The following is a 57671-nucleotide window of genomic DNA, read 5'->3' as shown; positions in this document are numbered from 1 at the left end:
TTGTGCCACCGGCATCGGTGAACGTACAGAGAGGTAGTAATCTGCTCCTTCGCGCAGTCGGGGGTCATGCAGGCGAGCCTGCCAGAAGTGCAGCCGGGGATCGTATTCAAGCTCAACGGACACCACCCTGGACGGCAGGCTGGCCTCAAGCAGGTCCCCTAACAATTCAAACAACGGCGGAAAAACGGCATTCAGTCGATCATGTTGATAAGCAGGGATCGCGCTGGCCTGGTGCTCCAGAGAGAATGTCAGCAGGCTGCCTGCCAGCCGGGCAAGCTCAGGATACAAACGCTCAGGCGGGCTTTGCAGGCTACGCTCGAACTGCCCCAGCACCGGCTCCGCGCTGTTCAGGGCGTTAAGCAGCCAGAAAAGCGAGACGTCAGCCACCGCAAAATCGGCCATCCGCTCATTGCTTTCACGGCGCATGGCCATCAGGCGGGCCAGCCTGGCGCGCAGCTGCGTCATCAGCTGTTCTAACTGGGTGACCAGCCAACGGCTGCTCTGTACCGCCAGCAGCGGAGGAAGATAAGTTTCGTCCACACGCCAGGTGCCCTGAGAGTCCCGCTGCAAGCGTGCGATCGGGCAGGTCAAATAGTCACTGTTGTCCTGCCCGACAAAACGTAGCGTTAATTCCGGCTGCATCACCGCAATCTGGCGAGTGTCTTCCCCGAAGATATTGCGGACATCCCGCCAGCGCTGGCGAAAGCGCACCGGCCGCTCGGCCACTTCATCAGGCTTCAGGCAGTTGCCGCCGTTGGCCCGCAGCAGTGGGAGCGCCAGAACCACCACCGCGTCCTGAGACACGTCCTCAAGCGAAATCGCCGGAGGCAGCGCGTCGGCGTTATCCGTATCAATCAGCGTCCCGTCCTGGAAACGGATATGCAGATGGCGGGCCTGTAGCCGGCCTAGCCTCAGCAAATCAGGTTCGAAAGCGGCGCTAATCATTCCCCACGGATGGGACAGGCCCAACTGGGCAATACATTCAGCGGACCAGGCCGCATAGGCGACCTGTTGCTGGAAGTGCTGGGGAGAGACCATCTGGCCCCTACCCCATAACGGTTGTTCCGTTTTCATCGGCTTCCTGCCTTACGTTACGCTTTCGCCTTCGGCATCTGGGAAACCAGAGACAGATTGACGTCCATTCCTTCCACCTGGAAGTGCGGCACGGCGTACAGCTTGACGCGGAAGAAGCCCGGATTGTCTTCGATATCTTCTACCGTCACTTTGGCATCGCGCAGCGGATGTGAAGCCTGCAGTTCGTCGCCCGGGTCGGTCATTTCGGTGACCAGGCTGCGAACCCAGGTGTTCAGCTCCAGCTCAAGCAGACGGCGATCTTTGGTGGTGCCGATGTTTTCACGCTGGATAAGCTTCAGGTAATGCGCAATGCGGGACAACAGGAAGATGTACGGCAGGCGGGCGTTGATCCGGCTGTTCGCCGTCGCATCGGCGGTATCGTAAAGCGCCGGTTTCTGCGTGGAGTTTGCGGAGAAGAAGCACGCGTAATCGCGGTTTTTGTAGTAGGAAAGCGGAATAAAGCCCAGGTTGGCAAATTCGAATTCACGCGTTTCCGGGATCATTACCTCGGACGGGATTTTCACTTGGTTGCCGGTGCCAAGATCGTACAGGTGAATCGGCAGGTCCTGAACCGCACCGCCCGCCTGCGGGCCACGGATTTGCACACACCAGCCGTTGTTAATAAAGCTGCGCACCATGTTGGAGGCAAAGGCAAACGACGCGTTATTCCACAGGTATTTATCGTGATCCGGGCCCTTCACTTCTTCAACGTAGTTGAAACTGCGTACCGGCACCGTGTCCGGCCCATAAGGTAAACGCCCCAGCACGCGCGGCATCACCAACCCGATGTAGCGTGAATCATCGGTATCACGGAAGGATTTCCACTTGATGTACTCGGCGCGATCGAAATAGTTGCCAATGTCTTTGATGGCGGCCACCTCTTCCATCGAGTCTTTCAGGAAGAATTTGGGGCCAGCAGAGCCAATAAACGGCATATGCGCCGCCGCAGAAACTTTCGAGATATTGCGCAGCAGGGCGACGTCCTGGGCGGAGGCGTCGAACTCATAAGCGGAAATCAGCGCACCAATCGGTTCTCCGCCAGGCGTGTCGTACTCTGCCACATACGTCTGCAGGTACAGTCCGCTCTGAATGATTTCAGGCGCATCTTCAAAGTCCTGACGCAGATCCTCTTTGGACAGGTCCAGAAGTTCAATTTTAACGTTCTGACGGAAGTCGGTTTTATCCACCAGCGATTTCAGACCGCGCCACAAAGACTCAACCGTCTGGAATTCTTCGTGATGCATCACGGCGTCCAACTGGCGGCTGATCTGATAATCCAGGTCGGCGATGTGGTGGTCAATCAGCGTTTTATCGAGCTTCTCAACTTTTGAACCTGCTTTGCTCAGGCATTCCAGAAAGACCTGCATTCCGGCGGTCAGTCGTTCATCAGCGGTGGCATCTGACATCGCCTGACTGTCCTGCCAGATATCCAGCGCGCTTAATTCTGAAACCGGGCTGAGATTAATTTTTTCAAACAGAGAAGCATAAACACTCTCTGCCCCCTGGCGTTCAAGGACGATACTCTCACTACCGGCGGTATTTTCATTTTTTACAGACATCAGCATTCCTCAATTAATCCATTAAATATCGTGACGACTTATGCCTGTTTTGGCGCAAGGGCAGACAGTTCCGAGCGAAGTTCGGCGCTCAGCGCCGGATTAATTAGAATTTTTTCCAGCTCTTTCCGGAAAGACTGATTATCAAGAAGGTTAGCTTTAAGATCGCGAAGCAAATTACGCATCGCCAGCATGGCTTTCAATTGAGGTATTTGGCGTGCGACCTCCTCAGGCGTGAAGTCTTTCATGTCGCGGAATACAAGGCTGATATTCTCCTCGCTACCGTCGGCGACCAGCGTATTCACTACGGTAAGATTAACTTTTGGGGAATATTCAGAAAGAACACTGTTAAAATTATTTTTATTAACGTCTGTTTTTACTCGTTCAGATAAAAGCGCAGTTTCGGCTCCGTGGCTGAAATCACCAGCAACCAAGAGCTTTAACGGCAACTCTGTTTTTTTCTGCGCTCCACCCGTGTGTAAATCCAGTTTTAAATTGATACGTGCTTTGGGCACCTCGCCCTGGAAGCTGTCAGCCATCTTCTCGTCCCTCTGTTATCGCTGCATGGTATTTTTGGCGCTACATTACACCGCGCAAAATAATAGAACAATGCACAAAGTTAGATCAATTTTTTATGAAAATTAAAAACACAAAAATATTTATAGGAATTTTCTATAAGAAAGCGACAGGGGAAAAGAATAATCTCACCAGGAGGGTAAAATAACTTAGATTTTGGGGAAATAACGAAATTAAAAACTGCCTGCGATGGTAAATATCAATATGCATCTAAAAAAGACAAAGATAATTGATCTACATCAAGGCAAAAACACAACCAGATGAAAGTTTTAATAAAATAGAAAACCTTAAGATGATAAATAAGTCTTAATTCAATCCATCACATTCATCTGCATTATCAGAAAGAACAAAACAAAAGCAGAGCTAACGCATAGTGAAATAATACCGCACTGATATTATCACTTAATAAAACACCGACATACTGGACTAACCCGGCACATAAAACGCCCAAATTTAGACCAAAACAACAATCAATAAAATGAAGACGAGTCAGACATTGCTTACAATACGGGCAGTGTAGGGGCGTACACTGCCGTTTTTTTAACGATGAATGTTCTTGATATCTACCGGTTGACCAAAAAGGAACCCCTGAATCTCGGTGCATCCTTCTTCTTCGAGGATACGCAATTGCTCATTTGTCTCAACACCTTCGGCGATAAGCGGCGTATTGATGGAGTTGCCGAGAGAAATGATCGCCCTAACGAACGAGCGGGCCTGAAAGTTGCTTTCAACGTTAGTCAGGAAGCTGCGATCCAGCTTGATGACGTCAAAATGGAATTCCCGCAGCGTGCTCAAAGAAGAATACCCGGTACCAAAGTCATCCAGCGCAATGCTGATCCCCATTTTTTGGAACTGGTGCAAAATGTTAAACGTCAGCTTTTTATTGATGATAAAGGCGGTTTCCGTCACCTCAAATTCGAGCAGCGTTATCGGCCACGCGGTACGCATTAAAATGTCACGGACATTGTCAATAAAGCTGAGATTGCGCAGCTGTACCGGAGAAATGTTGATCGAAATCTTTTTGTCCAGCTTATTGGCAAGCGACTCTTTGCAGACCGTTTCAATCACCCAATAGCCCAGCGGAACAATAGCCCCACTTTCCTCGGCAATAGGGATAAATTCATCAGGCGGTATAAGCCCTTGCTCCGGATGATTCCAGCGGAGCAGCGCTTCATAGCCGGTAATCGCCTTGTCTTTCAGCGAGCGTTTTTCCTGATAATGAATGAAGAACTGCCCTTCTTTGATACCACGGCGAATATCCGCGGCCATCAGGTTCCGCAGGCGCGTTTTTTCGTCCATGTCTTTTTCGTACCAGCAGATCTTGTTATCCAGATTGGCTTTGGCACGGTACATCGCCAAATCTGAATTGCTGATAAGCGTATTGATATCCGTGGCATCATCCGGGTAAACCGCCACGCCGATACTGGCGCTAACGGTAATTTCGCTGTGGGCAAAAATCTGTTTGCCTACAAAACAGCTATGCAAACGCTCGGTGAAATTACGCAGTTCGTCATCGTGGTTATAGGGTTTTGCCGCAACAAACTCATCGCCGCCAAAGCGGGCCACAATCTCATCTTTTTCCATCGCTTTAAGCACCGAGGACGAAACCCGCTGCAGAAGCTGATCGCCAACCAGATGCCCTTCTGTATCGTTGATCTCTTTAAATTTATCGAGGTCAACCGTGCAAATAGCAATGTGGTTATAGTCAGACTCGGTGAAAAGTTTCTCCACGAAACTGAAGAATTCGACACGGTTAGGAAGCCCGGTCAGCGCATCGTAGCGGGCAAGCCATGAGATTTTGTCAATGACGACCTTCTGCTCGCTGATATCGCGGGTAATTTTGGCAAACCCCAGCAGCGTCTGGTGCTCATCATAGATGGCATCAATCACCACATGCGCCCAAAAACGGCTGCCGTCTTTTCGGTATCGCCACCCTTCGCCTTCAAACTTCCCGTGTTTTAGCGCGATATTCAGATTACGCTCGGGCAGCCCATTTTTTTGCTCTGCTTCGCTGTAGAAAACGCCAAAGGACTGCCCCACAATTTCCTCACGCAGATATCCCTTCGCTCGCAGCGCCCCCTCGTTCCAGGTGGCTACGGTGCCATCAATGTTCAGCATGTAGATCGCGTAGTCTTTCACGCTCTCCACAAAGTGCCGATAGGCGATATCAGTTAAGCTTTCAGTACGCATCTTGCCCTTGGGATAATTGTGGTTTTTCATGAATAAAAAGAGTAATTTATCGTATTATCGGCGGCGTAGCCATGAAGCTTTAAGCTCGGTATCGCCAGCACCAGATCATTTTTCCCGCTTTACCCGCTGCAGGTAGCTTTCCAGCTGCTGGGTGACTTCCAGACTGAGGGCGTATTGGTCGTCCCCTACATGATAAACATAGTTGCTTAGTCGCCGGAGATCCCGGTATATCGTCCGCTCGCTTACGCCAAACTTACTGGCCAGTTGATGACGGGACACGCGCTCGCAGCTCAGCATTTCACAAAAAATACCGGCAATTCTGTTGGCAAGCAGCGTGCTTTTTTCGGGGGGGGTCATGAGTGTGTCTCCTGCAAGTAGGTGTCAGGAATGTTAGCGCGAACAAATGACAGGTCGTGTCAGCCGTTGACAGAATATATCGCATGTCCGCAGGGTAATTATTACGCAACATTATGACAAGGCTAGATTTTTTTGATAAAAAATTAACGCCACTGGAGATCGGACAACATATAGACGGCTTTGCAGGGTATAATCGCGCCTCACAACAAGCTGGCAGACTATGACCGTGAGTAAACATCGGGTAACAAGACCAGATGAAATTGAGATGAAACAACGAGCCTGGCACCAGGCCCGCCGGGCCATCCTGAGCGGCAGACCCGATGTCGCGCCGCTGACGCCCCCATCGACGCTGTATGAAGAGCTGGCCATCGGCTACCACATCCGCCAGCTTACGCGGCTAGAAAAATGGTTTACCGACCGCGGGCTCCCCCTCCCTGAGTAAATACCGCATTGCGCAACGGGGTAACACCATTAATCCCTCGTCGCACTGGTGTGCGAGGCGGCGCGCAAGATCGGGCGTTAATTCAGCTTCATCGATAATGTCAAAACCGTGACGCCTGTACCAGGGGCCATTCCAGCTCACGTTCCTGTAGGTTGTCAGCGTAATTTGGCTTACGCCAATGGCCTGCCCCATGCGTATTACCTCGGCCAGCAGCGTAGCCCCCACGCCCCGACGCTGAAAATCCGGGTGGGTAGATATCTCAGCCAGATAAATCGCATCCTCGTGCCGCTCGCAATAGCAAAACCCCTGGATCCTGCCATCGCTCCCTGTCACCTTCCAGGCGAGTTTATTTTCGATGGCTGCGGCATGAGTCTGCTTGTCCGTCACCCCTGCGGTGGCCAGAAAAGCAAGTTCGGGCACCGCAAGAAAACGGCGTGCAGCAGCTGCCTCAACGTGCTGCAGTTCTTCGATATCCCTTAGGTTACTGACAGTTAGCATTATTATCCCTTTCATCTATTGGCATTAATGCCACGCAGTTTAACAGCCTGTCTGCGTCAATCCTGGCCGTTTCGTTGACGGCCGATTGACGTTAGCGCTTCCACAAATGTTAATCAGGAGTAAACTAAAGGTAAGCAACTCATCTGTGTTATTGCGCAATCAACCATAACAAGTGACACCTGCCATATGAAATTCAAATCGGCGATTAAGCCTTACCAGGCCGCAGCGGGCGGCTGGGGTTCTCTCGAAGCGACAACCCGCTTCGTCATCGACAGCAAACATGCCCTGAAAAACCTGCGTAATCTGATGCGCATGAACAAAGCCAAAGGCTTTGATTGCCCCGGCTGTGCCTGGGGAGACGATAACAAAAGTACCTTCAGCTTCTGTGAAAATGGCGCCAAGGCCGTCACCTGGGAAGCGACCCGGCGCTTTATTGACAGCGACTTTTTTGCCCTGCACAGCGTCAGCAAACTCTACCAGCAAAGCGACTACTTCCTCGAATATCAGGGTCGCCTGACCGAGCCGCTTAGCTATAACACACAAACCGATCGCTACGAACCCATCAGTTGGGCCAACGCCCTAAGCCTGATAGCGCAACATATCCAGGCGATGGATAATCCCGACCAGATTGAGCTTTACACGTCCGGTCGCGCCAGCAATGAAGCTTCTTATCTTTATCAGCTTTTTGGCCGCATGCTGGGCACCAATAATTTCCCGGATTGCTCCAACATGTGCCACGAAGCCAGCGGCAGCGGGCTGAAGCGCAGCATCGGCGTCGGAAAAGGCACCATTCGGCTGGATGATTTCGACAAAGCCGACGCCATTTTTGTGTTTGGCCAGAATCCCGGCACCAACCACCCCCGAATGCTCCACAGCCTGCGCCATGCGGCAGAAAACGGGGCACAAATAGTCACCTTCAATACGCTGCGTGAGCGTGGCCTGGAACGCTTTGCCGATCCACAAAAACCGCTGGAAGTGATCACCCCGCTGGCGGGCACCATCAGCACTAATTATTACCAACCGAATCTGGGCGGCGACATGGCCGCGGTTCGCGGTATGGCAAAAGCGCTGCTGGAAACCCATCGCCGCCTGATGACTGAAGGTGAAGACGGCGTGTTTGATCTGGCGTTTATCGACGCTCATACCCACGGCGCTGAAGCCTGGTTCACCGCCATTGATGAAACCAGTTGGGAGAAAATCACCCAGCAGTCCGGCCTGAGCGAACTGCAGCTCCGCGACGCCGCCGCAATCTGGCAGCATTCAAAGCGGGTAATTTTTACCTGGGCGATGGGCATCACTCAGCATAAACACTCGCTGAACACCGTGCGTGAAATTGTCAACCTGCAGCTGCTTGGTGGCCATCTTGGGCGCCCGGGGGCGGGACTTTGTCCGGTTCGCGGCCACAGCAACGTGCAGGGCAACCGTACGATGGGGATTGATGAAAAGCCGCCAGCAAGCCTGCTCGACAATCTGGCCAAACACTTTGATTTTGAGCCTCCGCGCGAGAACGGCCACAATACCGTTGAGGCCCTGGCCGCCATGCTGCGCGACGAAATTAAAGTGCTGATTGCGCTGGGCGGAAACCTCGCTGCTGCGGCACCAGACAGCCCACGTACGGAAGAAGCAATCAGCCGCTGTGGCCTGACAGTATTCATCAGCACCAAGCTGAACCGCAGCCACCTCGTGCCGGGCAAAGCCTCGCTGATCCTGCCGACGCTGGGCCGTACAGAAGAGGACATGCAGGTTACCGGACGTCAATTTGTCACCGTCGAAGACTCCTTCAGCATGGTTCACGCCTCCGAAGGCATCGGCAAGCCGATTGCGGATACGCAACGTTCTGAAACCGCGATTGTTGCCGGCATAGCGGATGCGGTTCTGGGCAGAAGCAAACTGGACTGGCTGGCGCTGGCTGACGACTACAATCTGATTCGCGATCATATCGCCGCCACCCTGCCCGGCTTTAAAGATTTCAACCTGCGCTGCGAAGAGCCGGGGGGCTTCTACCTGGGGAATGCGGCAGCCGAACTGCGGTTTAATACTCCGAGCGGTAAAGCTGAGTTCAGCGATGCCCCCCTGCCGGATTCGCTATGGCAAGGTGTGGAAGCCCCGTTCACGCTGCAAACGCTGCGTTCACACGATCAGTACAACACCACGATTTATGGCCTGGACGATCGCTATCGCGGCGTGTACGGCCAGCGCGAAGTCCTCTTCATTCATCCTGATGATATGGGCGAACTCGGCCTGAACGACGGCGATAAGGTCGATATTGAAACCATCTGGCATGACGGCATCACCCGTAAAGTCAGTGGTTTTAAGCTGGTGGCCTATGACATCCCGCGCGGCAACCTCGCGGCCTATTACCCGGAGACCAACCCTCTGGTGCCCCTTAGCAGCGTTGGGGACGACACGGGCACGCCGACGTCAAAATCCGTGCCGGTGAAAATCTCCCGCAGCGAAGCGGAGAATACGCGCCGTATTGCCTGAGCAGGAATAGCATTCCCTCTACCGCAGGGCGAGAGGGAAAACGTTACCTCTAAACATGGAGTAAGCAATGCAGAAAAAATGGTCCGATGTTGATGAGTACCTCGTTCATTCCCTGATCCCTTCCGATACCGTTTTCCAACAAATCCTCGACAATAATCATGCCGCCGGGCTACCCGCCCACGATGTAGCCCCTAACCAGGGGAAATTTCTTCAGCTGCTGGTAGAAATAACCGGCGCGCGCAAAATCCTCGAGATTGGTACGCTGGGGGCGTACAGCTCCGTCTGGATGGCGCGAGCCCTACCCGCCGGCGGCAAGCTAGTTACGCTTGAAGCCGACCCTCGTCACGCCGAAGTTGCGCAAAAGAATATTAAGCTCGCAGGGTTGGAAAAAACTATTGAATTGCATATCGGCCCCGCGGCAGAAACGCTGGCCGTTTTAAGTCACGACGCGCCGTTCGATTTGATTTTTATCGATGCCGATAAGCCTAATAACCCGGTTTATCTGGAATGGGCATTGGAATATTCACGCCCAGGCACGTTAATTATCGGGGACAACGTGGTGCGTGACGGTGAGGTTGCCAACCCCGACAGCGACGACGATCGCGTGCAGGGCGTGAGAACCTTTATCGAATTGATGGGAAACAACCCAAACCTTTCTGTCACCGCCCTACAAACGGTCGGCAGTAAAGGCTGGGATGGTTTTACGCTGGCAAGAGTGAAATAAAGCCACCCCCTTTTCCACTGGAAAGGGGGTGGTATCAGAGTGCTACCTGTTCCATCGCCTGCAAAATACGCTTATCGGAAATCGGGTACGGGGTTCCCAACTGCTGAGCAAAATAGCTGACGCGCAGCTCTTCTATCATCCAGCGGATCTCCTGCACCTCTTCGTTTTCGCGACTGGCCGGCGGCAGCTTGTTCAACCACTGCTGCCATGCCTGCTGCACGCTTTCCACTTTCAGCATTTGTGCACGGTCGCGGTGCGGATCGATAGCCATTTTTTCCAGCCGTTTCTCGATAGCCTGTAGGTAACGCAGCGTGTCGCTGAGGCGCTTATAGCCGTTGCCGGTGACAAAACCTCGGTAAACCAGGCCGTTCATCTGCGCCTTAACATCCGACAGGCCAAGCGCCATGGACATGTCCACGCGTCCTTTCAGCCGTTTGTTGATGTTAAACACCGCCGTGAGGATCTGCTCGACCTGTTTGGCAATCTCAACCACCGTGTCGTTTAGTTCTGCACGTACTTTTTCATGCAGCACGGCAAATCCTTCTTCGCTCCAGACCGGCCCGCCGTTTTGCGCAATCAGCTTATCAATACCGCAGGAAATGCAGTCGTCGATCAGCTCCAGCACCTTGCCATACGGGTTAAAGTAGAGTCCCAGCTTGGCTTTGTTCGGCAGTTTTTCGTGCAGGTATTTCACCGGCGACGGGATGTTCAGCAATAGCAGACGGCGCAGCCCGCGCCACATCGCCTGCTGCTGCTCAAGCGGGTTATCAAAGAGCTTAATCGCCACGCTCTCTTTTTCATCCACCAGCGCCGGGAAAGCCTTCATCCGGTAATTGCCGCGTTTCTGCTCATAGCTTTCCGGCAGCGAACCAAAACTCCAGATGTGCAGCCCGCTCTGCTCGATGCCGTCATCCGCCACGGCGGAAAGCGTCTGCTGCACTTTATCCTTCAGCCCGCCTTTTAGCTCACTGAGGTCTTTACCCTCTTTCAGCTTCTTGTTGTGCTCGTCCACCACGCGGAAGGTCATTTTCAGGTGATCGGGCACCTGATCCCAGTGCCAGTCTTCCCGGTCAATGCTGATACCCGCCATGCGGCGGAATTCACGCTCCAGGCTATCCAGCAGCGGCAGTTCCAGAGGCGTGGCCCGGCCTAAAAACGCTTCCGCATAGTTAGGGGCTGGTACAAAGTTGCGGCGCACCGGCTTCGGCAGAGATTTGATCAGGGCGATAATCAGTTCACGCCGCACGCCGGGAATTTGCCACTCAAAACCAGACTCTTCAACCTGGTTCAGCAGCGGCAGCGGGATGTGCACCGTTACGCCGTCGGCGTCCGCGCCAGGCTCAAACTGATAGGTCAGCCGCAGTTTGAGGTTGCCCTGGTGCCAGAAGTTCGGGTAGTCCAGCTTGCTGACCTGCTCCGCGCCTTCCCTGATCAGCATATTTTTTTCAAAATTCAGCAGATCCGGCGTTTCGCGGCTGGTCTTTTTCCACCAGTTGTCGAAGTGACGCGCGGAAATCACATCATGGGCAATGCGCTGGTCATAAAACTCAAACAGCGTTTCGTCATCCACCAGGATGTCGCGGCGGCGGGACTTATGCTCCAGATCTTCTATTTCTGCCCGCAGCTTGAGGTTGTCGCGGAAGAACGCGTGGCGGGTTTGCCAGTCGCCCTCGACCAGCGCATGACGAATAAACAGCTCGCGGCACAGCGCCGGATCGATATCGCTGTAATTCACTTTACGCGCCGCCACAATCGGCAGGCCATAAAGGGTCACTTTTTCCTGCGCCATTACCGCGCCCTGGGCTTTCTCCCAGTGCGGTTCGCTGTACGAACGCTTAATCAGGTGCTGCGCCAGCGGCTCAATCCACTCCGGGTCGATCCGGGCAGCAATGCGGCCCCACAGGCGGCTGGTCTCCACCAGCTCGGCCACCATCGTCCACTTCGGCGGCTTTTTAAATAAGCCGGAGCCTGGGAAGATGGAGAAACGAGCGTTCCGCGCCCCGGTGTACTCCTGCTTTTCCGTGTCCTTTTGCCCGATGTGGGACAGTAGCCCGGTCAGCAGCGCCGAATGCACCGAGCGGAAGTCACCCGGTTCGCTGTTCACCGGCAGGCCAAGCTCTTTCACCACCTGGCGCAGCTGGGTGTAAATATCCTGCCATTCGCGCACTCGCAGGTAGTTGAGGAAGTCCAGCTTGCACTGGCGGCGGAACTGATTCGAAGAGAGCGCCTTTTGCTGCTCGCCGAGGTAGTTCCACAGGTTCACGTAGGCCAGGAAGTCCGACTCTTTATCGTGGAATCGGCGATGCTTCTCGTCCGACGCCTGCTGCTTGTCCATCGGGCGCTCACGCGGATCCTGAATCGACAGCGCAGAAGTAATGATCATCACCTCACGCACGCAGCCAAATTTCTGTGCTTCCAGCACCATTTTGGCGAGGCGCGGATCGACAGGCAGTTGTGAAAGCTGGCGACCAGATGGCGTCAGTTTATAAACGCTATGATCTTCGTCGCTGGTAATGGCGCCCAACTCTTCCAGAAGGCGGACACCGTCCTGGATGTTGCGTTTATCCGGCGCCTCAACGAACGGAAACGCCTGAATATCCCCCAACCCTAGCGCCGTCATTTGCAAAATGACCGACGCCAGGTTGGTGCGCAGAATTTCCGGGTCGGTAAATTCCGGGCGAGAGAGGAAATCATCTTCGGAATAAAGACGGATACAGATCCCTTCCGACACGCGGCCGCAGCGGCCTTTACGCTGGTTGGCAGAAGCCTGAGAAACCGGCTCAATCGGCAGGCGCTGGACTTTTGTCCGGTAGCTATAGCGACTGATGCGCGCCGTGCCGGGGTCGATAACGTACTTAATGCCCGGCACGGTCAGCGAGGTTTCCGCCACGTTGGTCGCCAGCACAATACGCCGCCCGACGTGGGCCTGGAAAACGCGGTTCTGCTCGCTGTTCGACAGGCGAGCATAGAGCGGCAGAATTTCCGTATGCGGCAGGTTGAGCTTAGTTAGCGCATCAGCGGTGTCGCGAATTTCACGCTCGCCGCTCATGAAGATCAGGATATCGCCCGCGCTTTCATGACCAAGCTCGTCAACGGCATCGAAAATCGCCTGCAGCTGATCGCGGTCGGTATCATCGTTGTCTTCCACCATCGGGCGGTAGCGCACTTCCACCGGATAAGTACGGCCAGAAACTTCGATAATCGGCGCGTTGTTAAAGTGGCGCGAGAAGCGCTCCGGGTCGATGGTCGCTGAGGTAATAATGATTTTAAGATCGGGCCGTTTCGGCAGCAGTTCGCGCAGATAGCCCAGCAGGAAATCGATATTCAGGCTACGTTCGTGGGCTTCATCGATGATGATGGTGTCGTACTGCATCAGCAGCCTGTCCTGCTGAATTTCCGCCAGCAGGATCCCGTCCGTCATCAGCTTAACCATCGTGTTGTCGCCGACGTGGTCGGAGAAACGTACCTTATAGCCTACGCAGCCGCCGGGTTCGGTTTGCAGCTCTTCCGCAATACGGTTAGCCACGGTACGTGCCGCCAGACGGCGAGGTTGAGTGTGTCCAATCAACCCTTTAACACCGCGCCCCAGCTCCATACAAATTTTTGGCAGCTGGGTGGTTTTACCTGAGCCGGTTTCACCTGCCACGATCACCACCTGGTGGTCGCGCACGGCGTTCAGAATGTCCTGTTTTTTCTGGCTAACGGGCAGGTTTTCAGGATAGGTAATCGCCGGACGCGCGGCCTCACGCAGCAGCACTTTACCTGCCGCGGCGTCTATTTCTGCGGCCAGCGTGTCGAATAAGGCCTGCTGAGAGTCAGCGTTTTTAATTTTCTTCGCACCGTGAAGACGGCGAGAAAAGCGTTGTCTGTCGCGAAGCATCAGCCCGTCAAGACGGGCAAACAAAGAGGACAGCGAGGGTTTTGTCATTTCCATTTTATCTATCGTTATTTCGCTACCGGGCACAACCGGATAAGTCACGGCGTTGATTTCAGCTATTTTACCACACCCCGGTTTTTAGCGCCTTGTTCAATAAATTCGAATATAGGGTTCGATATATTGCGCTATCTCTGTAATCGGATTGTGAATACAGTAAGTCCTAACGAACGGGCGCACTGTCCCACTGACCAAACACTAAGGAATCACTCCATGAGCAAAGTATTAGTTCTGAAATCCAGCATCCTGGCAGGTTACTCTCAGTCCAACCAGCTGTCCGACTATTTTGTTGAACAATGGCGTGAGAAACACAGCGCTGACGAAATCACCGTTCGTGACCTGGCGGCAAACCCAATTCCAGTGCTGGATGGCGAACTTGTCGGTGCTCTGCGCCCTTCCGATGCGGCACTGACGCCACGCCAGCAGGAAGCTCTGGCGCTGTCTGATGAGCTGATTGCCGAACTGAAAGCACACGACGTGATTGTGTTCAACGCGCCAATGTATAACTTCAACATCCCTACCCAGTTGAAGAACTACTTCGACCTGGTGGCTCGTGCTGGCGTGACTTTCCGCTACACCGAGAAAGGCCCTGAAGGCCTGGTGACCGGTAAACGTGCCCTGGTTGTGACCAGCCGCGGTGGGATCCACAAAGACACCCCAACCGACCTGCTGGTGCCTTACCTGAATGTGTTCCTGGGCTTCATCGGGATCACCGACGTGAACTACGTGTTTGCTGAAGGTTTTGGTTACGGCCCGGAAGTGGCGGCTAAAGCACAGACTGACGCGAAAGCGGCTATCGACAGCATCGTTGCTGCGTAAGATTTGTTCCCGGAGTGGCTGGCCCTCACTCTGGACTGTCTCTTAGTCACAAATATGCTCTATGAAGGACTGGCCAAGGTTCCGTTCACTTCCAGTCTTGCTTCACATGTCACCATTGTACCGGTGAACGTCTCGGGAGAATCACCGTCATTCCCCCGAGACCCCGGACACGCTCACCGTTTCTGAACGTGCAGGGAAAACAGATCTATGGGTGAACGGAATAACTGCGGAGCGAAAGATACCTCCCAGATTTGAAAGGAAAATATCTAGCAGAGATAACCTCCGGGGAGAGGGTCACTTTACCGCTTAGGCTGATGCAAATCCTCAAACACCAGACGTTTACGCCCCGCCTCAACCTCCCGCAGCGGCTCAACCTGATGCATCGTCTGCTGGCAGCGAATCACTAAATCCTGGTACTCCTTCGTGCCCTGTTTCTTCCAGGCCAGCTCTTCAGGCCGTAATTCGCGTATCGCTTTCGCCGGGCTGCCGATTATCATCGTATTCGCCGGAAATTCCGCTTTGCCTTTAACAAAAGCCGCTGCGCCGACAATCGAATTTTCACCAATTTGTGCTCCGTCCAAGATCACCGCGTTCATGCCCACCAGCGCATTTTTGCCAATACGGCAGCCGTGCAGAATAGCGCCGTGGCCGATGTGGCCGTCCTGCTCGACAACGGTATCCTGCTCAGGAAAACCGTGCATCACGCAGTTATCCTGCACATTCGCCCCGTCTTCGACGATAATCCGCCCAAAATCCCCGCGCAGGCTGGCATTGGGGCCGATGTAGACGCGGTGCCCAAGAATAACGTCGCCGATCAGCACCGCTGTCGGGTGAACATAGCTGTCTTCCGGGACGACCGGCGTGAGGCCATCAATCTGATAAATGGACATACGGGTTCCTTATTTTAGGGGGTGAGTCCACCGAATCGCTTTTGGTAACCGCTTACCGGAGCGGGCAAATCGCCCACCGAGGTTTCACCCAGTTCGCTAACGTAGGTAAGCGCCCCGGCGGCGACCCGCTGATAGATATTGATACACAGCTGGCGGGCGTTCTGCCCCAGCCAGTGCGGCGGCAATAGTTCATCCGGCAGCAGCGGATCTTTCAGCACGACGCGGCGGTAGAAGTGGATCAGCAGCAACTGAATCTGGAAACAGCGCTGCGGCGTTAGCTCATCGCTTCCCGCCTCGCGCAGCAGCGGCAGAAGCGGACGAAAAGAGTTGATAAATTCAGCGTAACGTTCATTTTTGTCGGTCAGCAACCAGCATTCTTCCACGCGGGATCTCAGCGCAGCACGGGACGTTTGCAGCGGGGATTCAGCCTCAAAACAGATGACCTGTTCAGCGACGCCCGCCTCATGCAGCAGGCTTTGGATGTCCGCGAGGTTTTGCGAGGGCGAAGCCATCAGGTTCGGCGCAAGCGCCCCAAAGCCCTGCCAGATAAGCTGCTTTTTCACCTGTTGCAGCGTAGTTTTTTCCAGCCCTTCGGAAAGCAGCAGCAGCCATTTCCCGTCCCAGGCTGGCTGCCCGGCGCGATAAATTTTCGACTCGGCGCGGCGGGTCATCCTCTGGCCCATATCGGTCAGGCGATAAAAACTGCGGCGCCCCACTCGCTCCACGTCCAGCCAGCCCTCTTTATTGAGGCGAAAAAGCGACGTGCGCACAAAACGCTCGCCGAATCCCAAAGGCTCCAGCATCGCCGCCAGGCTACCCAGCCAGATTTCGCCGCCGCGATGAGCCAGCGCATCGCCGTACAAAGAGACAATCAGCGACGTGCCGCTGATGGGCACCGCGCTGACGGCCTGCTGAATAAAAGTGTCGAGTTTACTGCTCATCCTGCCTCATTGCCGCTATGGGAATTTCAGAGAAAAAACATAGCATAATAAAGCGGACGCCCCACATTGAATTGGCAATTATGATTCAAAAAATTTGAGATTCATCGCTGTGGCGTAACAGATAATTCAACGTACCGTCGGCCCCAGACGACGGCTAATCGGCTCAAACTCGGGCGTGGCATGACGAGGTAACGTGTCCGGCTTATGTTCATCCATCGCCTGCCAGTACGACCAGGGCACTTTACCTTGTCCCAGTTCATAATCCATGCCGTCCCAGGCGTCTTCGCGAAAGCTGTAGAATGCCCAGTGCGCCTGCGTTTTATCCAGCGCGCTGAGAACATCCTCGAGGTACTGACGGCACCCGGCCAGCTGACGCATACAGCCAAACTCCCCGGCCACCATGCGATTCTGCGCCACGCCACGTTGCTTAGCCCACCAGAACGGCTGCTGCAAATAGCCGGCCACGCGTTCACCGTTCCATTTTTCCTGTTTGCCGCCGAAAGGGACGGCGCCGGGATAGGCATAGGGCTTCAGGCGTTTAAGGTTGGGTGCACTGGTCGCGTCGTAGGGTTCGTACATATGGAAGCTGTAGAGCACGCGATTGTCGCCCAGGGCTGAAGGCCAGTAGCTAAAACTGTCGGCGGCGGCATACCAGCCGCTATCCACCATGATGGGCGTCGTCTTATCCACTTCACGAATCGCTTTGATCACCGTTTGATAGAACTCAGGCAAATCTCTGGCCGTGCCCTGATGCGTTTTGTACCAGGCTTTCATTTCATCCTGCGAAGCATGTTCCGGCAGGCCGGCCCGCTTCTCTGGTGCAGGCTCATTAATCAGGTTATAGGCGGCAATTGCCGGGTTATCTTTTAGCTGGCTGGCCAGATCGCGCCAGAACTGTGCGCTTTGCTGCCAGTAACGTTTATCCTGCCACAGCCGGTCATCAAACCGGCCATTATTGTTTTGCGCCCAGCGCATACCGGGCAGCGAAAGCGGCGTAATCACCACTTTAAGCCCGGCGGCGTGTGCACGCGCCAGCGTCTCTTTGAGCGTGTGCAGATCCTGCGCCATCAGCCCCTGATAATGGTCGGCATTGCCCAACAAAAAATCACGCTGTTCCGGCTGCCATTTGTCCCACGAAAGCCGTACCCAACTGGCACCGTAGCCTTTGAGAGCGGTGAAATAGGCCTGATCGGGCGGCAGGCGGTTAAAACTGTTACCGCCGTGCTGCGGCGAGTCCCAGAAGGCGATGCTGTCCACGGCAAAGGCGGAAGTAGAGATAAACGTCAGCCCCGCCAAAAGTGCTTTGAGTTTCATGGCAAATACCTCAATAACGAAAGAGGCAGCAGTATTGCCGGTCAGCGGGCATCGATTGTCAGAGGAATGTCAGGATAACGTTGCAGGCATTAGTTTTTCATCGTCGCCAGCGGACCCGCGAGGCGGTGCTCGGTTCTTACCGCCATGCTTCCCCGATTTTCAGCGCTGACGATGGCAACCGTGGCCCATACGCTGTCGACTGGCTTCGAAGGCCACGGCACCAGCCTCAGACGATCGTTTTTTGCCCACCAAATCTGGTTGTAGTCGCTACGATTAAGCAGCGATTGTTCAAGCCAGGGCCTGGGGCAAGCCGGTGCCACCTGCGGTGTATGGAGCGTGATGGCACGATCCTGAAGCTGGATCTGCGTTAATCCGCCAACGCCCTGTAGCGCCAGAGGCTGCCGCCATTGTTGCCCGCCGCCCGACACGGTCAGCACATAAACCCCTTCGCTCAGCGGCTGAGTAAACTCTTCGCTTTCGACCCGAAATGCACCTTCCGCTTCATACTGCACCGGCATTGTGGCGAACGCTTTTCTGCCATCCGGCAGCATCAGGCTAACGTTCAGGTCATGCCGGGGGCTCTTTCCGCTAAGTGTAATGCGATAAATGCGGTTAAGCGGCATATCACGCTGCATCAACGTCAGCGTTAAGTCGTCCAGCCACGCAGGGACTGCCGTAGAAAGATCTTTGCCACATTGCCGGCTGATCACCGCATCAAGCGCCTCTTTCCAGGCCTGCCGCTGTGCCTCGCTGTTCAGCCGGGGCCAGGCATCCATGAGTTGGCTGTTGGCAAGGTCATTTCGCTGGTTAAACAGCTGATGATATACGGGCTCCAGCGGCGTTTGGGGCAATGTTGCGCAGACGCTGAACGAGGAGACGATCAGCAGAGCTAACAGGGGCAGCTTCATTCCGCTAGCTCCAGCCGATAACCAATGCCACGCACGCTCGCAATAGGCAGGCCAGGAAGCTTTTGCCGTAATTGCAGAATATGGGTATCAACCGTCCGGGTCGACGGAAAATGTTGATAGCCCCAGACCTGATTAAGCAGTTCATCCCGGGTAAATACGCGCCCGACCATCTGCATTAGCATTGCCAGCAGCGCAAACTCTGTTGCTGTCAGTGCAACCTCTTTCTGCTGCCAGTTCGCTACCTGCCGCGCCGGAAGTAAGCTGAGCTCCCCGCAAATCAGCAGGCCATCCCCTAACGGGCGAAGCTGAGCCCGGATCCTTGCCAGCAGCTCAACGTGGGCAAAGGGCTTGCTCAGGTAGTCCCTGGCCCCGGCCTCAAGCCCCGCCACCCGCTCTTCAACGCTCACCTTTGCCGTCAGCACGATCACCGGCAGGGCTTTTTTTGCCAGCCACTGAGGTAAAAGCCGGAGGCTGTCGCCCTCCGGAAGCTGGCGGTCGAGAATAGCCAAATCCGCCTGATACCAATGGTCGAGGACATGCTCACTGCTTCGCAACCAGCGGCAGTGGAATCCCTCCTGCTGTAAGAATTCCGCCAGCCCTTCGCCCAGCGCGGTATCGTCCTCAATGAGCAATAAAGAATGCGCTTTATTCGGGATCATACGGCAACTCCAGGGTAAAAGTGGTTGGCGCGGCGCTGAACGTCAACCTGCCGTTAAGACGACGAGCAACGCGCTGAACAATGGTCAGGCCCAGGCCAAGATTGCTGTTTGACCAGCGCAAACGGCGGGTAATCCTCAGCGGGTTTTGGGCTACGTTTCCGCTATCGGCTATCTGAAAAATCAGGTGCGTTTTGCTTTTACGCACCGTCAGATGGACGGGAGGATCGCCGTGGCGGAACGCATTATCCAGTAAATTTGTCAGGCACAGGCTGCTCCAGTAGAGCGAAACGCCCACGGTCACGTTTTCGTCCAGGCAGTAAGTCAGCCCGTCCCGATTCTCACAAAGGTGATCGAGCCAGTCGCGGAGCTGTATCTGAGTGGGCGTTTCCAGCGTTTCCCGCTGATGCTCCGCTATCAGGTAGTGTTTACTGGTTTCGGCCATCTGACGCATACGCTGCAGCGTGTCGGCAAGGGCCACAAAATTAAGTTGGGCCCCTTCCGGCAGCTGGTCGAAGTCGCGACGAAAATGTTCGACAACGTTGCTCAGTTGGGCGATAGGCGTACGCAGTTCGTGGGTCAGCATTTGCGTGATAAACCGCTGACGCTCGCGCAGCAGGCGTCGCTGCCACGCCATCCATGCCAGCCCCGTGGCGGTAAACAACGCCAGCAGGCCAAAAAGCCAACGCCAGATATCGCGGTACCCTTCACGAACATTGACGCACAGCGCCCCTGCGCGCAAATCGCAGCGCCCTCCTGCATTCACGAGTTCGATGCCGGACTGCCGGGCCAACGGCTGCCAGGCCTGCGCCTCATAACGCCTCCAGTGCTGCTGGCTGAATCGCCAGAGCTGGCCGTTTTGCAGCAGCCAGTGTTGCCCCGCCAGCAACGCCTCAAGATTGTCATCAGACAGCGTCCCTATACCCGCCAGATCGTTCGGTCTCTCCCGCACATGTAGCGAGTTTTTTAGCGCGACCGCCGCCCCCGGATGGCGCAAGATATACTGCCAGGCACTGCTTCCCCCCAGCGGATAGAGAGGATTTGCGGCCAACCAGGCTGCAGAAGGTATATTCGGCTGGCATAAAGCCGCAATGAATGATTTCACTGCGGCCGATAACCCGATCTCGCTGGCACAGCGCTTGTCCAGGTGGTAAAACTCCGTGAGTTCCGGCAACGACCAGACCTGAAACTGTGGATACATGGATTCGGGCTTGAGCAGCGTAGCATCTAGCTGTTGCAGGGTTTGCAGCGAGACCTGCGCCGCAGGGGGCGCCTGGCTTAACGCCGCGTTAAACTTAGCTATCTGCTCAGTGAGATCCACGCCGCGTCCTGCAGCTGCGGGCAGCCAGCCGCTGACGCACAGGTAAAATAACGCTAAACGTAAATTGCGCGAGAGACGCTGGACCACGGAGGAGAACCTTAGTCAGTAGAGGATGGCAAGGTTGTAGCTCTGCGTCAGGTGGTTGTCAAAAGATTACGAAGAGAGAAAGTGGCTTCAATCTTCGTAATACCGCGGCATACTCAATAATACTCCACCGTATTTTTAATGGTGTAATGATCCACCTTTGGCGGCGTGACGGAATCATCCGTCATTTCCAGATCGCAGGACAGCGAGTTGAAATGGCCGTCATAATCACAGCTTTGCTTTGCAACACCGATAATTTTGCCGTTCAGGCTGGTCGTCGCGCTGTAATCCAGCTTTTTCTTTTTATCGACACCCGCTTTCGCCACGATGGCAAGTTCGCTGTCTTTCGATTTGGTGATTTTCCCTAGCGGATAGCCTTCGCCGTCGTACTTGTAGGTTACCAACACATCTTTGCCTTTGGCGGTGGTCACAAAATCGTTGTCGTCGGTATCATAGCTGATGCCCGCGGCAGGCAGCTCGGCAAGCTGGCATTTCCCCTGCAGGCGGACGCGTTTTTCAAGGCTGACGGCATCAATATAGTAGTTTGCATCGAGAGTCAGCGATGCCCCGCTGTTGTTCTCCAGATCGTGAAATTCCAGAGTATCGAAGCAGCCTTCTTTCGACAGCGTACCGCTGACCCTTTTCAAAACCTGTCCTTTCTCGTTCATCAGCGTCTGGCTAAAATCCTTTACCGGGCCGCGCATGGGATCAAAATCGAATTCGTTAGAAAAACTGGCCATTTCCGGCGTGTACGCCTGCGGCGACGTCGAGTTATCGCAGCCAACAAGGCTCAAAACCAGCGCACCGAGGGTAATGATTTTCTTCACGTTTTGCCGCTCTCCTGTTTTTATGTCATAACATGATATAAGCAAATACAACACTTTACACTAAAAGCGCTATTCTTAACGTTCAACTCAACATAAGGAAGAGATGATGAAACGTACCGTTTGGTTAAGTACGATACTGCTGATTGCTGCCGCACCGGCGTTAGCCGCACAGGGCAGCTGCGAAAAGGTGAAAGCGGACATTCAGCAGAAAATTATCAATAACGGTGTGCCTGAGTCAGGCTTCTCGCTCACTATTGTGCCGAACGATCAGGCAGACAAAGCCGGCGGCCAGGTCGTCGGCCACTGTGCTAACGACACGCAAAAAATCGTTTATACCCGCATCGCGGGCGGTGCTGCGCCGGAAAATGAAGCGCAATAATCGAAGTCAGGGTGCAAGGCACCCTGCTTTCCTTCATCTAATTTGCCTCAACTGCCGCAACTTTGACTGACGTTAATAACGCCTACCCCTAATTAAGTAACACTCTCCCCCGGCGCCCTCTGACGGGCAGCCTCAGCAATCACCAAAACTCAAAAACATAAATAATAACGTCTTCCACACGACAAAAAGTCATGGAGAGAGCGATGTCGAACCTCAATCATCCAGGCGGGATCAGCCGCCGCAGCCTGGTAAAATCTTCTGCAATTGGCGGCCTTGCGCTCGCCGCTGGCGGCATTTCACTGCCTTTTGGCATGCGTAGCGCGGCAGCCGCGGTCGCTGACGCCCTGTCTCCGGAAAGCAAAGACAAAGTTGTCTGGGGCGCCTGTTCGGTCAACTGTGGCAGCCGCTGCGCCCTACGGCTGCACGTTCGCGACGAAGAGGTTTACTGGGTAGAAACAGACAATACCGGGCTGGACACCTATGGCGATCACCAGGTTCGCGCCTGCCTGCGTGGGCGCTCTATTCGCCGCAGGATCAACCATCCAGAACGCCTGAATTACCCGATGAAGCGCGTGGGCAAACGGGGCGAAGGTAAATTTGAGCGTATCAGCTGGGACGAAGCGCTGGATATCGTTAGCGCCAGCCTGAAACAAACCGTCGAAAAATACGGCAACGAAGCGGTTTACATTAACTACTCTTCCGGCGTGGTCGGCGGGAACATTACCCGCTCTTCCCCATACGCCTCGCTGGTCGCCAGGCTGATGAACTGCTACGGCGGTTTTCTGAGCCATTACGGCACCTACAGTACCGCCCAAATCGCCTGCGCAATGCCGTACACCTACGGCAGCAATGACGGTAACAGCACGTCGGATATCGAAAACAGCAAGCTGGTCGTTCTGTTTGGCAATAATCCGGCGGAAACACGCATGAGCGGCGGCGGCATCACCTATTACCTTGAGCAAGCCCGCGAGCGCTCAAACGCCAGAATGATCGTTATCGACCCGCGCTACACCGACACCGCCGCAGGTCGTGAAGATGAATGGATCCCCATTCGCCCCGGCACTGACGCGGCGCTTGTGGCGGGCCTCGCCCACGTAATGATTAGCGAAAATCTGGTCGATCGGCCCTTCCTGGATAAATACTGCGTCGGCTATGACGAGACAGCCCTGCCTGCCGATGCCCCGCGTAACGGCCACTATAAGGCCTATATTCTGGGCGAAGGCGACGACAGGATAGAGAAAACGCCGCAGTGGGCCTCCGCCATTACCGGCATTCCTGCTGACAGAATCATCAAGCTGGCGCGTGAGATTGCCGGTACAAAACCAGCCTATATTGCCCAGGGCTGGGGCCCGCAGCGCCAGGCTAACGGCGAGCTGACCTCACGCGCCATCGCTATGCTGCCGATCCTGACCGGTAACGTAGGGATTAACGGCGGTAACAGCGGCGCGCGTGAATCCACCTATACCATCACCATTGAGCGTATGCCGGTGCTGGAAAACCCGGTAAAAACGCAGATCTCCTGCTTTAGCTGGACGGACGCTATCACTCGCGGCCCCGAAATGACGGCAAAACGAGACGGCGTACGCGGGAAAGAGAAGCTGGACGTGCCGATCAAGTTCATCTGGAACTATGCCGGCAACACGATAATTAACCAGCATTCCGACATCAATAAAACCCACGCCATTTTGCAGGACGATAAACAGTGCGAAATGATTGTGGTGATCGAGAACTTTATGACTTCTTCGGCGAAATACGCCGATATCCTGCTGCCGGACCTGATGACCGTCGAGCAGGAGGACATCATTCCTAACGATTACGCGGGCAATATGGGCTACCTGATTTTCATCCAGCCCGCCACCGCGCCTAAGTTTGAGCGCAAGCCTATCTACTGGATGATGAGCGAGGTTGCAAAACGCCTGGGTGATGAGGTGCATCAGGCCTTTACGGAAGGCAGAACCCAGCGCGAGTGGCTGCAATACCTGTACGCGAAAATGCTGGCAAAAGATCCGGCGCTGCCTTCCTATGAGGAACTGCGAGCGATGGGCATTTACAAGCGTAAAGATCCGGCTGGTCATTTTGTGGCTTACAAAAAATTCCGTGAAGATCCTCAGGCTAACCCACTCAAAACGCCGTCCGGGAAAATTGAAATCTATTCCAGCAAATTGGCCGATATCGCCGCCACTTGGGAGCTCGAAAAAGACGAAACCATCAGCCCGCTGCCGGTGTATGCCTCAACGTTTGAAGGCTGGGACTCTCCGCAGCGCGGCGAATTCCCTCTCCAGCTGTTTGGTTTCCACTACAAATCCAGAACTCACTCAACCTACGGCAACATCGACGTCCTGCAGGCCGCCGCACGTCAGGAGGTCTGGATTAACCCGCTCGACGCCAAACGTCGCGGCATTGCCAACGGCGACAAAGTCAGCGTGTTCAACGGACGCGGTGAAGTGCATATTGAGGCGAAAGTCACCCCGCGCATTATGCCGGGCGTTGCCGCGATGGGCCAGGGGGCCTGGCACGACGCCGACATGAACGGCGACCGCATTGACCACGGCGCCTGCATTAATACGCTGACCACGCACCGCCCTTCGCCGCTGGCAAAAGGCAACCCGCAGCACACCAATCTCGTTGAGATTAAAAAGATCTAAGAAGGAATCAGTCATGACCTCTGAACAACAACGCCTGTCGGCGGTAGCCCTTAGCGGCCGGGTGCTCGGAGCCCTGTTTTATCATGCCCCTGACCATCCAGACAGTGCCTCGCTGATGGCGATGCTTGCCGCACCGGACTGGGTGAGCGAATGGCCATTCCAGACCCCGACGCTGGCGCTGGTTGCGCCACTGATGGCTGCGGGCCTGGCAGACCAGAACACGTCGGTAAACGAAGAGTTCCAGCGCTTGTTTATCGGCCCTTATGCGCTTCCGGCCCCGCCGTGGGGTTCGGTTTATCTCGATAAAGAAAACGTGTTGTTTGGCGACTCGATGCTGGAGCTTCGCCAGTGGATGCGTGAACAAGGCTTTGCCCCGCAGACGGAACAAAACGAACCTGAAGATCATTTTGGCTTAATGCTGATGCTCGCGGCCTGGCTTGCCGACCAGGGGCTGCGGCAGCAGCTTGATGAGCTACTGGCCTGGCATCTGCTGCCCTGGGCCGAACGTTATCTGAGTCTGTTTACCGAAAACGCGGCGAATGATTTCTATCGTGGCCTGGGCGGGCTTGCAAAACTGACCCTCTCGGGCTGGCAAAACGGCATGTTGATGCCTGTCGCCAGCAAAGAGCTGCATTTCTAAGAATCCTGGGCTTTCAGGAAGCCGGACGCGTCCGGTTTCCTGATAAAACGGGGATTTCTGCCCCCACCAAATGTGACAACGTCACCTTACGTTAACATTTTTAAGACAAATCTTTACTTTTCCTCCACAGGCCAGAAGCCATAAGGCCTGAGCATTACTTTATCTAGTAAATCATTAGCCCCTTAATTGTCCCCTAAACTGGAATCCTTCCCGCTGCGTTGCTATAGCTCCAGACACCCTGCCGACACATGGCATAACAACAGGCCGCCCCTCCGGCGACGATAACGCGTGCACCCAGGGAGACACACTGCAATGCAAAACGCATCCTTCGCAACACGGTTCCTGCTCGGACTGCTTGCGCTTTTTTTAGTGCTCGGTCTACTGGTTTGGGGCATCGGCCTCGACACCCTTAAAGCCCGCCAGGTCGATTTACTCTACCTCGGGCAGCAACACTTGATTCTGGTCTTCAGCTCGATGGCGCTCGCCCTGCTGGTCGGTATTCCCAGCGGCATTTTACTCAGCCGACCTGCGGCCCGCCGCTGGGCAGAGTACGTCATGCAAATCTTCAACATTGGCAATACGCTGCCGCCGCTTGCGGTACTGGCGCTGGCGATGGTGATCATCGGCATCGGCGATAAGCCGGCCATCATCGCCCTGTTCCTCGCCTCGCTGCTACCCATCGTGCGCAATACCTATGCCGGGCTTTGCAGCGTTCCGGCGTCACTTATCGAAGCCGCCAACGGGATTGGCATGACCAAAATGCAGCGGCTGCGCCAGGTAGAAATCCCTAACGCCTGGCCGGTGATTCTTTCCGGCGTACGCATTGCCACCGCAATCAACGTCGGTACGGCGCCGCTGGCCTTTCTTATCGGCGCGAGCAGCTACGGCGAGCTTATCTTCCCGGGGATTTACCTGAATGACTTCCCAACGCTCATACTCGGCGCCGTGGCAACGGCCCTGTTTGCCCTGATTCTGGACCTGGCGCTTGCCAGCCTGGGCCGGGTCCTCAGTCCCCACACAGCCCAATAACAACAATAAGGAGCGTTTATGAGACTGCTTTCACGAATGCTGATAACGGCGTTTGCCGCGGCATCCCTTATCGCCTCGCAGGCCCAGGCCGCACCGCTGATTCTGGCAACCAAAAGCTTTACCGAACAGCATATTTTGTCGGCCATGACCACGCAGTATCTGGCTAAAAAAGGCTTTCAGGTGACGCCGCAGACCAACATTGCCACGGTGATTTCCCGCAATGCGATGATCAATAAACAGATTGATATGACCTGGGAGTACACCGGCACCTCGCTGATTATCTTCAACCACATTAATAAGCGAATGACGCCGGAAGAGTCGTACAACACGGTCAAAAAACTGGACGCTAAGCTTGGCCTCGTCTGGCTTAAACCGGCAGAGATGAACAACACCTACGCCTTCGCCATGAAGCGCGAACGGGCAGAAAAAGAAGGCATCACCACGATGTCACAGCTGGTGGAGCGCATCGAACATATTCGCCAAACCGATCCGAAACATAACTGGATGCTGGGCCTGGACCTGGAGTTTGCCGGGCGCAGCGACGGCCTGAAGCCGCTGCAGCAGGTTTACAATATGCCGCTGGACCGCCCGCAGATCCGCCAGATGGACCCCGGCCTTGTCTATAACGCCATCCGCGACGGTTTTGTCGATGCAGGTCTGATCTACACCACCGACGGCCGTATGAAGGGCTTTGACCTGAAAGCGCTGGTGGACGATAAGGGCTTTTTCCCTAGTTACGCTGTCACGCCCGTCGTACGTAAAGACGTGCTGGACTCGCATCCGGGGCTTGAGGAGGCGCTGAACACCCTTTCGTCCGAGCTGAACAATGAGGTGATAACAACCCTGAACGCTAAAGTTGATATCGACCATGAAACCCCGCAGCAGGTCGCCCGTGAATTCCTGCAGCAGAAAGGCTTGCTCTGAGGAGGCATCATGGAAACGTTACATTATATGATTGATAACGCAGGGTATATTGGTTCCCTCACCCTGCATCATCTGTGGCTGGTGCTGATCGCCGTCGGCCTCGCAATCCTGATCGGCGTGCCGCTGGGCATTCTTATCGTGCGCCATAAATGGCTCGCTACGCCAATTCTGGGCTTTGCCACGATTTTGCTCACCATTCCGTCCGTGGCGCTGTTTGGCCTGATGATCCCGCTGTTTTCGCTGATTGGTCAGGGTATTGGCGTGGTGCCTGCCGTCACGGCGGTATTCCTCTACTCCCTGCTGCCGATTGTGCGCAACACCCACACCGCGCTGGACAGCCTGCCGCCGGGGCTACGTGAAGCCGGACGCGGCATCGGCATGACCTTTTGGCAACGCTTGCGCTGGGTAGAAATTCCCATGGCGCTGCCGGTGATTTTTGGTGGGATCCGTACCGCAGTAGTGATGAACATTGGCGTCATGGCGATTGCCGCCGTTATTGGCGCGGGCGGCCTGGGCTTGCTGCTGCTGAACGGCATCGGCGGGAGTGATATCCGCATGCTGATTGCCGGGGCGGTGATGATCTGCCTGTTAGCCATCGTGCTCGACTGGCTGCTGCATCGCCTGCAGCTGCATTTCACTAAATGGTAACCCCGCCGTGAAGCCGTATTCAAAGGAGAGTTAATAATGATAAAACTTGAAAATCTCACGCGACAATTTGTGCAGAAAAACGGCCAGACTTTTAACGCCGTCGACAACATTAGTCTGAACGTTCCCGAAGGCGAAATGTGTGTGCTGCTTGGCCCTTCCGGCTGCGGTAAAACCACCACCCTGAAAATGATCAACCGCCTGATAAAACCCACCGGCGGTAAGATTTTAATCAACGGTCAGGACACCAACGACCTGGATACCGTCACCCTGCGCCGCAATATCGGCTACGTTATTCAGCAAATCGGCCTGTTCCCGAACATGACGATCGAAGAAAACATTACCGTGGTGCCGCGCATGCTGGGCTGGGACAAAGCCCGCTGTAAAGCGCGCGCCCAGGAGTTGATGAGCATGGTCGCCCTCGACCCTAACCGCTTCCTCAACCGCTATCCGCGCGAAATGTCCGGCGGCCAGCAGCAGCGTATCGGGGTGATCCGCGCCCTGGCGGCAGATCCTCCGGTGCTGCTGATGGATGAACCGTTTGGCGCGGTTGACCCGATTAACCGTGAAACTATTCAGAACGAGTTTCTGGAGATGCAGCGCCAGTTGAAGAAAACGGTGATGCTGGTCAGCCATGATATCGACGAGGCGCTAAAGCTGGGCGACCGGATTGCGGTCTTCCGCCAGGGCAAAATCGTCCAGTGCGCCAGCCCGGACGAGCTGCTGGCGAAACCGGCCAATGACTTTGTCGGGTCGTTTGTCGGCCAGGACCGCACGCTGAAGCGCCTCCTGTTGGTACAGGCCGGGGATGTGACCGACCAGCAGCCGACCATTACGGCTCGTGAATCCACGCCGCTGGCCGAAGCGTTTACCACTATGGACGACAACGACATGCGATCCATCACCGTCGTTGATGCTGGAGGTAAGCCGCTGGGCTTCGTTAAGCGACGTGAAGCGCGAGGCGCGACGGGCACATGTACCGATCTCCTTCACCCGTTCCGCGTCACAGGTCGCGCAGAGGAAAACCTGCGCATCGTGCTTTCTAAACTCTATGAGCACAACATGGTCTGGATGCCGATCACCGATGAAGAGGGTCGCTACAGCGGGGAAATTTCACAGGATTATATTGCCGATTATCTCAGCTCGGGCCGAACGCGCCGGGCGCTGAATATTCAGCAGAGTTAATCAACTTAATGCGCTGCCTCCCGGTGGCGCATTTTCCTTTTGAGCTTAGCGACGTTCTCCCCCACAATAGCGCCATTCCCCCGCTACCTTTTGCGCTATGCACCGTTTACATGCCTTTCCTGACATCAGAGAAATGCTTCGCCGGCTGGTGATTGCGGTCTTTATTGGCCTGGCCTCCGCGCTGGTTGTCTGGCTGTTTCGCCAGGCTATGTATCTGCTGGAAAACGCCTTCCTGGGCGACCACGGCGGCAGCCTTGTTGCGGCGGCATCCGCGCTCGCCCCATGGCGACGCGTGTTAACGCCTGCGGCAGGCGGCCTGCTGGCCGGGTTACTGCTGTGGAGCTGGCAGAGAGCAACCCGCCAGCGCCCTTCTGCCCCCACCGATTATATGGAAGCCATCGAAACCGGCGATGGTCGCCTGGACGTGCCATCCAGCCTGGTAAAATCCGCCGCTTCGCTGATCGTCGTGGCAAGCGGCAGCGCCATCGGCCGTGAAGGGGCGATGATTCTGTTGGCCACGGTTTTTGCGTCGCTGTTTGCCCAGCGCTTTACCCCTAACAAAGAGTGGAAGCTGTGGGTGGCCTGTGGGGCCGCCGCCGGGATGGCCAGCGCCTACCATGCGCCGCTGGCGGGCAGCCTGTTTATCGCGGAAATTTTATTTGGCTCGCTGATGCTTGCCTCGCTGGGGCCGGTGGTGATTGCCGCCGTCAGCGCCCTGCTGATGACGCATTTGCTCAACGGCGGGCAGACTCCGCTGTACATTGTGACGCTTCTTGATCCCCCGCAGCCTTCTCATTATGGGCTAATGGCGCTGCTCGGGTTAACGGCGGGTGTCGCCGGGCCACTCATGCTGTGGCTGCTGGCCAAAAGCAGCGCCCTGTTTCGCGGACTTAAGCTGTCTCCTCCGTTACAGCTGGCGCTCGGCGGCCTGATTGTCGGCCTGCTTTCGCTGGTGACGCCAACCGCCTGGGGCAACGGCTACAGCGTGGTGCAGTCGTTTCTTTCCAGCCCGCCCGCGCTGCTGTTTGTGGCTGGCGTATTGCTGTGCAAGCTGCTGGCGGTGATGGCAAGCAGCGGCTCCGGAGCACCGGGCGGCGTCTTTACGCCAACGTTGTTTATGGGCGCGGCGCTGGGCATGCTGTTTGGGCAGATTTGCGGGCTTTGGGGAGGCGGCGAACCGCTGATGATTCTGCTGGGGCTAACGGGAATGGCGTCTTTACTGGCGGCTACTACGCATGCACCGATTATGGCGACGCTGATGATTTGTGAAATGACCGGGGAATTTACGCTGCTCCCCGGCCTGCTGCTGACCTGCGTGATTGCCTCAACGCTTTCGCGTTGGCTACGCCCGCAGTCGGTCTACCGTCAGGGCGCTACGCAGCCGGGTTAGGTCGATATACGCCCCCAACTCGCGCTGTTCGGCCCGGGGCAGATACGGCAGCTCGCCCACCAACGGCCCCGGCAGTTTTTTGCTTAACACGTCAATGATTTCCGCGTAATGCGCCAGGCCCGGGTTGATGCGGTTCGCCACCCAGCCAATAAACGGCAGCCCGTCGTTGGCAATGGCCTGCGCCGTCAGCAACGCATGGTTAATGCACCCTTCCTGGATCCCCACCACCAGCAGCACCGGCAACTGTTCCTGAACAACCCAGTCCGACAGCGGACGCAGATCGTTCATCAGGCTACGCCAGCCGCCCGTGCCTTCCACCACGACGTGGTCCATTTGGTCGGAAAGCCTTTGCAGCCCGCTCGACAGCAGCGAATAGTTAATCGGCCCGTGATGGCTGATGCTGCTCTCTTCTTCGCTGAGCGCAATGGGGTTAATGGCTTCATAGGGCAGTTTGATCGTCGAGACGCTTTGCAGTACCAACGCATCCCTGTTGCGCAGCCCCTCTGGCGTCTCTTTACTGCCCTTAGCGACCGGTTTGTAACCGACGACGCTTTTCCCGCTGGCCGACAACGCCTGCAGCAAGGCTCGTGAAACCACCGTCTTCCCTACGGCAGTATCGGTACCTGTTATAAAGAAACGCTTAAGCATGACTGTCTCCCGAGGTAATGCTAGCCATATAAGTAAAGAGAAAAATTAACCCGGGAAGTCTAAAAGAATGGCGCTGTAGCCAGATTGAGATAGCGCAATTTTTGGTGAATCAGGGCCGAAGACTAGCCCTGCAGCAGACGAATTAATAAAGAGCCGTTATACATTGCATCTTTTACCAGCGCAGCGCCGGCCATGGTACCGCGATTATCAAACTGCGTACCTTCCACCACCGTGTGGCTACTGTAGGCGGGCAATGCTTGCTGACGAATACAGTCGGTTATCGCAGGGTGAAGGATTGCCGCAGCACGGTTAAGTGGTGAACCGATAAGAATTTTTTGCGGATTAAACAGGTTAACCATAATAGCCAGGATGCGGCCCACGTTTTGCCCGACGCCGATAATAATATCTTTCGCCAGCAGATCTCCGCTTAACGCTGCGTCGCACAGGGATTCCACACTCAGCGGTTGACCGTGCAGCATCGAGCCCATTGACTGGCTCATACGCTGCTGCGCCAGCTCCAGCACGCTTTCCACGCTGGCAATGGTTTCAAGGCAGCCGTGATTCCCGCAGTAGCAGCGTTTACCGTAGGGGTCGACCTGCGTGTGGCCAATTTCCACCAGACTACTGCTGCCAGCGTGCAGCAGACGCCCGTCGGTGATAACGCCGGCGCCGACGTTGTGGTCAATCACCACCTGGATAACATCCCTCGCCCCCTGAGAGGCGCCAAACAGCCCTTCGGCCATGGTCCATGCGCTAATGTCATGCTGAATAAACACCGGCACGCCGGTGCGGTTGCCCAGCGCTTCACCCAGCGGCATATCGCAGACATCATAGAACGGCATACGGTGAATAACGCCGCCAACGGTGTCAATAATGCCCGGCAGCGTAATAGCAATGGCGGTGAGGCGCTCAAGCTTTTGCTGATGGCGAATAAAGAATTGATCGACCTGAAAGACAATGCGTTCCAGCAAAGGCTGCGGGTCGTCCGTCGGCAGGTCTACGGTGTCTTCTACCACCAGCTTACTGCTGAGATCGCGCAGGCCGAGGGAAATCTCACCCCGGCTCAGGCGAATCGAGAGGTAATGCCAGGCTTCTGTTTCCAGCATTAAGCCCACCGCAGGGCGGCCACGGCTGCCGGGGTCCTGAATCTCCGTTTCCTGTACCAGATGCGCCTCAAGCATTTCCCGCACAATCTTGGTGATACTGGCCGGAGCCAATTGCGCCAGGCGGGAAAGATCGATTCGCGACACCGGACCGTGGGTATCAATCAAGCGATAAACAACGCCAGCATTGGTTTGTTTAATTTGATCGATATGGCCCGGTTGACTATCAGCAACCACGTGGTACTCCCTTTATTTTCGCGCTTCGAAATAAACTTTTAGGCTATGGTGAAACACTTGCAGCGGGGTCGTCAAATATTTAGGTAGGGATGTGATTTACCGCACATAATCCCGCCACATTGGTCCTATTTTAACGCCCAGGAGGCCTCGGTTAACAGCGCCGAGATACGCTTCGCCGCCGCAGATAATTCCCGATGCTTCGGCCAGACTAGCCATAGCTCAGACTGCGCTTCTGGTTCGTCAATAGGTAGCCATACAACATCGCTCAGGCGAATACGTTGGAACGAAGCCGGCAGGATGGAAACCCCCAGCCCGGCGGACACTAACCCAATGATGGTCATTGCCTCGCCAACTTCCTGAGTGATGAACGGCACGATGTTATAGCGGCGAAGCAGCCCAATAATGTCGTCGTACAGCCCGGTGCCTACGTGCGGGTCAAAGAATACAAACGGCTCCTGAGCAAGCTGTTTCAGCGATACCGAACCGCTGCTGGCCAGCGGATGATCGCGATGCACCATCGCTAAAAGCGGTTCGCGCAGGATAAGCGTCCAGTTCAGGGTATCCGGCAGGCGCGTATTACGCATCAGCCCCAGCTCAAGCTCGCCCTCATTCAGAGGGGCAATTTGCTCGCGGGTGTTCACCTCACGCATCTGGAGATGCACGTCAGGGTAACGCTTGCGAAAGCGGGACAGGCTGTCTGAAACTGCTTTAATAAATGGCGCGGAGGAGGTAAAACCAATGCGCAGTTCGCCTGTTTCCCCCTGATGCAGACGTCCAGCGCGCGCGGCAGCGGCATCCACCTGTCCGAGAATTTGCCTGGCGTCGGTGAGAAACTGCTGACCCGCCGCGGTGAGGTTAACGCTGCGGTTCGTCCGCGCCAGCAGCCGAGCGCCAATTTGCTCTTCAAGGATCTGAATTTGCTGGCTAAGGGGGGGCTGGGAGATCCGCAGCCTCGCGGCGGCTCGACCAAAATGCAGCTCTTCGGCAACGGCGATGAAATAGCGCAGATGACGTAACTCTATATTCATATGTTTAAAGTATCATTTGAGATTATTAATATATTAGACAGAACATTTACACTTTTCTACTCTGTAAAAAATAAGTTAACACCTGCGTAAGGATTTCCCTTGAGTCGTACAACTACCGTCAGCACAGCCCCGACAGAGGATGTTGACGAAAGCCGGTCTGCCCCTTCTGTCAGCTATATCAAACGTGGTACTCCTCAGTTTATGCGCGTCACGCTGGCGCTGTTTTCCGCCGGGTTGGCGACCTTTGCCCTGCTCTATTGCGTGCAGCCTATTTTACCGGTGCTCTCCCATGAGTTTGGCGTCAGCCCGGCAAGCAGCAGCATCTCACTCTCGGTTTCAACCGCCATGCTGGCTATCGGCCTGCTGTTTACCGGCCCGCTTTCGGACGCCATTGGCCGTAAACAGGTGATGGTCACGGCGCTGCTGCTGGCTTCCTGCTGCACGTTACTGTCAACGTTGATGACCAGTTGGCACGGCATTTTGATTATGCGCGCGCTCATCGGCCTTTCACTCAGCGGCGTCGCGGCCGTGGGCATGACTTATCTCAGCGAGGAAATGCACCCCAGCGTGGTGGCGTTTTCGATGGGCTTGTACATCAGTGGGAACTCGATCGGCGGGATGAGCGGCCGCCTGATAACCGGGGTGCTCACCGACTTCTTTACCTGGCGCGTAGCCGTCGCGGCTATCGGCTGTTTTGCCCTCGCCTCAGCGCTGATGTTCTGGAAGATTTTGCCGCAGTCTCAGCATTTTCGCGCCTCCAGCCTGCGGCCCAAAACGCTGTTTATTAACTTCCGTCTGCACTGGCGGGACCAGGGCCTGCCGCTGCTATTTGCCGAAGGCTTTCTGCTAATGGGGGCATTTGTCACCCTCTTTAACTACATTGGCTATCGCATGATGGAGGCCCCGTGGTTTCTGAGTCAGGCGGTGGTGGGCCTGCTTTCCGTCGCCTACCTGACCGGGACATGGAGTTCACCGAAAGCAGGCGCAATGACCGCTAAATATGGCCGTGGGCCGGTGCTGATTGGCTTCACGGCCATTATGTTCCTTGGCCTGACGCTGACCGTTTTCTCCTCCCTTATGGTCATTTTTGCCGGGATGCTACTGTTCTCCGCCGGTTTCTTTGCCGCCCACTCGGTGGCAAGCAGCTGGATTGGGCCACGCGCGCGCCGGGCCAAAGGCCAGGCCTCGTCGCTGTATTTGTTCAGCTATTACCTCGGTTCCAGCCTCGCGGGTACTCTCGGCGGCGTGTTCTGGCACCAGTTTGGCTGGAACGGCGTGGCGGCGTTTATCGGCTCGCTGCTGCTGGTAGCCCTGCTAGTCGCTTCTCGTTTGCATCATAAGGCTCACTAACCTGTTGCCACTCTCGTGTTCAGGTAAGCTTAATGCTATTTTCTTTGGCGTTAACAACCTGTTCACGAGGCCATATGGACAAGCAAAACTATAATCACCTGACCCGTACCTTCCAGCGTCTGTCCCGTTTTGATCATCTTTCAGCTATTGCCGGCTGGGACATGTCCACCATGATGCCCGCTAACGGCAGCCAGGCGCGCGGCGAGGCTCTCGCTGAACTTAGCGTGCTTAAGCACCAGATCCTTACCGACAAGAAAATTGCCACCCTGCTCCAGGCTGCAGCTCAGGAAGATCTGAACGACGTTGAGCGCGCCAACCTGCGCGAAATGACGCGGCATTATCAGGAAGCCGTGCTGCTCCCGGATGCATTAGTAGAAGAGAAATCGCTGGTAGGTACGCGCTGCGAACATGGCTGGCGTACCCAGCGCCCGGCCAACGACTGGCAGGGGTTCTCCGCTAACCTGAAGGAAGTCGTGCGCGTCAGCCGCGAAGAAGCTCGTCTGCGCGCAGAGGCCAAAGGAATTTCCCGCTACGATGCGCTGCTGGATATCTACGAGCCGGGGATGACCAGCGCCAAGCTCGACGTGCTGTTTGGCGATCTACGAGGCTGGCTGCCGGACCTGCTGCAGAAGGTGGTTGATAAACAGGCCAAAGAAAAAGCGCTGGCGCCGCAGGGTCCTTTCGCCACTGAAACCCAGCGTCAGCTCGGGCTGGATACCATGGCGCTGCTCGGCTTCGACTTTAACGGTGGCCGCCTTGACGTCAGCGCGCATCCCTTCTGCGGCGGCGTGCCTGAAGATGTTCGAATCACTACTCGTTATAACGAAGAAGAGATGTTCAGCTCGCTGTTTGGCGTGATTCATGAAACCGGCCATGCCCGCTACGAGCAAAACCTGCCGCGTGAGTGGCTCGGCCAGCCCGTTGCTCTGGCGCGCTCTACCGCCATTCATGAATCCCAAAGTCTGTTCTTTGAGATGCAGCTTGGGCGCAGTGCCCCGTTCCTGAAGCTGTTGCTGCCGAAGGTTATTGAGCGTTTTGGCCCGCAACCGGCGTTCGAGCTGAACAACTTTATCAACGTCAACCAGCAGGTTGAGCGCGGCTATATTCGCGTAGATGCAGATGAAGTCAGCTACCCGGCGCACGTAGTGCTGCGTTATGAAATTGAACGGGCGTTGATCGACGGTGACATCGAGGTGGACGACATTCCCGCGCTGTGGAATGAAAAGATGCAGTCCTGGCTGGGCCTGTCCACCGAAGGCAACTACCGCAATGGCTGTATGCAGGATATTCACTGGACCGATGGAGCTTTCGGCTATTTCCCATCCTACACGCTGGGCGCGATGTACGCGGCACAGCTGTTTAGCGCCGCGTCACGCGCGCTGCCGGATCTGGACCAGGCGATCGCCAGCGGTAATTTCGACGCATTGTTTGACTGGCTGCAGCAAAATATCTGGCAGCATGGCAGCCGTTTTACCACCTCACAGCTGATCACCAACGCGACCGGAGAAGACCTTAACCCGTTGTATTTCCGCAAACATTTAGAATCTCGCTACCTGTAAATCCCTCACGCCGGGTCATCTGTACCCGGCGTTGTACATTACGTTACATGCCGATACCAATCACTCACTGAAGACTTTGATTCCCCAGCCTATAGTTCATTTCAACGGCCCCGCAGTGGGGTTGACACACAAACAAATTCGAGGATGTCGAAATGAAAAAAGTATTAGCTCTGGTTGTTGCCGCTGCTATGGGTCTGTCTTCTGCCGCTTTCGCTGCTGACACCACCGCTACCGCTCCAGCTGCTGCTCCAGCAACCACCGCTGCTGCTCCTGCTGCTAAAGCGCCAGCTGCAAAAGTAACGCATCACAAGAAACACAAAAAAGCTGCCGCTCAGAAAGCTCAGGCCGCTAAAAAGAAACACAAAAAAGCCGCTAAACCAGCGACCGAGCAGAAAGCTCAGGCTGCTAAAAAGCACCACAAAAAAGCAACCAAACCAGCTGCTCAGAAAGCCCAGGCTGCTAAAAAACACCACAAAAAAGCAGTAAAACCAGCTGCTCAGAAAGCTCAAGCTGCTAAGAAACACGTGAAAAAACATCACAAAGCCGCTGCTAAACCAGCTGCACAGCCAGCAGCATAAGTTAAACGGGGCTACCCGTTAGCTTGAAGCGTTTAGATAAACACCCGGCTTGCCGGGTGTTTTATTAGGAATAAGGCACAGCCTTTAGCACGTACTTATTTCTGGAGTGCGGATAATGTTGCGACGCTACAGTTTCGAGTTAATCCTCGCCCTGCTGATCATCTGCGGTATTATTACGCTGAGCTTCTGGCTCTGATAGCGTAGTCTGCTGTTTTCACTCCCACTTTCGACCCGTTCCGACTATAGTTACTGCATCTATAAAAACCATAATTATTAGCCCCTTCAGAGAGAGCTATGCGCAAAAGTGTTGTGTTGTTTTTAGGAGCATTGATCCTTTTACCTCAACTTGCTCACGCGGACGAAAACGACAGCCCGGCGAACGTTAAAACCCTGTTCTTCGGCAAAGATGATCGTGTTCGTGTCACCAACCCCGAAGATGCCCCGTGGGATGCTATTGGCCAGTTAGAAACCGCCAGCGGCAACTTATGTACCGCCACCCTGATTTCACCGCATCTGGCATTGACCGCCGGGCACTGCCTGCTGCAGCCGCCACGTGGCAAGGCAGACAAAGCCATCGCCCTGCGCTTTATTTCCCACAAAGGGCAATGGCGCTATGAGATCCATGATATTGAAGGACGTGTGGACAAATCTCTCGGCCGCCGCCTCAAGCCGGATGGCGACGGCTGGATAGTGCCGTCGAGCGCCGCGCCCTATGACTTTGGCCTGATTATTATCCGTAATCCGCCTTCGGGAATTACGCCGTTGCCGCTGTTTACCGGCGACAAAGACGCGCTTACCCAAGCCCTGAAAACGCAGGATCGCAAAGTCACACAGTCCGGCTATCCGCTGGATCACCTTGACGACTTGTACACCCATAATAACTGCCTGGTAACCGGCTGGGCGCAGGCCTCCGTGCTGTCGCACCAGTGTGATACCCTGCCCGGTGACAGCGGTTCTCCCTTATTGCTGAAAACCGATCAGGGCTGGCAGCTGATTGCGGTGCAAAGCTCGGCTCCGGCAGCCAAAGACAGATACAGGGCTGACAACCGTGCCATTTCAGTCACCGGCTTCCGCGACAGGCTGGAAGCACTGGCGCAATAACTTTCTATCCTGATACCGCCGGGCACCGCTCAATACGGCTGCCCGGCGATAAATCCCTCGCCCTCTTCCTGCTACTAAACATTTTTTGACATCATCTTGCGGTGCGTATGCATAGACATAATGATGCCAAATCCGGCCATCAGCACGATCAACGCCGAGCCGCCGTAGCTTATTAACGGCAGCGGAACACCCACCACCGGCAAAATACCGCTCACCATACCGATATTCACAAACACATAAACAAACAGGATCAGTATCAGGCTACCGACGACCATGCGCCCGAACAGCGTTTGAGCCTGAGCAGCGACGATCAGCCCCCGCATAATCACCAGCAGATACAGCGCAAGCAGCACCAGAATGCCGATAAAGCCCAGTTCCTCCGCAAGAACGGCAAACACAAAGTCGGTGTGCCGCTCCGGCAAAAATTCCAGCTGAGACTGTGTGCCGTGCAGCCAGCCTTTCCCCACCAGGCCGCCAGAGCCAATCGCGATTTTTGACTGAATAATGTGATAACCCGCCCCACGCGGATCGAGTGTTGGATCCAACAGCATCATGATGCGTTCGCGCTGGTAGTCATGCATAAGAAAGAACCACAGCACCGGAATGAAAACGGCAATCAGCGCGGCGGCAGCGGCGATAATTCTCCAGCTAATGCCGGAGAGGAATAGCACGAAAAGACCGGATGTGGCCACCAGAACGGCGGTGCCGAGGTCGGGCTGCATCGCAATAAGCAAAGTGGGGACAAAAATAATCGCCAGGGCAATGGCAGTATGTTTAAGCGACGGAGGCGCTGGGTTCTGATTGATAAATCGGGCCACCATCAGTGGAACTGCAATCTTGGCTATTTCCGAAGGCTGGAAGCGGAGAATGCCAAGATCCAGCCAGCGCTGAGCCCCTTTGCTGATTTGCCCGATGCTATCCACCAGCAGTAGCAAAATAACGCACAGGACAAAAAGCCAGGGGGCGGACCTTTCATAAAAACGCGGAGGGACTTGCGCCATAGCAATCATCACAATAAGCCCCATTGCAATCTGCCCGGCTTTACGCTCCATCATCCCGACATCCTGGCCGCTGGCGCTCCACATCACAAAAGCGCTGTAAGCAAGTAACAACATAATCAGCAGCAGCAGCGAGGGATCGAGATGAATGCGTGCCCAAAACATTCTTTTCTGATGAATATTTTCCATGTAATACCTCTGCAACCGTGAGGTAATTCAGGCAGAATTCACCTGATATATTTTCTGGGTCAGGTTATCGGGTTGCCTGCTGCGCTCATTTTCAAATTCAGACCATACCCCGATAGCTTTACTGATGACATTCTATGATTAATTCGTGTTGCTGATGATAGAATAACTGTAGGTGGCCGGCATTATTTTTTTATCCACCGAAGATATTAATCCAACAGCCATTGCCTCGCTGGGTGAATAGTTTGTCAGGTTATACTCACTATGCAATATTTCGGCTATTTTGGCGTCATCAAGTTTTGTGCATGCCCGATACGTTTTCTTAAACATCTCGTTGAAACGACGAGTTTCTCTTTCAAGATAAGTGACATCGGCCGGCCTGACATCTCCCTGATGTGAAATAGAGGCTGGATGCAGGAATAAGCTACCATCCGGCAGTGAACGCCTGTCGTTTGCGGCGCAGAACATGATCGTTGCAGAAGAACCCACGGTAGACATGGCAACTGCTGTCACGGGGATAGCGGAGCTTCTGACGGCGGCTGCGGCCATCAGACCTGCATCCATATCACCGCCATAGCTATTGATGTATAAATAAATTCTTTCTACATCATTATTTTTATTAATTTCATCAAATACGCTGACGAGTCTCGACACGGCAGAGGTTTGCATTTCTCCCGTATAATAAACTTTGGCTATTTTATTTTTAACGTCAACAGACTGCGCCGAAGCAAATGAAGTATAAGAAATTAACAGTGTAATGATCAGGTGTATTGTGGCTTTCACATCTCTCTCCTTGATAAACCGTACGTAACATTCCATTTTTTCATAGCTTATAATACGGCATTGCAAAAGCAAGGCATTTTATATCCGGAATTTAAACAAAGCGTTAATGTAGAAGTAAAAAACCAGAATGCACCAAAAATAAAATAACTCTCTGTAATAGCTAGCAATATTAACCCAAACTATAAACTTCCGTGATAAATCATCGCCCCGTTAACTCAGCAAAAACGGGGCCGCCTCTGCGCGCTACCAAACCATAATTTCCTGACTGTAATAACAGAAGGAATTGAATTACAAGTATTTTATTAATGAATAGCATTATTACGCTGGCCGCAGTGACACAATGGCCTCCAGCGGCCTGGGCGGGCTGAAGTAATAGCCCTGCAGTCGGTCACAGCCTGCCTGGCAAAGCAGCTTGAGTTGATCTTCATTTTCCACGCCTTCTGCCGTCACCGCCATACCCAGCGCGGTGGCAATTCGTACCGTCCCGTTCACCAGCGCCAGCGCCTGCTCATCGCTGTCCACCAGTCCGGCCAGCGATTTATCAATTTTGATCGTATCGAAATGAAAGCGACGCAGATAGCCGATGCTCGAATAGCCGTTACCAAAATCGTCCAACGCCACCGCCATGCCCTGAGACTTGAGGTTTCGAATTGCCGCCAGAGCGCGCTCCGGATTTTCCAGCACGTAGCTTTCCGTCACTTCCAGCTCAAGCCGATGCGCCGGGTACGAAGTTTCCTGTAGCACCCGGGCAACCTTATCCTCAAATTCTGGATCGCGGAACTGCGCCGGGGAAATGTTCACCGACAGGCGGAGATCCTCATAGGGCACTAAATCCCGGCACGCGCGGCGCAGCACAAACTGCCCGAGAGAATAAATGAGGCCGCTGGTTTCAGCCACGGGAATAAACTCATCTGGCAGCAGCTCACCGGCCGGGCGACGTGGCCAGCGCACCAGCGCTTCAACACCGGCCATAGCCTGGCTGCGCGCATCAATAATTGGCTGATACCAGACCTCAAATTCATCTCGCATCAGGCCCACACGAATGTCATTTTCGATGATTAAGCGGCGCTCACGTACGTTATTTAACGCTGCATCATAGTAAGTCGTGCGCCCCTTCCCGGTAATTTTAGAGTGGTACATAGCGATATCGGCGCGGCGAAACAGCTCCGAGCTGCTGCAGTCCACCAGCGAGCCCGAAGCAATCCCGATGCTGGCACTAATATGAATAGTGCTTTCCCCCACGGGTATGGGCTGGCTGAGGAAATCAAGAACTGAACCCGCAAAAGCTGCCGAGTCTTCCCCTGCACGTTCCCCGCCGATCATCATGGCAAATTCATCCCCACCCATGCGAACCAGCATGCCGTTTTCGGGCACGCGCTCGCGTAGCTCATGGGCAATAGTCACAATTAACTTGTCGCCCTTGTCATGCCCGTAAATATCATTCACGTCCTTAAAACCATCGAGATCGATAAATACCACGCTTTTTTCGTCGGTATCGCCTCGTTTGCTGATGGTTGCCAGCCGTTCAATCAGGGCCCGTCGGTTGGGTAAATGGCTTAGCCAGTCGGTCAGCGCGATGGTTCTTGCTTGCTTTTCACCTCGAGCCAGCTTGTACAACCCCAGGCTGCTGATGACGATAAACACCAGTATTAACACCGCAGCAAGCATCGTAATGCGCAGAATGTCTGCCGAAGCGGCGCGGGCGGCCTCTGCCCCGGGCTGCCTGGGTTGCCAGCTTAGATAACCCAGAGTTTCACCGGATGCGCTGTTCAGCGGGACACTCGCCAAATCCGACGCCTCTGGCGTCAGGCGCAGGTTCTCTATCTGAAAGGTGTTCCCCAGCTCTTTTAGCATGGCAGCATTGATCTGCCGGCCAATCACCAGGTAACGGCGCGTGGCGTCGTGAACCTGAAGCCGCCCCAGCATGGGTCGGATCAGCCCAATGCCGATAAACGAAACGCCGCTCTCGGTCTGAGTAATACCGGCAAAGATTTTTTTGTCATCTCTCAGCATTTGCGCATTCTGGTAGACGAGGGATTCAAACCCCTTTCCCAGTTGGGAGATGTTTTGCCCCGTCACTCGCTGCCCGCGAAACGAGCCCCAAAGCACATTGAACTCCTCATCCAGGACATAAACACCGTCATAGAGATTATTGATTTTGTAACCCGCGCCCCAGGTGTTATATAGCCAGTTAACGTCAAGCTCAGGGCGATAAACTTGATTTACTGCATCGTCCCAAACCGCATTGTCGATGACCAACGCCCACACGCGATTGACCGAAGTCTGTATGGCCCCTTGTACCGAGAGTGCACTACGGTGCTCATCTATCTCATTGGTTTTACTGCTGATAAGGTGAAGTGAAAGATAGAGAAGTGCGATGACAGACACAATCAGCCCGATTCCTGCCATAAACACCATGGCAAACAGGGTTCCGGCAACGGGCGTGCTTTTCCAGCTAAGGAGATTACGCAATTTCAGCTCTCTTTTAAGTGAAATAACGTGGAGATTTCCGGCATTGAATTTAGAGAAGTGCTTTTACCGTAAAATAAGCGTAATACACCCTGAGGAAAGCGCTGCCCGAATAATTAACGGGCAGCGTGATGGATCAGGCAATTTTGATAATAATCATCCCCACCAATAGCAGACTAATGCCGACCCAGCCTTTGCGGTTAAGGCGCTGGCCGAAGAGGATCCAGCCCGCGGCAACGGTGGCGGCAATACCAAACCCGCCCCACAGCGCATAGGCGACGGAGAGCTCAATGCCTTTAACCGCCTGAGCCAGGGCACTGAACGCGGCCAGCACAGCCAGCAAGGACAGTACGCCGTATATCGGGCGTTTGAAACCATCGGATTGTTTTAAAAAGATATTCGCGGCAATTTCCAGAACAATGGCTAACGCCAGCCACAGCGCGTGTACCCACTCAAACGACGGCATGATGATCCCCTTTCTTTGACATTACCGGGCGTGATTTTTTTTCTCGCGTACCCGATTTAATCAGCGCAATACCGACAACCAGCGTGGTCAGGCCGAGTATTTTTAGCGGTGAAATGGACTCATCAAACAGCAAAACGCTAAAGAGAGTAATAAACAGAATACCGATGCCTTCCCACATAGCATATGCCACACCAAGGGCAATTTTTTTCACCGAAAACGCCAGAAAAATATAGGAAACTGCAATCATGACCAGCATGAAAACATACCCCATGTTATTTTCGTTAACGCTCGACCATTTCATTGATAAGGTGCCGGTAATTTCAGCAACGATGGCTAATCCCAATAAAATCCAATAAATCATGATTTCTCTCCTGACAGAGAAAATAAAGATGCAAAAACCCAACAAGCCACGCCAAACGACGAGCAAGGGCAAATTAAAAAAACAGAAAAATTGTCAGAAGAAAGGGACTAAAGCGCGTTGCGCCAGTGCTGCTCACCAGAGAGTGAAGAAGTAGACGTGATAAAAACAGAATGCTGATTGAATGAAGTACTGAACATATTGTCCATAATATTTCCAACTTATCCGCGGTGTTGCTTCTCGTCAGTTGCGGATAGAAAATTGTCCTCGGTAGTTAAACACGCCGATTTTATACCATAATTCGGTATGTTAGCGCCTGACCTTTACACTCCTTTACGCTGTGTATCGCCCATACTGTAATGTATTAAACTGTTTTTAACGTTTAAAATAACGTAATAAAAGAATGACTATTTTAACAACGGTGTATTATTCCCCCCTCCCGCACACTGGAGAATCAGCCACAATGGCAAAACCAATTATTACCCTCAAAGCGCTGAAAGCCGTGATTATGCTGGGCATGCTGGTCATTATTCTGGTGGGGATTAAAGCCGCAGCGGATATCATCGTGCCTTTTATTCTGGCGCTGTTTATTGCCGTTATTCTTAACCCGCTGATTCGTCGCCTCGAACGGCTGCGGGTGCCGCGCGTGCTGGCCATTAGCCTCGTTATCGTGGTGATTATTCTGAGCATGGTGCTGCTGCTGGCCTATCTTGGCACCTCCCTTAACGAGCTGGCACGAACCCTGCCGCAATATCGCTCTTCGCTGGTGGTGCCGTTAAAGACGATTGAGCCCTGGCTGCAGCGCGTCGGGATCTCAGTTTCCGTCGACGAATTAATGAAGTACGTCGATCCTAACGCCCTGATGACGCTGGTGACCAGCCTGCTAACGCAGCTTTCCAACGCGATGACCTCTATCTTTTTATTGCTGCTGACCGTGGTATTTATGCTGATTGAAGTCCCTCAACTGCCGCGCAAACTGCAGCAGCTGATGTCTCGCCCGGAAGAAGGGATGGGCGCCATTCAGCGTGCGCTGGACAGCGTCAGCCATTATTTGGTGCTGAAAACGGCCATCAGCATTGTGACCGGCCTTGTCGTCTGGGGCATGCTTGCCGCCCTGGATGTCCGCTTTGCCTTTATCTGGGGGCTGTTAGCCTTTGCGCTCAACTATATTCCAAACATCGGCTCCGTGCTGGCAGCCATCCCGCCCGTGGTGCAGGTACTGGTCTTTAGCGGACTGTATGAAACCCTGATCGTCGTGGCGGGGTATCTGCTCATCAATCTGGTGTTTGGCAATATTCTGGAGCCGCGCATGATGGGCCGCGGGCTTGGGCTGTCGACGCTGGTGGTGTTCCTGTCGCTGATCTTCTGGGGCTGGCTGCTTGGCCCGGTCGGTATGCTACTGTCTGTGCCGCTGACCATTGCGGTGAAGATTGCGCTGGAGCAAACGGAAGGCGGGAAGAGTATCGCGGTGTTGCTGAGTGATATGAGCAAGTCCTGAAGATTTTGCCCCTCACCCCGGCCCTCTCCTAGAGGGAGAGGGGGAAACAACAGGTCAGGTTAGAGCAGTACACATTCTATTCCCTCTCCCTTCCAGGGAGAGGGCTAGGGTGAGGGTGTAAACCGAACACCTATGCTCGTCCCGGCTCCCTCCTGTTTGGTGGAGGGAAAAATCACTCCGGATCTAACTCAAAACGCTCCGCAATATACCCCAGCGCCTGAGACACGCCATCCGCGCTGATGGTATGCACCACGCCGGGTTCAAACAGCGTTTCAACTTCCGCCCCTGCTTCAATCAGCGCAGCGGCTGCCGCTTCACTTTCAGCCCACGGAATCACCTGATCCGCCATACCGTGAATCAACAGCGCCGACGCATCTGCCGCAACATGATATGGCTTTGGTGAAGCAAGACGCCCGGAGAACGCAACCACGCCCGCCAGCGGAAAACGGGAAGTGGCCAGCACATCCAGGGCCATGATAGACCCCTGAGAGAAGCCCAGCAGGATCACCTGATCTTTACCCGGCGCCACGTCATGCTGCTCAAAAATCGCCTGCAGCTTAGCGTCAAACGCGGCGCGGGCCTCTACGATGCGCTGCGGGCGGTTTTGTACCGTCACGCCTTCCAGGCTGAACCACTGCCAGGCATCGCCGCCGCCGTCAAAAGGCTCGCTGCCGTTCGGTGAAGCAAATAACACTTCCGGCATCACCTGCTGTACGAACAAGCCCAGCCCTTCGAGATCCGCCCCGGAACTCCCTACGCCATGTAACATCACGATCAGTTTTTTCATTGCCCTGCCTTGTGCTCAAACCTGAATGAATTTCTTCGCAGGCGCCTACCTTATCGTGTTCTCCCCCTTTGCAACAAGTCAACCGCCGCTAAATACGCAGCAATGCCGATCTTGTTTTTGAGCAAGTGCTCAAGTATATTTCGCGCTTGAGCAACCGCTCAAATTTGGCTTTTTTAGAGGCATTCAACATGCGCTTCACTAACCGCTGGCTGATTCTGGCGATCCTGACCAGCACCCTTTTCCTGATCATTATTGATATGACGGTGCTCTATACCGCGCTACCGAGGCTCACTCAGGCTTTAAACGCTACGGCGTCTGAAAAACTGTGGATCATTAACGCCTATCCGCTTGTCGCGGCGGGCTTGCTTCCCGGCGCGGGCATGCTGAGTGACCGCCTGGGTCACAAGCTACTGTTTATGTCCGGGTTACCTGTTTTCGGTGTCGCTTCACTCTGCGCGGCTTATTCGCCCACGGCTGAACTGCTGATCGCTTCACGCGTGTTTCTGGCTATTGGTGCAACGATGATGATGCCCGCCACGCTTGCCATTGTTCGCCAGGTCTTTACTAACGAGCGCGAGCGCGCGCTGGCTATCGGCATCTGGTCTGCCGTCGCCTCTGCGGCCGCTGCGCTTGGGCCGGTTATCGGCGGCGTGCTGCTGGAATACTTCTGGTGGGGCTCGGTCTTCCTGATTAACGTGCCGGTCGTTTTGCTGGTGATCGTCTTTGCCTGGTTCTTGATCCCTCGGGATGCCGGGAATGCCAGCCGGCCATGTGATTTCACCGCTTCGCTGCTGATTATGCTTGGCCTGGTGGGCGTAATTTATGCCCTGAAGGAACTCAGCAAAATGGACGCCTCGCTGCTAACCGTAGTGGGTTCCCTGCTGGCCGGCGTGGTATTTTTAACGCTGTTTGTTCGTCGCCAACAGCGGACTGAGCATCCGATGATTGATTTCTCGCTGTTCCGTAACCGCATGTTTGCCAGCGGCATTAGCGTGGCGATTATCACCATGATCGCGCTAACCGGCATTGAGCTGGTGCTGACCCAGCGCCTGCAGCTTGTCCTGGGCCTGACGCCGCTGTTAGCCGGGCTGTCGATTCTGCCTATCCCGATTGGCTCGGCCCTGGCTTCACCGCTGGCCGGCGTCGTACTGCCGCGCTGGGGTGGCGCAAAACTCATGGTTTTCGGCCTGCTGGTGACGGCAATCGGCATGACGAGTATGGCCTTGCTGGCCGATTACAGCCTGGCACCACAGCTCGCAGCACTGTTTGTCATCGGGCTTGGGCTTGGCGTGGCGTTTACCGCCGCATCAACATCCATCATGCTCAATGCCCCGGAAGAAAAAGCCGGGATGGTCGCCGCGATTGAAGATGTCTCATGGGAAATGGGCGGTGTGCTTGGCGTCACGTTGCTGGGCGGGCTGATGACTGCGGTCTACAGCGCAAGCCTGGTGTTGCCTGAAGGTCTGGTCACGGGGAATAGCGCGTACGACAGCCTGGATGAAGCGCTGCACCTTGCGGGCTCAATGAGCACGGCCAGCGCCGCCCTGCTGAAAGAGCTGGCGCGAAACGCCTTCAGCCATGCCTATCTGACGGTAATTATCTGCGCCGCCGTGCTGGTCGCCGTTAGCACCGCTATCTTGAAATATGTACTGCGCCAGCCGGAAAAGCTGTCCAGCCAACGAGTTAAAAACTGATAAGATGCCCCACCAGCGATTCAGATAACTGTGGAAACGTCATGAAAGAAGCACCGGACACGCTAAGAAGCAAAATCCTCAGCGGGGCCATTGAGCTGTTCATTGAGAAAGGTATCGAGAAGGTGACCACCCGCGAACTCACCGAGCGGGTGGGCATCTCACGGAGCCACATTTACCACTACTTCAGCGACTGGCAAACGCTTTGCATTGAAGCCATGACCGCGTTTTTGATGGCCGATCTGCACAAGTTTACCGATGAAACCGAGACGTTTTCCCCGCAAGATAAGCTGCAGCGCTTGATCCACACGTACCTCCCTCACGCGCCGGATGCGGTCTGGCAGCTTTACGGTGCGCTCTGGCACCAGGCGGCGCACAGCAACGTATGGGCCGAGCTTGCGCTGGTGATGACGCAAAAATGGGAAAAGGTACTGGCCGATATCATCGATGATGGCATTACGACAGGCGTGTTTAAAGCGGTGGACGCCGCCAGAACCACGCGCCAGTTCAGCGCCCTGCTAAACGGTTATGCCGACAAACTGCTGGTCGCCTCAGCCCCCGCCGACAGGCAACTGGCGCTGGACGACATCGACAGTTTTATTCGCCTGGTCCTGCGCGCAAGCTAAATCGCTATCCGGCGGCTGATCTCTACCACGCTGTCGCTCGGCAGGCGGTAATAGTGCGTTACGTGCGTAGCGTTTCTCACCATAAACGCGAAGCACTTGCGCTGCCAGCCCGGCATGCCCTGCCCATCCTCACGGGCCACGATAGTTTCATGGCCCAAATAATAAGTCACGTCCTCCACGCTGAAGGCACACGCCATCTCCCCTAACCTCGCCATCAGTTCAGGAATATGTGGTCTTTCCATAAAGCCGTACTGGGCGATACCGCGCCAGTAATTCGGTGCCTGCTCAACGATCACCAGCCTTTCTCCGGCCGGAACGCGCGGCACGTTCATGATTGAGATAGTCAGCGAAAGTACCTTCTCCTGCAGCGCGTGGTTGCGTGCCACATGCCACCGCATAACCGGCGGAATACCGTTGCGGGTTTTGGTCAGGAATACCGCCGAGCCCTGCACGCGCGGCACCTCACGCTCTTTCAGGGCGGCAAAGAACGTGTTCACGTCGATAACCTTTTCGTTCACCGCGTTGGACGCAGCCGCCGCGCCACGGTGCCAGACCAGCATTGTGGTGCAAACCACGGCCGCCAGCAGCAGCGGAATATAACCGCCCTCCAGGACTTTGATCAGGTTAGCTATCAGGAAACAGGTATCAACAATTAAGAATCCCCCCGCTACCAGCGCGCTGGTCAGCCGCCGCCACTGCCAGATATGGCGCATCGCGACATACAGCAGCCCGGAGGTCATCAGCATGGTAAGGGAAACGGCAATCCCGTAGGCCGCCGCCAGATTCTCGGACGACTTAAAGAACACCGTCAGGAAGAGCGTGACGCCCATCAGAAGCCAGTTGATCACGCCGATATAGATTTGCCCGTAGCTCTCCGCCGCCGTCTGGCGTATGCGAAGTCTTGGCAGCCAGCCCAGCTGTATCGCCTGTCGGGTCATCGAGAATGCCCCGGTGATAATCGCCTGGCTGGCAATAATTGTCGCCAGCGTGGCAAGGATCACCAGCGGGATCAGCAGTGCCGGTGGGCATAGGCGGAAGAAGATATTCTGGGTGATATCGGCCCCGGAAAGGATCAGCGCCGACTGCCCGGCATAGTTGAGCAGCAGGCTCGGAAACACCACGCCGTACCACGCCAGCCAGATAGGCTTTTTGCCGAAATGGCCCATGTCGGCATACAGTGCCTCCGCCCCGGTAACGCACAGAAACACGCCGCCCAGCACCATAAAGCTGACAAAACCATTGGAGACAAGAAACTGCAGCCCGTACCAGGGGTTAATAGCCAGCAGCACGGCCGGATGCTGCGCAATACCCCAAATCCCCAGCCCGGCGATAGAAATGAACCACAGCGCCATAATCGGCCCGAATACTTTACCTATCTTAGCCGTGCCGAAAGGCTGTACGGCAAACAGCAGTACCAGAATCGTCACCGCAATCGGCAGCACCCAGGTTTCGGCCTCGGGCAGGATCATATTCAACCCTTCAATGGCGGAGAGTACTGAAATGGCGGGGGTAATTGCCCCGTCACCGTAGATCAACGCCGCGCCTAATAACGCCGCCAGCACTACCCAACGCGAGCCTTTATCCCGCGCCACCAGCAGTGACATCAGCGCCATAATGCCGCCCTCACCGTGGTTGTCGATACGCATGGCAAACATCGCGTACTTCACCGAGGTGATAAGGATCAGGGTCCAGATAATCAGCGACAGCAGCCCCAGAATCACCGACGGGGTCGGATCGTTGCCGGATAGCAGCAGCACCGTTTTCAGAGTATAAAGCGGGCTGGTGCCGATATCGCCAAACACCACGCCGAGCGCGCTCCCGGCGAGAATAAATTTATGCGGCGTTGTCCCGGAGGCTTCCGCGCCGGCCGTCTGCGGCTGGTTTGTCATGCACAATCCTTTCTGTGATTTTTCTGGCAGTTGCCATGACAAAGTATAGAGCCTGAGGGAAATTTCCAGCTAATGACGACTAAAAAAGCTCCGGCATTGAGGCTGGAGCTTTGGGGAGATCAGGATTAAGGCTTTCTAATACGCAACGTGATGTAAATCACTAGCGAAACGGTGAGTAATGACAGTACACATAAAGCCAGGAAGTAATATTTCTCCTATGTATCGCCAGGTATCATACCGGTAAACTGACTGACTAAATCGTATGCAGCGTTTTCTGGTGCTGCACTGAACAGAAACACAAGAACGACACAATACAGCGCAGCCTCAGCAATCCAAATCCATACGTATTTCATTAGAATACCTGCCCTGTTCCCAGGCTGAAAGCAAGCGTGAGGCTTAACACTCAGTTTTAGCCTCAATTTTCTTGCGCTTAAGTTTTTTATAAACCAACGTTGTTGTTAATATAAATGCACTATTCAATAAAACTGTTAGCGACAGGACAACCGTCATAAAGATTTCATCCCATGAATATTCATCTATCGTTCCCTTGGGCTTTGGATACCAATTATAGAAAGCTTGCTCCGGATTATTACGAGTACTCCCAGCCTGACCAGAATAAGCCGCAAAAAACCCAATCCCTGGGCAGCTTAACGTGCTTAGCGCTCCGCCGTTAAGGTGGAAGGTACAGCGGATCATCGTTCGTTCCAGCTATCGGCGAAGATGATATTCCCGTCGCAATGTTTCCAGGTAATTTTCTCGTAGCGCAGCGACACGGCTTCCAGGTGATTATGTTTCTCGGTGGCCGGGTTCTTGCAGTCATGCATCATCGGGCATATTGAAATGACTTTTACGCCTTCCAATAACATATTGAAGTACTCTTCCTCCTGCCCTGAGTAGTTAATCTTGTACCATTTAATTTCAACACTCTTAAGCGTTTGGCCCCGAGCGACGGCCTTGTAAATATAGGGGCTTGAGGAATCAAATTCTTTTTCAAACGTTAACGGAGCGTGTACACGAGTGCCGGTAATTTTCCCCGTACTGTTGTCTGTGGGTAAATGCAAGCCATGGCCAAATCCCAAAACCTCAATGCTTCCTTCACGATCCTGCACATCAACAGAGCCTTTGATATCTGCCCCGCCATCATCTTTCATCCATAAGCAAGCCGGTATTGCCATTTTTTATCTCCTTATCATCAATAAGGAGCAAACCCTATATATGAATGGAATTCACTTCAAACCGGAAACGCTGAAAGAATCTTAATTCTATTTATCTTAATTTTCATCCCGTGCCGAAGTTTTAAATTAAAAAAGGCCCAGCGGTTCCCCGCCGGGCCAAAAGGTACTCCACATTAAAACGCTTTTTTAATTAAAGACCATCCCGCCGTCGATGAGCAGCGACTGGCCGGTCATATAGTCGGAGTCTGCGCTGGCCAGGTAAGACACACAGGCGGCCACATCTTCCGGCTCAGACAAACGGCCTAAAGTAATACGTTTGGCAAACTCGGCGGTGCCATAGCCCAGCGGTTTGCCTGCGGCCTCAGACACCTGGCGATCGATTTCAGCCCACATCGGAGTTTTGACGATACCCGGGCAGTAGCCGTTCACGGTGATCCCTAGCGGAGCCAGATCGCGCGCGGCGGTTTGGGTCAGGCCGCGCACGGCAAATTTGCTGGAGCTGTAAACCGCCAGCTCCGGGTTACCCACGTGGCCGGCCTGGGAACAGGCGTTAATAATTTTCCCGCCGTGGCCTTCCGCTTTAAAGGCTTTAACCGCGGCCTGAATGCCCCAAATCACGCCCTTCACGTTGATGTTGTAAACCTTGTCGACGATTTCCGGGGTGATCTCCTCGATAGGGGTGGAAGGCGCCACGCCCGCGTTGTTGACGATGACATCAAAACCGCCCAGCCCTTTGCGGGCAGCCTCGACGGCGGCGAAGACCTGATCGCGGTCGGACACGTCCGCAGTCACTTCCAGCGCGCGGCCGCCGCTGCGGTTAATTTCGTCCGCCACTTCTTTTGCGGTTTTGGCGTTGTAGTCAGCCACGGCGACGGCAAAGCCGTCTTTCGCCAGACGCAGCGCGATAGCTTTCCCGATGCCCTGACCGGCCCCGGTAACCAGTGCTACTTTTTTCATCACAATATCCTTCTGTTATTTAAAGAATTTGGCTGAGGTGCAGCTGACTCATCAGCAGATGGTTGTCGCTGTAATCAACCGGAATCGCTACCACCGCCGGACCATTCACATCCATAGCGGCGCGTAAAGTCGGCTCCAGTGCTTCCGCACTTTCCACTGCGAAGCCTCTTGCCCCGAAGGCATCCGCGTAAGCTTTAAAGTCCACCGGCCCGAAGTTAACGCCAGACAGGCGCTGGTATTTTTTCTCTTCCTGAATCGCCACCATGTTGTAGGCGTTATCCACCCAAATGATGTGCAACACGTTAGCGCCGAGGCGCACCGCCGTTTCCAGCTCCATGCTGGACTGTAGGAAGCCGCCGTCGCCTGACACCGAAACCACCTTGCGGCCCGGATTCACCAGCCACGCGCCAATGGCCCACGGCAGCGCTACGCCCATGGTTTGCTGGCCGTTAGAGATCATCAACTGACGCGCGCGGAAGCTGTAAAGGTAACGGGCGATCCAGATGTGGAAACTGCCCATATCGACGGTCAGAGTCACGTCGTCGTTCACAATGTCCTGCATCGCCCGGACAATACGCAGCGGATGGAGAGCAAACTGGTTCAGCTGTGCGCCCCGTCGGCTCAGCAGTTCACGCTGGTGCTGCCTGTCCACGAGGATTTCTGACGCACGCGGGCTAAGGACCAGCGGTTTTTCTATGCGACCGGTGAGCTTGTCCAGCGTGCTGGCGATATCGCCCACCAGCTCGACGTCCGGCACGTAGTTACGTTCTTCATAAGCTGGCAACACGTCGATATGCACCAGCGTAGCATCGCCGGTGTTCCACATCGCCGGCTCGTATTCCACCGGGCTGTAGCCAATACAGATAACCAGGTCCGCAAGCTGCAGCAGGCGATCGCCGGCCTGGTTATTAAACAACCCAATGCGCCCGGCAAAACGAGCAAAGTGTTGCTGATTCACAGCGCCTGCGGCCTGATAGGTGCTGGTGACCGGAATGTGGCTTTTTTCCAGCAGATGGAACAGCGCCGCGCTGTTTTCCTGCTGGCTTGCCATCAGCCCAAGCAGGAATACAGGATTTTTGGCCTGCGAGATAAGTTTCGCCACATCGTTAATAGCGGCGTCAGGCGCGGCACCGGCTTTCACCGATCCGTTAGCGGGCAAAATATTCCCGGTTGCCGGGCCGTCGCTGATGTCCTGCGGCAGGCTGACAAAGGCGCTACCGGGGCGGCCATGTTCTGCGGCGCGGAAGGCGTTTGAAACCACCTCGGCAATGGCGTCCGAAGAAGGCACTTCTACTGAGTACTTCGTCACCGGGCTGAACATCGCCACGGTGTCCATGCTCTGATGTACCAGTTTGGCTTTATCGGAACGTTTTACCGCCCCGCCCAGCGCCACAACCGGGTCACCTTCGCTGTTGGCTGTCGCCATGCCGGTTATCAGGTTTGAGCAGCCGGGGCCGGAGGTGACCAGTGCCACGCCCGCTTTCCCGGTAATACGCCCCACCGCCGCAGCCATAAAGGCAGCATTGGCTTCGTGGCGTACCGGAATAAGTTCAATCGGCGAGTCGTTCAGCGAATCAAAGACCTTATCGATCTTCGCCCCTGGGATCCCAAAGACGTGCTTCACGCCCTGAGCTTCAAGCTGGCTGACCACCAGGTCAGCGCCATGCGCCCACTGACGCAAAGGTTTTTTGTTATTCATGGCTCACATCTCCTCAGAGAACGCTAGTTTTCAACCGCGCGGATAGCCGCGTCGAGGTTTTCTGGGTGCAGGTTGGCGTTAAGAAATGCGCTGTCTGCCGGAAGGTCGATCATCAGCTTGTGGATCTCACCGAAGGTGAGCACGCCCTGCTCAAGCTGATAATCGAGCAGATGCCCGCCGCCCTGGCGGTCATCGGTAATAAAGTGCTCGTGATAGCCCGCCACGTTGATGCCCTGCATATGTTGTGGGGTGCGGAACCCCACCAGCACGCCTTTGCGGCCGTTAAAACGGAACACCGGCTGGTCGTCCAGCACGTCAGTCATGGCGCGGTATGGTGGCTTCTGGCGTGGCACCGTGCGGGTATGGGCATGGCGGAAATGGCCATCTATACGCAGGGCGCAAAACAGGTTATCGGAAGGAATTTTTGCATCGATAATCTCGTGCAGCTTCTGGCGGCTGGTGGTGCTGTCAATCTGCAGGCGGTATTGCGGTTTAAACCAGGTCATCACCGCAAACGGCGTTTTCTGCTGCGGGCTGGCCGCTCTGGCACTGCCGTCTGACCGTAATTGATAAACGTTGCTGTTGAAGGCAATCATCTCGCCGTCCAGCTCGTTAAATGTCCCCAGGCCAAAGTCACCGTGCTTCAGCAGGTCGGCCATGGTGGTTTCCCCTTCATAGACGCCGCTTAATAATGCGCTCATCAATGAAGTCTGATATATCATGTTTTCTTTATTGGTAGCGGCGAAAGTCTCGACCATCTCTAAAAGACTTTCTTCGCAGGAACATAGAGTTAAATCGCTCATGGCGTCTGTCACCTCGGGCTGAAGGTTAAGAAACTTTAATTAAATGTTGACGTGATCTAGTTCACAGTTCCAATATAAAAGCCCCTCAGGTTTGAGACGTTTTCGATATGGAACTTCGCTATCTCCGCTATTTTGTCGCCGTCGCCCAGACGCACAACTTCACCCGGGCAGCCGAACTGCTGGGTATTTCGCAGCCTCCTCTTAGTCAGCAAATTCAGCGACTTGAACGTGAAGTGGGTACCCCGCTACTGCACCGCTTAACCAGAGGTGTGGAGTTGACGGATGCGGGAGAAGCGTTTTATCAGGATGCCTGCCAGATTCTGGCCCACAGCGACGCCGCGCTGGAGAAAGCCCGCGGCATTGCCCGCGGTATTAACGGTAAGCTTTCGCTCGGGATAACCAGTTCAAACGCGTTTAACCCAAAGATTTTTTCTCTGCTGCGCCAGTTTCAGACGCACTATCCGGCCATCGAACTGCGCCAGCGGGAAACCAATATGGCGGGTCTGATGCAAGAACTGGATGAAGGCTTGCTGGACGTGGCGTTTGTGCGCCTGCCCTGTGAAAGCAGCAAGCGGTTTACGCTCAAGCTGATTGACGAAGAACCGATGATGATTGCCCTGCACAAGGACCATCCGCTTTCCGGGGAGAAAGAACTGGCCCTGCAAGCTCTGGCCGACGTACCGCCGGTGCTGTTCCCGGAAGAGGTCGCCCCTGGGCTTTATGAACTGATGTATAACGCCTGCCTGCGGGCGGGCATCGATCTGAAAAGCGCCTGCCAGGCTTCACAAATTTCCTCCTCGTTAAGCATGGTTTCGGCAGGCTTCGGTTTTGCCTTAGTCCCCCAATCGATGACCTGTATCGCCAGCCCGAACGTCACCTTCCACGCGATTCGGGGTGACCAGGTAAAAACGGACATTGCGCTGGCCTGGCGGCAGTTTGAACGTTCCCCGTCGGTGAAACGTTTTATCCAACTGTTCGGCCACTAGCAGGATTGCGGCTGGCGGCTGGCTATCTACCGGCGATACTTTCGGCCACGCAGCATCCTGGCCGTCTGCTGTAACAACAGCGCCCAAAGGGGAGAAACGGCAGGATCCGGCCGCTTATTGACACTGATTGTGCGGAGTTGGTATTTCATCGCTTTCAGCAGTCCCACTCGCTCATAAAACGAATCCGCGAAGCACTAAGCCCTTTCATACGGGCAAGCTCACCAATATTCATACTGCCCTCAGCCTCATATAAAAAGAAGCAATCAAAATACAATTTATAACAATCAAAACTGACTACCAACTCAGTTACCCCTCTAAAACAACTAAGAATAATCCTATGTTTAAAATATTAAACAACCACAACCACATGCAATTAACCACTCGCATAATAAGTCATTGTGAAAACCCACCAATTTTGGCAGTTTTCAATCTATTAATTTGTGCAATTTAGCTTATGGACCACTCTTTATTGGAATATAAAACCCTCGGTGGGATCATGAAAAAAACAATTGTTATATCAATGCTTTCTTCTTTAATGGCTTTTTTACCCCTTACCAGTTTCTCTGCAAAGAAAGTTGATTCAATACAATCCATTCAGACCGCAGCCAATCAGGCCTGCAGCGGAAATCCTGATAAATCCGGCTGTGAAAGACTTGTCTGGATAACGGCCAAAGTCGCCATGATGAATACCAGTTTTTATCTTCAGTCGTGCAGCGCAAAAGACAAAATAACCAAGGAAAACAAAGCCTCCTGCGATGAGGCCGAGCGACTATTAACAAGAATAAGCAATACCAAATAAATTAGCAGGCTTATAAAAAAGCTGTAGGCCAGCCTTTGCTTTTTTAAGCGTTCATTTCTGAGCGGGGGATTATTTCGCCTTAAATATAATTAAATGCTGATTAAGTTTATGCTCAGGCTAATGAAAGCATTCATTTAAAACACCCTCCAATAATAGCAACAGGTAAATCATTACTTTAATGCCATTTACTTATTGCTATTTACACCTCTGGGGCAACACATGAATAAAGTCTATAAAGTCATATGGAACGCGTCGCTAAAGACCTATATTGCTGTCGGTGAACTTTCAAAGAACAAATTATCTTCAAGCGCCGTTACGGCCTCACCTCGCGCATTACGCGCGGGTATGGCATTAGCCATCTTGCCTGTTTTTTTGGCTTCTCCGGCACAGGCTGTGGGTTATTCCGCCGGTACCGGCGCTAGTGCAGGATCAAACGATTTAGCCGTTGCAGTGGGTAACAATGCTTCGGTGGGTTCTGGCCAGGCAGGTACCGCCATTGGGGCCAACTCTACCGTCTCAGCCACCACCACGACATCAGCAGTACTACGGCGTACGGATGGGCTAGGTGATTTCAATATTACCAATGCTGCGGCGGCTACGGCGCTGGGTAATACCGCGGTAGCATCAGGCAATGGCTCAACGTCTCTGGGATCATTCAATATCGCAGCAGGTGCATTAAGTACGTCAGTGGGTGCTTTAAATAACGCTTCGGGCTTGTCCTCAACGGCAATCGGTACAGCAAACTCGGCCAGCGGTAATACTGCCATATCAATGGGGCGCATGAGCGTGGCCAGTGGAGATTACAGTATGGCGTTAGGTAATACCGCGACGGCAACCGCAGGCGGCGCTCTGGCTTTCGGTAACTCAGCATCTTCGACCGCAGCAGGCGCTATTGCCATCGGCTCATCCACGGCAAACGGGGTCACTCAAGATACGACCGCGAATACCCGCGCCAGCGGTGCCAACAGCGTGGCCCTTGGTGCAAACGCCGTTGCCAGCCAGGCCAATGCTATTGCGATTGGTGCCACGGCCACGGCATCAAATGCTAACGGCGTTGCCTTAGGTTACGGCAGCGTTACTGCCGCCGCCCATACCGGCCCCTTTGCTATCGGCGGCAGTTCAGCAGGCACCGCCAGCGGCGTGGTTTCGGTGGGGGCCATCGGTGCCGAACGGCAGATTCAAAACGTCGCCCCGGGAGTACTAAGCATCAACAGCACCGACGCCATTAACGGCAGCCAGCTGTTTGCCACCAATAATCAGGTGTCCACCAATACCGGCAATATCGCGACCAATACGGCGAATATTGCCGGAAACACTACGTCGATAAATAACCTGACCAACGGCACCGTCGGTCTCGTTAAGCAGGATCAGTCCACACAGGCGATTACCGTCGCCGGTGACAAAGCCGGAACTTCGGTTAACATCGCGGGTACAGCAGGAAACCGAACGCTGACGGGCGTTACGG

Annotated in this window: 52 protein-coding genes and 1 pseudogene (1 of these 53 running past the window's edge); 23 read left to right on the top strand and 30 right to left on the bottom strand. The window is 54.6% G+C overall.

All coding sequences use genetic code 11. The features are described 5' to 3' along the window. The 5 genes from tssK to CNE01S_RS16890 all read right to left on the bottom strand — a co-directional run. A protein-coding gene (tssK, locus tag CNE01S_RS16910) for a type VI secretion system baseplate subunit TssK (protein ID WP_061277452.1) crosses the window boundary here: on the bottom strand, positions 1-1074 show its 5' portion. The gene continues 267 nt to the left of window position 1, outside the view; the window shows 1074 of its 1341 coding nt (coding positions 1-1074); its start codon is at positions 1072-1074; its stop codon lies off the left edge, out of view. 17 nt (positions 1075-1091) lie between these two features. Further along, positions 1092-2639 (bottom strand): type VI secretion system contractile sheath large subunit, encoded by a 1548-nt coding sequence (tssC, locus tag CNE01S_RS16905; RefSeq protein WP_061277451.1) that lies wholly within the window; start codon positions 2637-2639, stop codon positions 1092-1094. A gap of 32 nt (positions 2640-2671) precedes the next feature. Beyond that, a complete protein-coding gene (tssB, locus tag CNE01S_RS16900) occupies positions 2672-3169 on the bottom strand; it encodes a type VI secretion system contractile sheath small subunit (RefSeq protein ID WP_061277450.1) in 498 nt (165 codons plus the stop codon). A 577-nt stretch (positions 3170-3746) separates the two neighbouring features. Beyond that, positions 3747-5396: a putative bifunctional diguanylate cyclase/phosphodiesterase gene (locus CNE01S_RS16895; RefSeq protein ID WP_061277449.1), complete on the bottom strand. Its 1650-nt coding sequence runs from the start codon at positions 5394-5396 to the stop codon at positions 3747-3749. 105 nt (positions 5397-5501) lie between these two features. Beyond that, positions 5502-5753 (bottom strand): HTH domain-containing protein, encoded by a 252-nt coding sequence (locus CNE01S_RS16890; protein WP_061277448.1) that lies wholly within the window; start codon positions 5751-5753, stop codon positions 5502-5504. Between the two features lie 265 nt (positions 5754-6018). On the opposite strand from CNE01S_RS16890, the gene CNE01S_RS25330 reads away from it, so the two are divergent. Next, positions 6019-6195 (top strand): hypothetical protein, encoded by a 177-nt coding sequence (locus CNE01S_RS25330; RefSeq protein ID WP_156479832.1) that lies wholly within the window; start codon positions 6019-6021, stop codon positions 6193-6195. Here the strand turns inward: CNE01S_RS25330 and CNE01S_RS16885 are convergent. After that, on the bottom strand, positions 6151-6693 hold the full coding sequence (locus CNE01S_RS16885; RefSeq protein ID WP_061277447.1) for a GNAT family N-acetyltransferase: 543 nt from the start codon (positions 6691-6693) through the stop codon (positions 6151-6153). The two genes, CNE01S_RS25330 and CNE01S_RS16885, sit on opposite strands and share 45 nt — an antisense overlap. Positions 6694-6879: 186 nt before the next feature. On the opposite strand from CNE01S_RS16885, the gene CNE01S_RS16880 reads away from it, so the two are divergent. Then, positions 6880-9177, top strand: coding sequence for an FdhF/YdeP family oxidoreductase (locus CNE01S_RS16880; RefSeq protein WP_061277446.1), 2298 nt, complete (start codon positions 6880-6882; stop codon positions 9175-9177). 67 nt (positions 9178-9244) lie between these two features. Continuing rightward, positions 9245-9901 (top strand): O-methyltransferase, encoded by a 657-nt coding sequence (locus CNE01S_RS16875; RefSeq protein ID WP_061277445.1) that lies wholly within the window; start codon positions 9245-9247, stop codon positions 9899-9901. A gap of 34 nt (positions 9902-9935) precedes the next feature. Here CNE01S_RS16875 and hrpA read toward each other — a convergent pair whose 3' ends face one another. Further along, positions 9936-13835, bottom strand: a complete 3900-nt coding sequence (gene hrpA / locus CNE01S_RS16870; protein ID WP_061277444.1) for an ATP-dependent RNA helicase HrpA — start codon at positions 13833-13835, stop codon at positions 9936-9938. A 213-nt stretch (positions 13836-14048) separates the two neighbouring features. Between hrpA and azoR the strand changes: the two genes are divergently transcribed. Further along, positions 14049-14654 (top strand): FMN-dependent NADH-azoreductase, encoded by a 606-nt coding sequence (gene azoR / locus CNE01S_RS16865; protein ID WP_008459208.1) that lies wholly within the window; start codon positions 14049-14051, stop codon positions 14652-14654. Positions 14655-14953: 299 nt separating this feature from the next. Here the strand turns inward: azoR and paaY are convergent, their stop codons facing one another. The 7 genes from paaY to CNE01S_RS16830 form a co-directional block, all read right to left on the bottom strand. Then, complete coding sequence (gene paaY, locus CNE01S_RS16860; protein ID WP_061277443.1) at positions 14954-15544, bottom strand: phenylacetic acid degradation protein PaaY; 591 nt, start codon at positions 15542-15544, stop codon at positions 14954-14956. A 14-nt stretch (positions 15545-15558) separates the two neighbouring features. Next, entirely contained in the window at positions 15559-16485 is a 927-nt protein-coding gene (gene paaX, locus CNE01S_RS16855) for a phenylacetic acid degradation operon negative regulatory protein PaaX (protein WP_061277442.1), read from the bottom strand. Positions 16486-16611: 126 nt separating this feature from the next. Next, positions 16612-17799 (bottom strand): glycoside hydrolase family 5 protein, encoded by a 1188-nt coding sequence (locus CNE01S_RS16850; protein ID WP_061277441.1) that lies wholly within the window; start codon positions 17797-17799, stop codon positions 16612-16614. Between the two features lie 89 nt (positions 17800-17888). Further along, a complete protein-coding gene (locus tag CNE01S_RS16845) occupies positions 17889-18707 on the bottom strand; it encodes a DUF2861 family protein (protein WP_061277440.1) in 819 nt (272 codons plus the stop codon). Then, positions 18704-19366 carry a response regulator transcription factor gene (locus CNE01S_RS16840; protein ID WP_061277439.1) on the bottom strand — a complete coding sequence of 221 codons (663 nt, stop codon included), beginning with the start codon at positions 19364-19366 and terminating at the stop codon, positions 18704-18706. Before CNE01S_RS16840 ends, CNE01S_RS16845 begins: the two co-directional genes overlap by 4 nt. Then, positions 19353-20771, bottom strand: coding sequence for an ATP-binding protein (locus CNE01S_RS16835; protein WP_061277438.1), 1419 nt, complete (start codon positions 20769-20771; stop codon positions 19353-19355). The genes CNE01S_RS16840 and CNE01S_RS16835 overlap by 14 nt, the downstream gene beginning before the upstream one ends. A gap of 113 nt (positions 20772-20884) precedes the next feature. After that, the gene (locus CNE01S_RS16830) at positions 20885-21595 is read right to left on the bottom strand and encodes a YnfC family lipoprotein (protein ID WP_061277437.1); all 711 of its coding nucleotides are present in this window, start codon (positions 21593-21595) and stop codon (positions 20885-20887) included. A gap of 106 nt (positions 21596-21701) precedes the next feature. Here CNE01S_RS16830 and CNE01S_RS16825 point away from each other — a divergent pair, with 106 nt between their 5' ends. The 8 genes from CNE01S_RS16825 (at position 21702) to clcB (ending at position 30432) form a co-directional block, all read left to right on the top strand. Then, complete coding sequence (locus tag CNE01S_RS16825; protein WP_061277436.1) at positions 21702-21974, top strand: DUF1161 domain-containing protein; 273 nt, start codon at positions 21702-21704, stop codon at positions 21972-21974. Positions 21975-22177: 203 nt separating this feature from the next. Beyond that, the gene (gene ynfE / locus CNE01S_RS16820) at positions 22178-24619 is read left to right on the top strand and encodes a selenate/tellurate reductase subunit YnfE (RefSeq protein ID WP_061277435.1); all 2442 of its coding nucleotides are present in this window, start codon (positions 22178-22180) and stop codon (positions 24617-24619) included. 13 nt (positions 24620-24632) lie between these two features. Next, a complete protein-coding gene (gene dmsD / locus CNE01S_RS16815) occupies positions 24633-25259 on the top strand; it encodes a Tat proofreading chaperone DmsD (RefSeq protein ID WP_061277434.1) in 627 nt (208 codons plus the stop codon). Positions 25260-25571: 312 nt separating this feature from the next. Then, positions 25572-26288 carry an osmoprotectant ABC transporter permease OsmY gene (gene osmY, locus CNE01S_RS16810; protein WP_045782415.1) on the top strand — a complete coding sequence of 239 codons (717 nt, stop codon included), beginning with the start codon at positions 25572-25574 and terminating at the stop codon, positions 26286-26288. A gap of 18 nt (positions 26289-26306) precedes the next feature. Beyond that, positions 26307-27212 (top strand): glycine betaine ABC transporter substrate-binding protein, encoded by a 906-nt coding sequence (locus CNE01S_RS16805; RefSeq protein WP_061277433.1) that lies wholly within the window; start codon positions 26307-26309, stop codon positions 27210-27212. A 9-nt stretch (positions 27213-27221) separates the two neighbouring features. Next, positions 27222-27860, top strand: coding sequence for an osmoprotectant ABC transporter permease OsmW (osmW, locus tag CNE01S_RS16800; protein ID WP_008459235.1), 639 nt, complete (start codon positions 27222-27224; stop codon positions 27858-27860). Between the two features lie 36 nt (positions 27861-27896). Then, complete coding sequence (gene osmV / locus CNE01S_RS16795; RefSeq protein WP_061277432.1) at positions 27897-29042, top strand: osmoprotectant ABC transporter ATP-binding protein OsmV; 1146 nt, start codon at positions 27897-27899, stop codon at positions 29040-29042. Positions 29043-29139: 97 nt separating this feature from the next. Further along, a complete protein-coding gene (gene clcB, locus CNE01S_RS16790; protein WP_061277431.1) occupies positions 29140-30432 on the top strand; it encodes a voltage-gated ClC-type chloride channel ClcB in 1293 nt (430 codons plus the stop codon). Here clcB and bioD read toward each other — a convergent pair. From bioD to ynfL, 3 genes are all read right to left on the bottom strand, one after another. Next, positions 30385-31080, bottom strand: a complete 696-nt coding sequence (gene bioD / locus CNE01S_RS16785; RefSeq protein ID WP_061277430.1) for a dethiobiotin synthase — start codon at positions 31078-31080, stop codon at positions 30385-30387. The genes clcB and bioD overlap by 48 nt on opposite strands. 122 nt (positions 31081-31202) lie before the next feature. Then, positions 31203-32420, bottom strand: a complete 1218-nt coding sequence (gene mlc / locus CNE01S_RS16780) for a sugar metabolism global transcriptional regulator Mlc (protein WP_061277429.1) — start codon at positions 32418-32420, stop codon at positions 31203-31205. A 125-nt stretch (positions 32421-32545) separates the two neighbouring features. Further along, positions 32546-33448, bottom strand: a complete 903-nt coding sequence (ynfL, locus tag CNE01S_RS16775) for a multidrug efflux transcriptional activator YnfL/SxtR(Kp) (RefSeq protein ID WP_061277428.1) — start codon at positions 33446-33448, stop codon at positions 32546-32548. Positions 33449-33547: 99 nt separating this feature from the next. On the opposite strand from ynfL, the gene ynfM reads away from it, so the two are divergent. From ynfM to CNE01S_RS16755, 5 genes are all read left to right on the top strand, one after another. Beyond that, complete coding sequence (gene ynfM / locus CNE01S_RS16770; protein WP_061277427.1) at positions 33548-34798, top strand: multidrug efflux MFS transporter YnfM/SxtP(Kp); 1251 nt, start codon at positions 33548-33550, stop codon at positions 34796-34798. Between the two features lie 74 nt (positions 34799-34872). After that, entirely contained in the window at positions 34873-36357 is a 1485-nt protein-coding gene (locus tag CNE01S_RS16765; RefSeq protein ID WP_061277426.1) for a carboxypeptidase M32, read from the top strand. Between the two features lie 152 nt (positions 36358-36509). Continuing rightward, positions 36510-36935: an acid resistance repetitive basic protein Asr gene (asr, locus tag CNE01S_RS24565; RefSeq protein WP_008459254.1), complete on the top strand. Its 426-nt coding sequence runs from the start codon at positions 36510-36512 to the stop codon at positions 36933-36935. A 115-nt stretch (positions 36936-37050) separates the two neighbouring features. Then, on the top strand, positions 37051-37131 hold the full coding sequence (ydgU, locus tag CNE01S_RS26140; protein WP_483862443.1) for a small membrane protein YdgU: 81 nt from the start codon (positions 37051-37053) through the stop codon (positions 37129-37131). Between the two features lie 98 nt (positions 37132-37229). Then, positions 37230-38036 (top strand): trypsin-like serine peptidase, encoded by an 807-nt coding sequence (locus CNE01S_RS16755; protein WP_061277424.1) that lies wholly within the window; start codon positions 37230-37232, stop codon positions 38034-38036. A gap of 74 nt (positions 38037-38110) precedes the next feature. Here the strand turns inward: CNE01S_RS16755 and mrdB are convergent, their stop codons facing one another. From mrdB to CNE01S_RS26075, 6 genes are all read right to left on the bottom strand, one after another. Continuing rightward, complete coding sequence (gene mrdB, locus CNE01S_RS16750) at positions 38111-39223, bottom strand: peptidoglycan glycosyltransferase MrdB (RefSeq protein WP_061277423.1); 1113 nt, start codon at positions 39221-39223, stop codon at positions 38111-38113. Positions 39224-39361: 138 nt separating this feature from the next. After that, positions 39362-40003, bottom strand: a complete 642-nt coding sequence (locus tag CNE01S_RS16745) for an ATP-dependent Clp protease proteolytic subunit (RefSeq protein WP_061277422.1) — start codon at positions 40001-40003, stop codon at positions 39362-39364. A 318-nt stretch (positions 40004-40321) separates the two neighbouring features. Then, on the bottom strand, positions 40322-42475 hold the full coding sequence (locus CNE01S_RS16740; RefSeq protein ID WP_061277421.1) for a bifunctional diguanylate cyclase/phosphodiesterase: 2154 nt from the start codon (positions 42473-42475) through the stop codon (positions 40322-40324). A gap of 133 nt (positions 42476-42608) precedes the next feature. Next, a complete protein-coding gene (mdtI, locus tag CNE01S_RS16735) occupies positions 42609-42938 on the bottom strand; it encodes a multidrug/spermidine efflux SMR transporter subunit MdtI (RefSeq protein ID WP_061277420.1) in 330 nt (109 codons plus the stop codon). Continuing rightward, complete coding sequence (gene mdtJ, locus CNE01S_RS16730) at positions 42925-43299, bottom strand: multidrug/spermidine efflux SMR transporter subunit MdtJ (protein ID WP_061277419.1); 375 nt, start codon at positions 43297-43299, stop codon at positions 42925-42927. The genes mdtI and mdtJ overlap by 14 nt, the downstream gene beginning before the upstream one ends. Before the next feature lie 107 nt (positions 43300-43406). After that, the gene (locus tag CNE01S_RS26075; RefSeq protein WP_439645711.1) at positions 43407-43496 is read right to left on the bottom strand and encodes a protein YdgV; all 90 of its coding nucleotides are present in this window, start codon (positions 43494-43496) and stop codon (positions 43407-43409) included. 263 nt (positions 43497-43759) lie between these two features. Here CNE01S_RS26075 and CNE01S_RS16725 point away from each other — a divergent pair, with 263 nt between their 5' ends. After that, a complete protein-coding gene (locus tag CNE01S_RS16725) occupies positions 43760-44794 on the top strand; it encodes an AI-2E family transporter (protein ID WP_061277418.1) in 1035 nt (344 codons plus the stop codon). 172 nt (positions 44795-44966) lie between these two features. Here CNE01S_RS16725 and CNE01S_RS16720 read toward each other — a convergent pair whose 3' ends face one another. Continuing rightward, a complete protein-coding gene (locus tag CNE01S_RS16720) occupies positions 44967-45581 on the bottom strand; it encodes an alpha/beta hydrolase (protein ID WP_061277417.1) in 615 nt (204 codons plus the stop codon). Between the two features lie 188 nt (positions 45582-45769). On the opposite strand from CNE01S_RS16720, the gene CNE01S_RS16715 reads away from it, so the two are divergent. Both CNE01S_RS16715 and CNE01S_RS16710 read left to right on the top strand, forming a co-directional pair. Next, positions 45770-47275, top strand: coding sequence for an MFS transporter (locus tag CNE01S_RS16715; RefSeq protein ID WP_061277416.1), 1506 nt, complete (start codon positions 45770-45772; stop codon positions 47273-47275). A gap of 41 nt (positions 47276-47316) precedes the next feature. Further along, positions 47317-47898 carry a TetR/AcrR family transcriptional regulator gene (locus tag CNE01S_RS16710; protein WP_061277415.1) on the top strand — a complete coding sequence of 194 codons (582 nt, stop codon included), beginning with the start codon at positions 47317-47319 and terminating at the stop codon, positions 47896-47898. Here the strand turns inward: CNE01S_RS16710 and CNE01S_RS16705 are convergent. The 6 genes and pseudogenes from CNE01S_RS16705 to budA all read right to left on the bottom strand — a co-directional run bounded on the left by CNE01S_RS16705 (position 47895) and on the right by budA (position 54421). Next, positions 47895-49787 carry a potassium transporter Kup gene (locus CNE01S_RS16705; RefSeq protein ID WP_061277414.1) on the bottom strand — a complete coding sequence of 631 codons (1893 nt, stop codon included), beginning with the start codon at positions 49785-49787 and terminating at the stop codon, positions 47895-47897. The two genes, CNE01S_RS16710 and CNE01S_RS16705, sit on opposite strands and share 4 nt — an antisense overlap. A 576-nt stretch (positions 49788-50363) precedes the next feature. Further along, a pseudogene (locus CNE01S_RS25325) lies at positions 50364-50483 on the bottom strand (DUF2778 domain-containing protein); the annotation flags it as partial. After that, positions 50480-50962, bottom strand: a complete 483-nt coding sequence (locus CNE01S_RS16695) for an Hcp family type VI secretion system effector (protein ID WP_061277412.1) — start codon at positions 50960-50962, stop codon at positions 50480-50482. The gene CNE01S_RS16695 and the pseudogene CNE01S_RS25325, both read right to left, overlap by 4 nt. Positions 50963-51148: 186 nt before the next feature. Next, a complete protein-coding gene (locus CNE01S_RS16690) occupies positions 51149-51919 on the bottom strand; it encodes a (S)-acetoin forming diacetyl reductase (protein ID WP_061277411.1) in 771 nt (256 codons plus the stop codon). 19 nt (positions 51920-51938) lie between these two features. Then, entirely contained in the window at positions 51939-53618 is a 1680-nt protein-coding gene (gene alsS, locus CNE01S_RS16685) for an acetolactate synthase AlsS (RefSeq protein ID WP_061277410.1), read from the bottom strand. Positions 53619-53641: 23 nt separating this feature from the next. Further along, on the bottom strand, positions 53642-54421 hold the full coding sequence (budA, locus tag CNE01S_RS16680) for an acetolactate decarboxylase (RefSeq protein ID WP_061277409.1): 780 nt from the start codon (positions 54419-54421) through the stop codon (positions 53642-53644). Positions 54422-54528: 107 nt separating this feature from the next. On the opposite strand from budA, the gene CNE01S_RS16675 reads away from it, so the two are divergent. The 3 genes from CNE01S_RS16675 to CNE01S_RS25320 all read left to right on the top strand — a co-directional run. Then, complete coding sequence (locus tag CNE01S_RS16675; protein ID WP_061277408.1) at positions 54529-55407, top strand: LysR family transcriptional regulator; 879 nt, start codon at positions 54529-54531, stop codon at positions 55405-55407. 496 nt (positions 55408-55903) lie between these two features. Then, on the top strand, positions 55904-56206 hold the full coding sequence (locus CNE01S_RS16670) for a hypothetical protein (RefSeq protein WP_138089272.1): 303 nt from the start codon (positions 55904-55906) through the stop codon (positions 56204-56206). Between the two features lie 219 nt (positions 56207-56425). Further along, positions 56426-57671, top strand: a 1246-nt coding sequence (locus CNE01S_RS25320; RefSeq protein WP_303621193.1) for an ESPR-type extended signal peptide-containing protein, incomplete at its 3' end; no start/stop codon positions are given.

This window comes from Cedecea neteri NBRC 105707 = ATCC 33855 (assembly GCF_001571265.1).
Classification (GTDB): Bacteria; Pseudomonadota; Gammaproteobacteria; order Enterobacterales; family Enterobacteriaceae; genus Cedecea; species Cedecea neteri.
The sequence above is the reverse complement of the archived record's forward strand: the minus strand, read 5'-3'. Positions and strand labels throughout refer to the sequence as shown.

What these genes read in the sequence shown, in the direction of transcription:
- ydgU (WP_483862443.1), top strand. Translation starts at nt 37,051, where the DNA reads ATGTTGCGACGCTACAGTTTCGAGTTAATCCTCGCCCTGCTGATCATC.
- CNE01S_RS16890 (WP_061277448.1), bottom strand. Translation starts at nt 5,753, where the DNA reads ATGACCCCCCCCGAAAAAAGCACGCTGCTTGCCAACAGAATTGCCGGT.
- CNE01S_RS16690 (WP_061277411.1), bottom strand. Translation starts at nt 51,919, where the DNA reads ATGAAAAAAGTAGCACTGGTTACCGGGGCCGGTCAGGGCATCGGGAAA.
- CNE01S_RS16895 (WP_061277449.1), bottom strand. Translation starts at nt 5,396, where the DNA reads ATGCGTACTGAAAGCTTAACTGATATCGCCTATCGGCACTTTGTGGAG.
- tssC (WP_061277451.1), bottom strand. Translation starts at nt 2,639, where the DNA reads ATGCTGATGTCTGTAAAAAATGAAAATACCGCCGGTAGTGAGAGTATC.
- bioD (WP_061277430.1), bottom strand. Translation starts at nt 31,080, where the DNA reads ATGCTTAAGCGTTTCTTTATAACAGGTACCGATACTGCCGTAGGGAAG.
- CNE01S_RS16705 (WP_061277414.1), bottom strand. Translation starts at nt 49,787, where the DNA reads ATGACAAACCAGCCGCAGACGGCCGGCGCGGAAGCCTCCGGGACAACG.
- CNE01S_RS16710 (WP_061277415.1), top strand. Translation starts at nt 47,317, where the DNA reads ATGAAAGAAGCACCGGACACGCTAAGAAGCAAAATCCTCAGCGGGGCC.
- mrdB (WP_061277423.1), bottom strand. Translation starts at nt 39,223, where the DNA reads ATGGAAAATATTCATCAGAAAAGAATGTTTTGGGCACGCATTCATCTC.
- alsS (WP_061277410.1), bottom strand. Translation starts at nt 53,618, where the DNA reads ATGAATAACAAAAAACCTTTGCGTCAGTGGGCGCATGGCGCTGACCTG.
- CNE01S_RS16715 (WP_061277416.1), top strand. Translation starts at nt 45,770, where the DNA reads ATGCGCTTCACTAACCGCTGGCTGATTCTGGCGATCCTGACCAGCACC.
- osmW (WP_008459235.1), top strand. Translation starts at nt 27,222, where the DNA reads ATGGAAACGTTACATTATATGATTGATAACGCAGGGTATATTGGTTCC.
- paaX (WP_061277442.1), bottom strand. Translation starts at nt 16,485, where the DNA reads ATGAGCAGTAAACTCGACACTTTTATTCAGCAGGCCGTCAGCGCGGTG.
- osmV (WP_061277432.1), top strand. Translation starts at nt 27,897, where the DNA reads ATGATAAAACTTGAAAATCTCACGCGACAATTTGTGCAGAAAAACGGC.
- CNE01S_RS16675 (WP_061277408.1), top strand. Translation starts at nt 54,529, where the DNA reads ATGGAACTTCGCTATCTCCGCTATTTTGTCGCCGTCGCCCAGACGCAC.
- clcB (WP_061277431.1), top strand. Translation starts at nt 29,140, where the DNA reads ATGCACCGTTTACATGCCTTTCCTGACATCAGAGAAATGCTTCGCCGG.
- CNE01S_RS16850 (WP_061277441.1), bottom strand. Translation starts at nt 17,799, where the DNA reads ATGAAACTCAAAGCACTTTTGGCGGGGCTGACGTTTATCTCTACTTCC.
- CNE01S_RS16805 (WP_061277433.1), top strand. Translation starts at nt 26,307, where the DNA reads ATGAGACTGCTTTCACGAATGCTGATAACGGCGTTTGCCGCGGCATCC.
- paaY (WP_061277443.1), bottom strand. Translation starts at nt 15,544, where the DNA reads ATGTCCATTTATCAGATTGATGGCCTCACGCCGGTCGTCCCGGAAGAC.
- ynfL (WP_061277428.1), bottom strand. Translation starts at nt 33,448, where the DNA reads ATGAATATAGAGTTACGTCATCTGCGCTATTTCATCGCCGTTGCCGAA.
- CNE01S_RS16875 (WP_061277445.1), top strand. Translation starts at nt 9,245, where the DNA reads ATGCAGAAAAAATGGTCCGATGTTGATGAGTACCTCGTTCATTCCCTG.
- CNE01S_RS16880 (WP_061277446.1), top strand. Translation starts at nt 6,880, where the DNA reads ATGAAATTCAAATCGGCGATTAAGCCTTACCAGGCCGCAGCGGGCGGC.
- asr (WP_008459254.1), top strand. Translation starts at nt 36,510, where the DNA reads ATGAAAAAAGTATTAGCTCTGGTTGTTGCCGCTGCTATGGGTCTGTCT.
- CNE01S_RS16695 (WP_061277412.1), bottom strand. Translation starts at nt 50,962, where the DNA reads ATGGCAATACCGGCTTGCTTATGGATGAAAGATGATGGCGGGGCAGAT.
- CNE01S_RS16840 (WP_061277439.1), bottom strand. Translation starts at nt 19,366, where the DNA reads ATGATCCCGAATAAAGCGCATTCTTTATTGCTCATTGAGGACGATACC.
- CNE01S_RS16885 (WP_061277447.1), bottom strand. Translation starts at nt 6,693, where the DNA reads ATGCTAACTGTCAGTAACCTAAGGGATATCGAAGAACTGCAGCACGTT.
- osmY (WP_045782415.1), top strand. Translation starts at nt 25,572, where the DNA reads ATGCAAAACGCATCCTTCGCAACACGGTTCCTGCTCGGACTGCTTGCG.
- azoR (WP_008459208.1), top strand. Translation starts at nt 14,049, where the DNA reads ATGAGCAAAGTATTAGTTCTGAAATCCAGCATCCTGGCAGGTTACTCT.
- CNE01S_RS16765 (WP_061277426.1), top strand. Translation starts at nt 34,873, where the DNA reads ATGGACAAGCAAAACTATAATCACCTGACCCGTACCTTCCAGCGTCTG.
- CNE01S_RS16755 (WP_061277424.1), top strand. Translation starts at nt 37,230, where the DNA reads ATGCGCAAAAGTGTTGTGTTGTTTTTAGGAGCATTGATCCTTTTACCT.
- mdtI (WP_061277420.1), bottom strand. Translation starts at nt 42,938, where the DNA reads ATGCCGTCGTTTGAGTGGGTACACGCGCTGTGGCTGGCGTTAGCCATT.
- CNE01S_RS16725 (WP_061277418.1), top strand. Translation starts at nt 43,760, where the DNA reads ATGGCAAAACCAATTATTACCCTCAAAGCGCTGAAAGCCGTGATTATG.
- CNE01S_RS16720 (WP_061277417.1), bottom strand. Translation starts at nt 45,581, where the DNA reads ATGAAAAAACTGATCGTGATGTTACATGGCGTAGGGAGTTCCGGGGCG.
- CNE01S_RS26075 (WP_439645711.1), bottom strand. Translation starts at nt 43,496, where the DNA reads ATGTTCAGTACTTCATTCAATCAGCATTCTGTTTTTATCACGTCTACT.
- ynfE (WP_061277435.1), top strand. Translation starts at nt 22,178, where the DNA reads ATGTCGAACCTCAATCATCCAGGCGGGATCAGCCGCCGCAGCCTGGTA.
- hrpA (WP_061277444.1), bottom strand. Translation starts at nt 13,835, where the DNA reads ATGGAAATGACAAAACCCTCGCTGTCCTCTTTGTTTGCCCGTCTTGAC.
- tssB (WP_061277450.1), bottom strand. Translation starts at nt 3,169, where the DNA reads ATGGCTGACAGCTTCCAGGGCGAGGTGCCCAAAGCACGTATCAATTTA.
- CNE01S_RS16825 (WP_061277436.1), top strand. Translation starts at nt 21,702, where the DNA reads ATGAAACGTACCGTTTGGTTAAGTACGATACTGCTGATTGCTGCCGCA.
- CNE01S_RS25330 (WP_156479832.1), top strand. Translation starts at nt 6,019, where the DNA reads ATGAAACAACGAGCCTGGCACCAGGCCCGCCGGGCCATCCTGAGCGGC.
- CNE01S_RS16670 (WP_138089272.1), top strand. Translation starts at nt 55,904, where the DNA reads ATGAAAAAAACAATTGTTATATCAATGCTTTCTTCTTTAATGGCTTTT.
- mdtJ (WP_061277419.1), bottom strand. Translation starts at nt 43,299, where the DNA reads ATGATTTATTGGATTTTATTGGGATTAGCCATCGTTGCTGAAATTACC.
- CNE01S_RS16845 (WP_061277440.1), bottom strand. Translation starts at nt 18,707, where the DNA reads ATGAAGCTGCCCCTGTTAGCTCTGCTGATCGTCTCCTCGTTCAGCGTC.
- dmsD (WP_061277434.1), top strand. Translation starts at nt 24,633, where the DNA reads ATGACCTCTGAACAACAACGCCTGTCGGCGGTAGCCCTTAGCGGCCGG.
- budA (WP_061277409.1), bottom strand. Translation starts at nt 54,421, where the DNA reads ATGAGCGATTTAACTCTATGTTCCTGCGAAGAAAGTCTTTTAGAGATG.